Source organism: Providencia sp. PROV210 (assembly GCF_028479445.1).
GTDB lineage: Bacteria > Pseudomonadota > Gammaproteobacteria > Enterobacterales > Enterobacteriaceae > Providencia > Providencia rustigianii.
Genome location: NZ_JAMPNQ010000003.1, coordinates 519,043 through 561,873, shown reverse-complemented (window position 1 = coordinate 561,873; position 42,831 = coordinate 519,043). Strand labels below are relative to the sequence as shown.

Below are 42,831 nucleotides of genomic sequence, written 5' to 3'. Positions count from 1 at the left end.
TAAAGCTGCCGTTGCTGCCGCCATTGCGCGAGTCAAAGCGAAAAAAGCGCAACAATCAAATGAACAGTCAACTATAGAGTAAGTGATAAAAAGATGAAATTTAGACCGCTTGATAACAAAGCTCGCCGTTTAAAAATAGCCAGTGCCCCATTTACTCATGATAAACAAAGTACCAGTCAGGTAATGTTTTGGGTCTTACTTGCTGCAATTCCCGGAATTGCAGTTCAAACATACTTTTTCGGCGTGGGTACTCTGTACCAAATTGCATTAGCGATGGCGACTGCCGCATTAACAGAAGCGATATCTATCCGTTTGCGTAAGCAGCCTGTACTCCCAGTACTAAAAGATAATTCAGCCATTGTGACTGCATTACTTTTAGGGGTCAGTTTACCGCCGCTATCGCCTTGGTGGCTGATTGTCTTAGGGACTATTTTTGCGATTATTATTGCGAAACAGTGTTACGGCGGATTGGGACAAAATCCATTTAACCCCGCCATGGTGGGATATGTAGTTCTGCTTATTTCTTTCCCTGTCCAAATGACTAACTGGCTACCACCACAAGAATTACAACAATTACATATTTCTGGATTAGATAGCCTAGCCGTTATTTTTAGTGGACATACATCAACTGGCGTGACACTTGATCAGCTACGCACCGGTATTGATGGCATGAGCCAAGCCACTCCATTGGATAGTTTTAAAACTGGCTTACTCACTCACTCGATCTCTGAGGTATTGCAGCAACCTATTCTCCAAGGCTCCCTTGCAGGTATTGGTTGGCAATGGGTCAATATCGCCTATCTTCTGGGGGGATTAATTATGCTCAGCCGCCGAATTATCAGCTGGCATATCCCTGTAGCGTTTATCGGTACGTTGGCAGTACTCGCCATCGTCAGTTGGTTAATCGATGATGCCCGTTATTCACCACCATTGGTACAGTTGCTGTCAGGGGCGACGATGTTAGGGGCGTTCTTTATCGCGACGGATCCCGTCACCGCATCAACAACCCCAAAAGGTCGAATTATTTTTGGGGTACTTATCGGCTTCTTAGTCTGGGTTATCCGTGTCTACGGCGGTTACCCAGATGCGGTAGCATTTGCCGTCTTATTAGCAAATATCACCGTACCATTAATTGACCACTATACGCAGCCTCGTGCGTACGGACATAAATAAGGAGCCAGAATGTTAAATACAATGCGTCGTCATGGAGTGATTCTGGCACTGTTTGCCGCAGGGACAACAGCATTAAGTGCTGCTGTTTATACTCTGACTAAAGATACCATTGCGGAGCAAGCTGCATTAGTGCAGCAAAAACTACTCGATCAAGTCGTTCCTGAATCTTTATATGATAATGAGCTGTCCAAAGAGTGCTATCTAGTCACTAACGAAGCTATACTAGGAAATAAAAAACCTCGCCATCTTTATATTGCCCGTAAAAATGGTCAACCTGTGGCAGCTGCGCTAGAAAGTACGGCTCCAGATGGCTATTCTGGGGCAATCCACGTACTCGTTGGGGCAGATTTTAAAGGTACTGTACTGGGTGTGCGAGTAACTGAACATCATGAAACTCCAGGGCTCGGAGATAAAATTGAAACCCGAATTTCCGATTGGATCACGCATTTCACGGGTAAAAAAATTGAATCTGATAAAGACCCTCACTGGGCAGTGAAAAAAGATGGTGGTGATTTTGACCAATTTACTGGGGCAACTATCACACCAAGAGCGGTCGTTAATGCCACAAAACGTACTGCCGCATTTATTCAAACTGTGCCTGAAGAATTAGCCAATTATCCTATCTGTGGGGATGAATAATGAGTAGTGAAACGAAAGATTTATTTGCTCAAGGGTTATGGAAAAATAACTCTGCATTAGTCCAACTACTGGGTTTATGCCCTCTGCTAGCGGTCTCTTCTACCGCTACAAATGCCCTTGGTCTTGGGCTAGCAACCACATTAGTTCTGGTATGTACCAATGTGGCCGTTTCCGCATTTCGCCGTTGGGTTCCTTCAGAAATTCGTATTCCCATTTATGTGATGATTATTGCTTCTGTAGTCAGTGCAGTACAAATGTTAATCAATGCCTACGCATTTGGCTTATACGAGTCTCTGGGGATTTTTATTCCATTGATCGTGACTAACTGTATCGTGATTGGGCGAGCTGAAGCTTATGCCTCTCGTAACCCCGTTCCTTTATCGGCAATTGATGGATTAGCGATGGGATTAGGAGCAACCGCTGCCCTGTTTGTGCTCGGAGCAATACGGGAGATCTTGGGTAATGGAACCCTATTTGATGGCGCTGATTTATTGCTTGGTTCATGGGCAAAATCATTACGTATAGAGGTCTTACACCTTGACTCACCATTTTTACTCGCTATGCTCCCTCCGGGCGCTTTTATCGGTCTAGCATTAATGCTGGCAGGTAAATATCTTATCGATGAAAAAATGAAAAAGCGCGCCGCTCTAAAATTAGGTCAACAACCTGCACGTGAATATCAAAAAGAACAAGGTTGTGGCAGCCATCTTTCTTAAACCTGAAGCTTTGTGAGCAATGAATAAAACTAAACGTATTGAAATTCTCACTCGCCTGCGCGATGACAACCCAAAACCGACGACGGAGCTTGCATTTAACTCCCCTTTTGAGTTACTTATCTCTGTCCTGTTATCAGCTCAAGCCACCGATGTTAGCGTTAATAAAGCGACAGCTAAACTGTATCCTATCGCTGATACGCCAGAAAAAATGTTAGCTCTTGGCGTCGATGGCATCAAAGAGTACATCAAAACGATCGGGTTATTTAACACTAAAGCTGAAAACGTGTATAAGACCTGTAAGTTACTCATTGAAAAACATCACAGTCAGGTGCCTGAAAATCGTGAAGCCCTCGAAGCTTTACCCGGAGTAGGACGCAAAACAGCCAATGTTGTGCTCAATACAGCATTTGGCTGGCCAACCATTGCTGTCGACACCCATATTTTCCGCGTGTGTAACCGAACTAAGTTTGCGCCGGGAAAAGATGTGGTAGAAGTCGAGGAAAAACTACTCAAAGTAGTTCCCGCTGAATTTAAAGTCGATTGCCACCATTGGTTTATCTTACACGGTCGTTATACCTGCATTGCACGAAAACCGCGATGTGGATCCTGTATTATTGAAGATTTATGTGAATTTAAAGATAAAGTTTATCCAGAAGATTAACTCCCTTTGCTCTGAGATGCGAATTACCACACAGATATGATGTCATTCGCATTTTTTCCTTGCTCTAAGACTTTGTCTTACGCAACAATAGAGCCAAACTCAACCTCAAATAAACGGTAAGTATGTTTCAAGACAACCCATTATTAGCGCAACTGAAACAAACGTTGCACGCTCAAACACCTCGTGCTGAAGGTCTGGTTAAAAGTACTGAAAAAGGCTTTGGCTTTTTAGAAGTCGACGGACAAAAAAGCTATTTTATCCCGCCACCGCAAATGAAAAAAGTGATGCATGGTGACCGGATCTCTGCCACGATCCACACCGATAAAGATCGTGAATTTGCTGAACCAGAAGCGTTGATTGAGCCTTTTCTTAACCGTTTTGTCGGTAAAATTCAGAAAAAAGATAACGATAATCGACTGTTCGTCATTCCTGACCATCCGCTCTTAAAAGACGCAATATCTTGCCGTCCAGTCAATGGGATCACTCACGAATTTAAACAAGGTGACTGGGTTGTCGCAGAAATGCGTCGTCATCCATTAAAAGGCGATAAAGGCTTTTACGCTGATATCACTGAATTCATTACGTATGGTGATGACCACTATGCCCCATGGTGGGTAACGTTACGCCGTCACCAATTAGACCGTACTGAACCAGCAATGGTTGACAGCGAGCGCGATGATGAAGGTCTCGAGCGTACAGACTTAACCGACCTACACTTTGTGACTATCGATAGTGCTAGTACCGAAGATATGGATGATGCGCTGTATGTCGAGAAAACAGCAGAAGGTAATTTAAAGCTGTACATCGCTATCGCTGATCCAACCAGCTACATTAAAGAAGGTAGCGAGTTAGATAAGTTAGCATTAGCACGCTCATACACTAACTATTTGCCGGGCTTCAACATTCCTATGTTGCCTCGCCAACTTTCAGATGACCTGTGTTCCCTACGTCCTAATGAACGTCGCCCCGCTTTAGTCTGTATCACTCAAATCCTGCAAGATGGCTCTATTGATAGCAATATTGAGTTTTTCCTTGCTTGGGTCGAATCGAAAACTAAATTAGTCTACGATGAAGTCTCTGATTGGTTAGAAGAAACTGGCACATGGAAGCCAAAATCAGATGCCGATACTCAGCAAATTTTGCTATTAAAAGAGATGGCTGATAAGCGACTGAAATGGCGTAATGACAATGCATTAGTCTTTAAAGATAGACCAGATTATCGCTTTATCTTAGATGAGAATGGCTATGTCCTCGATATCGTTGCCGAGAGTCGCCGTACGGCTAACCGTATTGTTGAAGAAGCGATGATTACCGCTAACTTATGTGCAGCTAATGTACTGAAAAATAAATTAGGGTTTGGTGTATTTAACGTTCATATGGGCTTTGACCCTGTACAAATCGAGCAAGTAGTTCAAACGTTAAAAGATAATGGTATTGAAGTGAATGGCGATGAGTTACTCACTCTTGAAGGTTTCCGTCAGTTACGCCGTCAACTGGATTCTCAACCAACCCAGTTCTTAGATAGCCGTATTCGTCGCTTCCAAACTTTTGCAGAAGTGAAAGCCGATCCGGGTCCACACTTTGGTTTGGGCTTTGATGCCTATGCAACATGGACATCACCAATTCGTAAATATACTGATATCGTAAACCACCGTCTGCTGAAGTCGATTATTGCAGGAACGCCAGCCACTGAGAAACCGAGTGAAGAGTTATCGATTAAGTTGGCTGAACGTCGTCGTGCTAACCGTATGGCAGAAAGAGATGTAGGTGATTGGCTATATTCCCGTTATCTGAAACCTTTCGAGGGTACTGATACTAAATTCCCTGCGGAGATCATCGATATCACTCGCGGTGGAGTTCGTGTCAGACTCGTTAATAACGGCGCGGTCGCTTTTGTCCCTGCACCATTCTTGCACAGTGTACGTGATGAAATTCAATGTAGCCAAGAAACAGGTAGCGTATTAATTAAAGGTGAAAAAGCTTATCAGCTGAATGATATTATCGATGTCAACATTGCTGAAGTACGTATGGAAACACGAAATATTGTGGCTCGCCCAGCGGCTTAATTTCTAAGATTTCGTTATTATCTGACCACGGGATTTTATCTCGTGGTCTTTTTTTGTCCAAAACTCTACATAATTCAAACATTAGCATTTAATGTTAAATAACCCACACTTCTTGACATTTATTTCTGATTATTCTGATCAATTTACACCTTATTCGTGATATTTTAACTCTGCTATATTTTTATAGGTAGTTATCACTAGAAACAACCATGTTGGAGTCATTATCATGAAACGCATCCTCACTTTGGCCATTATTGCAACTGTCGCATTCAGCGTGAGTGCTTGTTCAAATATGTCAAAACGCGATAAAAATACAGCAATTGGAGCTGGAATCGGTGCTGTCGGAGGAGCTATATTAACAGATGGAAGCGCACTCGGCACTGTAGGTGGAGCGGCTATCGGTGGTATTATTGGAAATCAAGTGAAGAAATAAGTCCTTTAATATCCTGCAAAAGGGGAAACGTAATGTTTCCCCTTCTTTATTTCATTTCAGCCACCAGCTAATTTAACTTGGTAGCCTTTGGCTTCTAAAAGCTGTTTTAGCAAGTCGCGTTTATCACCTTGGATTTCAATATCACCCTCTTTGACGGCGCCACCACAACCACACTTTTTCTTTAACTCAGCGGCGAGTTTTGTTAGCTCCACATCATTGAGATCTAACCCCGTAACCACACAAACACCTTTGCCTTTACGACCCGATGTTTCGCGGCGAATACGCACAATACCATCGCCTTTAGGTCGAGTGACTTGTGGTTTTTCTTCCTCAATCCGCCCAATATCGGTGCTATAAACTAAACGGCTATTCGCGTCACTCATACTAATTCTCTGATTGACTGGTTAATTTGTTGCAAGGTTAGCGCAGGATCGTCACTGCGAGTAATTGGTCGCCCAATGACCATATAATCCACACCCGCTTCAATAGCCTGCTGTGGCGTCATGATACGACGCTGGTCACCGACTTCGCTTCCCACAGGGCGTATTCCTGGGGTCACTAATTTAAAATCGTGTCCACATAGCTCTTTCAATGCTTTCGCTTCGTGAGCAGAACACACCACACCATCTAAGCCACACTGCTTAGTGAGTAATGCTAAGTGTTCTGCATATTCCGCTGGCGTTAAGTTGATTCCGATACCTGCTAAATCAGAGGCATCCATACTGGTGAGAACGGTCACTGCTGTTAATAAAGGGGCATCTTTCCCATAAACTTCGAGCGCTTGACGAGCAGCTTCCATCATACGAGCGCCACCACTCGCATGAACATTCACCATCCAAACGCCCATCTCAGCAGCCGCAGAGACCGCACGAGCAACCGTATTAGGAATATCATGGAATTTCAGATCAAGAAAAACGTCAAAACCGCGATCATGGAGTGACTTAACAAATTGAGGACCATTAAAAGTGAACATTTCTTTACCCACCTTTAAGCGGCAATCGCGCGGGTCAATCTTATCGACAAACGCTAACGCCGCATTAGCATCTTCATAATCAAGAGCCACAATGATTGGCGAGTGAGTCGTAACGCGAGTGAGGTTCTCAGTTGAGGAAATCATTCTATAGCCTTTATTGAGTGTTAACGTAATTAAAAAAGTGACGTTGTCACTGGCCATCTAACCCGCGGATGGGCTTAATGGTGTCCCAAGAGCGGCAAGATGGACAGTGCCAATATAATGCACGGGATGTAAAACCACATTTGAGGCAGCGATAATCAGGTTTAGTTCTGATTTGCTCACCAACCATTTTACGTAATAAAATCAAGCTTTCTTTAGCTCGACCCTCTTCTGCTTCCGCTAAATGGTAATCCATCAGACGGTAAAATAAACGCATGGTTGGATGCCGTTGAATTTGATCATTAATATAACTGACAGCGGCTTCATGATTTTGTTTTTCAACAATAATATCGGCAAGATAAAGCTCAGCAATTGCCCCTGAATTACCTTCAACACATTGACGTAAATAAGCTTCCCAATCATCAGAATGCCCCGTGTGTTGATAACACTCGTATAATAGAGGTAGCGTTTCAGACACTAGTTCACGATCTTGAGAATAAACTTGCTTTAATGCGTTAATCGCTTTTTCATAATTAACTTGTTCAATAAAAATACGCCCTTTCATTATTGAAATTCGGGCACAATTTTTATCTACCTGCTCACCTTTATTTAATAAACTTAACGCACCGTCAATATCATCACTTGCAAGCTCTTGGGTTGCCAATTCACAATAAAAATGTGCAATTTGCTCGCGTAATTCTTCGGCGCCTAATTTCACTAATTTAGTGGCAGTCTCAATCGCCTTGCCCCAATCACTAGTCAGTTGATAGATAGTTAATAGGGATTGCAATGCACTCTGTTTAAAATCGACTTCATCCGTCAGCTGTTGGAACATATTTTCAGCGCGATCATACACACCCGCAGTCATATAATCACGACCCAATTGTTGAGTCGCTAACAGGCGCTGTTCAAAGGATAATGCGGCGCTTTCCACCAGCGATTGGTGAATACGAATGGCGCGTTCAACTTCGCCACGGGAACGGAATAGATTACCAAGGGTAAGATGCGCTTCAAACGCGGAACTATCTTCCGTTTTGAGCATTTCAAGGAATAAATCAACGGCTTTATCTTGTTGATTGGATAATAGAAAGTTAACGCCTGTCACGTAATCACGGGACAAGCGATTTGCATGCTGCTGCTTATCTTGTTGAGCACTTCTGCGCCCCATGTACCAGCCATATGCGGCGGCAACAGGTAACAGCAGAAAAAGCAACTCGAACATTGAGGACTATTCCTTGTTCTGAGGCGTCACTAATTCGGTTGAGTCAGAAATAGTTTTCTCTTCAGCACCTAATTGTGATTCTAAACGTCTAATTTTACGACGTGCATTTTTTAAGCTAACAATCGTGCGTAAATAAAATACAGCACAGACCAACCAGCCCAGCACAAAACCGACACCAAATAAGGTAGCAAGTAACGAGGATAAAGAAAAATCCCCTTTTGCAATCAGGTAGTTAAATGTAATAACCTGATCATTGCTTGAACCGAGCGTAATCGACACAATAAAAATAGCGACCGCCAGTAATAAAATCAGAAAGTATTTCACATTTGTTCCCGTTATCAGTTCTTCTCGTTCCAAAACATCTATCTGATAAGGTAGCATTTTCGGCGCTTCCAGACAAAGTAAATTATTAACAGCCCGTATCTTCCAGCACTAAAAATGCTCCTTTTTCATCAAGATAGTCCCAGTGACTGTTATTAGTGCCCCTTATGCTTGACGTCTTTCAAACCAATGTGATTTGAAGATGGCATATCCAATCAAAGCAAAACAACCGCTAATAAACGTTGATGTCAGGATATCAATTGGCCAATGCATACCGAGCAACATTCGGCTTAGCCCAATCCCTTCAGCCCAAAGACCTAAGAATATAGCTAATGTATATTGACGACGTTGCCAAAATAAACCGATCAACAATAAAGCCCAACCCGCAGCAAATAACATATGCCCAGATGGGAAAGAATATCCTGTTTCAGCTTGCCAATGTTTACGTTGCCATTTAGGGATCAGGTCATTTGATTTAACCGTATCCTTAACTATGTCTGCACGCGCACCGCGTTTAAGTTCATAAAATTTGGTTGCATCAATCCCATACGTTACCCCCATCCAGACCACATAAGGTCTTGGTTCTTGGAAGCTACTCTTTAGTAATGATTTAAGGCCTTGCTGGCCCAAAATACAAACCAAAATAATCACGATAAGTTTAACCCACTGCGCTTTAGACTGACGAAAGACAAACAAAGTCAGTAAGGTCAGCAGTATAAACGTGATAATGCTATAGGGCATTCCGGCAGTGTCCGTTAACCACAGTAACCCTTTCATTGTCGGTTGCTGCTCTGGTGTCCATTGCCAGCCTATGCCTATCATAATTATCGGCGGTAACATCAATAAAAATGTAAAAATAGCGATAAGATAAATTGTCTTTTTCATTTAATGTATTCCATAAAAATTCATTATTTCCTTATTAATAAAACTTGCATGAACAACCTATTTACTCTGTTATAGTAGTACAGCGTCGGCAGTGTGCAAAGAATGCCTGACTCTATATGCAAACGTCATATAGCATCGATATATTATAATAATTGTCTTATATCGATTTACGTTATTAATTAAGCAAGAGTTACTTTAACTAATGAAAGAAAATATGCAGCTAAAACGTGTTGCCGAAGCAAAATTACCGACACCTTTCGGTGAATTTTTAATGGTAGGTTTTGAAGAAATTGCAACAGGTCGAGACCATGTCGCATTAATTTTTGGCGATATTTCAGGGGCTGAGCCGGTACTTAGCCGTATTCACTCTGAATGCTTAACGGGAGATGCATTATTTAGTTTACGTTGTGACTGTGGCTTTCAGTTAGAAGCTGCGCTTAAGCAAATCAGTGAGATTGGTCGCGGTGTCTTATTATATCACCGTCAAGAAGGCAGAAATATTGGATTACTGAATAAAATCCGTGCTTATGCTTTACAAGACCAGGGCTTAGATACTGTTGAAGCCAATCTTAAACTAGGCTTTAAAGCGGATGAACGCGATTTCACCCTCTGCTCAGACATGTATAAATTGCTGGGGATTAATGAAGTCCGTTTACTGACTAATAACCCGAAAAAAATTGATATCATGCGTGAAGCGGGAATAAATGTGGTTGAACGAGTGCCATTAATTGTTGGTCGTAACCCAAGTAATGCACACTATTTAGATGTAAAAGCTGAAAAAATGGGTCATCTGCTATTTAAGCATCAATAACATTTTCTGCAACTTGGAAGAGTGTCTTGCACTCTTCCTTGATCATTCTGCCTTAGCCCCTATTTTCATCAAAACAATCGAATGTAATACATTTGCTAATTGCTATATTCACATTCTTTTTTTAGGGTTTATACTGTTCGCAACTTTTATATCAAAAAATTACATCGAAAAAATACCGCATATTAATCCTAATCTTGTATGCCTATTCTTCGTCTAACAAGGAGATATTGTGAATAACCTGCATTCTATCCAACGCATGAGAAGATTGCGTAAAAGTGAACAACTCCGCTCCCTATTCCAAGAAACCCATCTCTCTATTAACGACTTATGCTTGCCTATCTTCGTTGAAGAAGGCTTAGATGACTATGCACCAATCGCTAGCATGCCCGGGGTAGTCCGCATTCCAGAAAAGCGCCTTGCTTATGAAATTGAGCGCATTGCTAAAGCGGGAATTAAGTCAGTAATGACATTTGGGGTTTCACATCATCTCGATGAAACTGGCAGCGATGCATGGCAAGATAACGGTTTAGTCTCTCGTATGTCACGTATCTGTAAAGACACCGTGCCTGAAATGGTGGTGATGTCCGATACTTGTTTCTGTGAATATACCTCCCACGGTCATTGTGGCGTTATGCACGGCGATTTCGTTGATAACGATGCCACCATCCATAATCTTGGATTACAAGCTGTTGCTGCTGCTCGTGCCGGTGCTGACTTCATCGCACCTTCTGCCGCAATGGATGGACAAGTTGCCGCAATCCGTCGCACATTGGATGAAGCCGGATTTACGGATACTGCAATTATGTCCTACTCTACAAAATTTGCTTCCGCATTGTATGGTCCATTCCGTGACGCTGCCGGTTCATGCTTAAAAGGTGACAGAAAAACTTATCAAATGAATCCGATGAACCGTCGTGAAGCCTTACATGAGTCATTAATTGATGCTCAAGAAGGTGCCGATGCGTTAATGGTAAAACCTGCTGGGGCTTATTTAGATATTATTCGTGACCTACGCGAATGCACTCAATTACCTATTGGTGCATATCAAGTTAGCGGTGAATACGCCATGATCAAGTTTGCAGCTCAAGCCGGTGCTATTGATGAAACTCGCGTCACTTTAGAAAGCCTTGGTGCCATTAAACGTGCCGGTGCAGATTTGATTTTCACCTATTTTGCATTGCAATTGGCAGAAGATAAAATTCTGTAATCTTACGGAACATTAAAAAGCGGTCATAAAAAACGCCGATACTGGATATAAATACAGTATCGGCGTTTTTGTTCATTTTTGCTTACTTATAATACAAGGCGAGCGTTAATTAGCCGTACTTTGCTGCAATTTTAACTGCTCAGACAATCGCTGTGCATAAACTTGAGCAGTTTCAGGTGATAATAGCCCCGCGATTAATAAATCTTTCTTACCGTCAGGTAAATCGGCCACAACACCCCAGGTTTCCACATCCATACTGGCACAATCAAGATCTTGTTCAGTGATTGGCAAAATATCAAAAAAGTCTTTCAGTGGTGCAATCGCAATTGCGGTGTATTCTGCATTCATTCCCAATGGGAACTCTTTATCTGCATATAATCTTAAATCATGAACCTCAGCCTCTGGGGTTCTCATCACGACGGAATATAAATTGGGAATATGTTCTAAAATATCGCGTACTTCATCATTGGCACCAGCGCAATGAGAGGTACTTAATAAAATATCTGCTGCCCATAGTGCGCCCTTATAAAAATCAGTTTCATTGATATTTGCCATATTGATTTCCTTTACGCTATTTCGATAAATGCGGTAATTTCATTCCATCAAACTACAGAGCTTTTTCTGAATACTGACTAACACAATAGCTTAGAATTAGGCTGAAAAACTTGAGAAATAACAAAGTTTAAGAATTAACAGTAAAAAAATGCCCACAGTGATACGCCGCGGGCATTGGTTCAATAATTTAATGCAACATCTGGCGGATAACATAATGTAAAATCCCGCCATGGCGGTAATATTCCATCTCAGTCGCGGTATCAATACGGCAACGTGTCACTACCTCTTTTACATCTCCATTACCATAGGTAATTTTCACGTTAATATTCTGTCCCGGTGTTAATGATTGTAATCCTGTAACATCAATCAGCTCATCCCCTTTGAGTTTTAAGGTTTTGCGCGTCTCACCCCCCGAAAACTCAAGAGGAACAACCCCCATACCAATCAGGTTGGAACGATGAATTCGTTCATAAGATTCAGCAATCACCACACGCACGCCTAATAAGTTAGTCCCTTTTGCCGCCCAGTCACGGCTAGAGCCAGAACCGTACTCTTTTCCTGCGATGATAGCCAATGGACGATTTTGTTGCTGATACAACATCGCAGCATCAAAAATTGCCATTTGTTGACCCGTTGGAATATGCAAGGTATAGCCGCCTTCAACACCGGATAACATTTCATTACGAATACGAATATTCGCAAAGGTTCCTCGCATCATCACTTCGTGGTTACCACGACGAGACCCATAGGAGTTAAAATCTGTGACGGCAACACCATGCTCTTGAAGATAACGACCCGCAGGGCTATCTTTCTTGATATTACCCGCAGGTGAAATATGGTCAGTGGTCACTGAATCACCGAGGATCGCCAAAATGTTGGCACCATGAATATCTGCAACCGGTTTAGGTGTTGCTGGCATATTTTCAAAGAATGGAGGATGTCGAATATAGGTAGAATCTTTTTGCCAATGATAAGTTGACGAACTTTCAACACTCAGTGCTTGCCATGTTTCATCTCCATCAAATACCGCGCTGTACTCTTTGCGGAACATATCGGTTTTCACTTTTTCTACCGCTAAGGCAATTTCAGCACTGGATGGCCAAATATCTTTCAGATAAACCGGATTGCCCTGTTTATCGATGCCAAGAGGCTCCGTCTTCAGGTTGATATGCATATTTCCAGCTAAGGCATACGCCACAACTAGGGGCGGAGACGCGAGCCAGTTTGTTTTTACCAGAGGATGAATGCGCCCTTCAAAGTTACGATTACCAGAAAGTACCGCTCCGACGGTCAGGTCGGACTGTTTTATCGCGTCTTCAATCGGTGCTGGTAATGGACCGGAGTTACCAATACAGGTAGTACATCCATAACCCACAAGGTTAAAACCGAGTTGGTCGAGATAAGGAGATAGGCCCGCTAATGCAAGATAGTCTGTAACGACTTTAGAACCCGGAGCTAATGAGGTTTTTACCCACGGTTGGCGCATAAGTCCTTTTTCTACCGCTTTCTTCGCCAATAGTCCCGCAGCCATTAACACACTCGGGTTAGAAGTATTGGTACAAGAGGTAATCGCAGCTATTACCACCGCGCCATCAGTCAGTTCAAATTCTTGATCGTGATATTTTATCCGTGGATGAGCATGTTTATCTTTTTTGTTAAGTTCCAAATCCACTGCACCTTGAAACGCTTGAGGTACTTGGCTTAACTCTACTCTATCTTGCGGACGTTTTGGTCCAGCCAAGCTAGATTCTACCGTGCCCATATCCAATTCTAATGTACTGGTAAAAATGGGTTCATCCCCTTGATAGCGCCATAAACCCTGCTGCTTACTGTAGGACTCCACCAGCGCAATCTCATCTTGATGACGCCCTGTTAATGTCATATAGGCCAGTGTGATTTCATCCACGGGGAAAAATCCACATGTCGCACCATATTCTGGTGCCATATTGGCAATGGTTGCACGATCAGCTAATGGCAGATCGGCGAGTCCATCACCATAAAACTCAACAAATTTACCCACCACACCATGTTTACGGAGCATTTGGGTCACGGTCAACACTAAATCTGTCGCGGTTATGCCCTCAGCAAGTTTTCCCGTTAATTTGAAGCCAACGACATCTGGGATCAACATCGATACTGGCTGGCCTAACATTGCGGCTTCCGCTTCAATTCCGCCAACACCCCAACCGAGTACGCCTAACCCATTAATCATGGTGGTATGCGAATCTGTTCCCACTAAGGTATCCGGATAAGCCACTAGCTGGCCACCAACCTCTTCATACCATACGGCTTTGCCAAGATACTCAAGGTTAACCTGATGACAAATCCCCGTTCCCGGAGGAACAACTCTAAAGCGGTTAAAAGCTTTTTGCCCCCAGCGTAAAAAGAGATAACGTTCATGGTTACGCTGCATTTCAATTTCGACGTTATCGCTAAATGCCTGTTGATTGCCAAATTCATCGACCATCACTGAGTGGTCGATAACCAGATCAACAGGGGATAATGGGTTTACTTGGTTGACGTTTCCGCCGAGGGATTGAACTGCTTCACGCATTGCTGCGAGGTCAACAACCGCAGGAACACCCGTAAAATCTTGCATTAGGACCCGTGCAGGTCGATACGCAATTTCTCTATCTGCATGAGCATTTTTTTGCCAATCAATAATGGCTTGTAGGTCAGCTTCCACCACAGATTTACCATCAATATGGCGTAGTAGATTTTCAAGTAAGACTTTAAGGGATTTAGGTAAGCGCTCCCCGCTACCGAGTTTTTGCTCTGCGCGGGATAAGCTGAAGTAATTATACTGTTTGTCACCAACATGCAGCGTTGCTGCACTTTCTGTTTTTAAACTCAACGACATAACTCCTCCTTGGCGTTTTGGGCACCTTATTTTTTTACTAAGCACTATTAATCATAGTCTCCCTAGTAATTTCCTTTATAGATTTTGTGCCAATGTCGTTTTGTTACTTACAAAATAGGTAGCGGAATATCTTTGAAGAACTCTTCAATATCTTCATTATTTCGCAAGGCAATTGCCTTATCTACCACATCCCGTGTTAAATGTGGTGCGAATCGCCAGATAAAATCATACATATAACTGCGCAAGAAACTGGTTCGTTTAAAGCCAATTTTCGTGGTGCTATAGCTAAATTTATCTCGCATATCAATAACAACTAAATCTTTATCAACTTCAGGATCGACCGCCATGCTCGCAATGATCCCGATGCCCAAACCTAATTTAACGTAGGTTTTAATCACATCCGCATCCGTTGCTGTAAAAATAATTTTTGGCTCTAATCCCACTTTTTGGAAAGCCACATCTAACTCCGAGCGCCCGGTAAAACCGTGGGTATAGGTGACAATTTGATACTGAGCAATATCTTCAATTGTGACATTCTTTTTTTCTGTCAGTGGGTGCCCTTTAGGAACTATCACACAACGGTTCCAGTGGTAGCAAGGCAACATAATCAAGTCACTGTATAAATGTAGGGCTTCAGTCGCTATCGCAAAATCACTGTTTCCTTTGCAAACTTCTTCCGCTATTTGGGTTGGAGAACCCTGTTGCATGTGAAGGGAAACATGGGGATACCGCTCAATAAAACTTTTAATCACTGGCGGTAATGCGTAGCGTGCTTGTGTGTGAGTCGTAGCTATTTTAAGGCTACCTCTATCAGGAACAGTATGTTCCCCGGCAACTGAACGAATAGCTTCAATTTTTGAAAGTACTTCACGGGAAATACGAACAACCTCTTCACCCGCGGGCGTAACATGGGTTAAATGCTTTCCGCTACGCGCAAAAATTTGTATTCCAAGCTCATCTTCCAACATTCTGACTTGCTTACTGATCCCCGGTTGAGAGGTAAATAAGCCTTCCGCCGTCGAAGAGACATTCAGGTCATGATTGACCACTTCAACGATATAACGTAGTTGCTGTAATTTCATTATTGCTCCACCCCTTGCTTGAAACCGTTTTAGCTATAGCTAAAAAACATTACATATAACAAAAAGTAATATTGATTAATATATATATAACCAATATAACATTAAATTATGAGGAATAAACAGTATGATGACAATATTTCATCTAGCGAGTATAAAAAGGTAATAAGCAAGTAAGGTATTGCAAAGTCAGGTTATTTTTCCCTTTAACTATGCTTGAATGGTAAATATGCCGTTTTTTATTTCCCTTTAGACTAATATTTTAGTTATGAATTACCCTATTTCGATTAAATAAGAGGTTCTATCAATGCGTATGAAAGTCTTAGCCATGGTAATTGGCATGTCGACCATATCCTTTGCACCACACTTATTAGCCAAAGAGCTATCCTACGGCCAGCAAAAAATTGTGTTATCTGATGCAATTCAGCCAGGAAATGATTTTTACCAATATGTGAATAAAGATTGGATTAATAACGCCAAGATCCCAACAGGGATGCCACGCATTAACTCATTCGTAAATTTATATTTAAATACAGAAAAACAAACTCAAGCCATCATTGAAGAACTTCAAAAAATACCCGATAACCAACTCAACCATAACCAACGTAATATTCGTAATTTATACCTAAGCTATCTGGATGAAAAAAGTATCGAAAAGGCGGGTTTATCCCCAATTAAAGGGGATTTAAATGATATTGCTCAAGCCAAAAATCATGATGATATTAGTCAATTGATGACTCGCCCTGGTTACAGTTCATTGATTTCGTATTGGGTAGATTTGGACGCAAAAGCCCCTGATACCTATGTGCTCTATATTGGGCAAGGTGGGCTTGGTTTACCGAACCGCAATTATTATCTTGATGATACGCCACAGATGAAAGAGATCCGCAAAAACTATATTGCTTATATTGCGACGATATTAAAGCTGGCAGGAGAGAAAGATGTTAAGAAAAAGGCTCAACAAATTTTCGATTTAGAAAAATCAATTGCTGAAGTTCATTGGAGCCCTGAAGCGCGCCGGGATACTATCAAAAATTACCACCCAATGACGCTATCTGAGATGAAAAAATTCACCACGGGTTTTGAGTGGAATAATTTTATCCAACATTGGAAATTAAGTGACCAACAGTTAGCTAAAGTTGTTGTTGAAAATGATACGGCAGTCGAAAAAACTGCGCAAATTTTCGCAAAAACGCCTGTTTCTGTCTTAAAGGATTATCTTACATTCCAATATGTCAGTGACCATGCAGGCTATCTAAATCAAGCCCTTTCCGATGCCCGTTTTGATTTTTACTCGAAAAAACTTAATGGTATTGAGAAGCAGCGAACTCGCCAAGAACGTGCTATTCAAACAGTTAATTCTTTGCAAGGTGAGCCATTAGGTCAAATTTATGTTGAGAAATATTTCAATCCTCAGTCTAAAGAGAAAATTAACGATCTGGTGAGCTATGTTCGCGGTACCTTTAATTCCCGTTTGAAAGATAATGACTGGATGGATGAACAAACTCGCCAAGAAGCGTTGAAAAAATTGGAGCAATTTACGGTTAAAGTGGGTTACCCCGAAAAATGGAATGATTTTAGTAGCATTAATTTGAAGCCAAATGCTCTACTCGATAACTATAAGCAAGTTGAAGCTTGGTCCTATAACGATGCGATGAGTAAACTTGGTCAACCAGTCCGTCAGTGGGAATGGGGAATGACACCACAAACTGTCAATGCCTATTTCAATCCAGTCCAGAATGAAATTGTTTTCCCTGCAGCTATTTTACAAGCACCATTCTTTGACCCAAATGTCGACCCTGCCTATAACTATGGCGCAATTGGCGCAGTGATTGGTCATGAAATGGGACATGGTTTTGATGATCAAGGTAGCTTATATGATGGTACGGGCCAGTTACGTAACTGGTGGAGCGACAGTGCTAAAGCTCACTTTAAAGAAAAAACTGCAAAGTTGGTCGACCAATACAATGGATTTGCGGTTGATGGACAAAAAGTTAATGGTGAATTAACCCTTGGTGAGAATATCGGTGACTTGGGCGGGTTAAATATTGCCTTGAGCGCCTATAAGCAATTCGCTAAAGAAAATTATCCTAATGGTGAACCACCCATTATTGATGGTACAACAGGATTACAGCGTTTCTTCATTTCATGGGCAAGAACTTGGCAAGAGTTGTCTAATAAAGAGTCTGAGCGCAATAAAATCCTAACCGATCCACACAGTCCAAACCAATTCCGTGCTAATGGAGTTGTGCGTAATATCGATGATTGGTACACCACTTTCGGCGTTGATAAGGATAATGCTCTTTACCTCGCCCCAGAAAAACGTATTAAGATTTGGTAGTTTAAAATTGCAAATATATAAAACAAAGGCGCTGATTTCAGCGCCTTTTTACAACGTATTGAATAACCATTTATTCTAAATAATTCGCGTTAGAACAAGGCGGCAAGCATGCTAATCCCTAGAAGCATACATAAGTATGTGACTAGGGTTAGCGAGTGTAGCCAACGCAGCTACAGTGCGAATTATGACGAAGGAATAATGCCGCAAGCCATCCTTGCTCCACCACCGCCAAGAGCCTCTGGATGATCCGAATAATTATCCCCACCCGCATGCACCATCAATGCACGATTTTGGATATCTTTCAGGGATTTTAATTTTGGCGCTAACACACTGTAAGTCGCATTACCTTTGCTATCAACGACTAAACCCGGTAAATCACCAAGGTGTCCAGTTTTATCATAAGGCCCTTTGTGTATACCTGTTTTGGCTGGATCTAAATGTCCTCCTGCTTTAAGTGCAGGAACAGTTTTACCGTCTTTTTCACCCGGTTCACAACTTGGATTTTCGTGAACATGAAAGCCATGCACTCCACCTGCTTGCAAGCCAAATAATTTAGGTGTGAAAAGCAAACCATACTCGGTTTCAGAAATGACGACTTCACCAATGGCTTTACCGTCACCTTTAGCCGTCGCTTCTTTCAGCGCTACCGTAGTTTGTGCCGCATACGCCGCACTAGTCGTAAATAATGCAGCTAATAAACATAACTTGAACTTCATACCGCCTCCAGTCATTTACTGTGATTATTACCCTTAACCTAAACGTTAGCATAATAAATAAATGGCAATGGGCGATTACTGCTTTTGTTATGTGATAACTGTCGGATTATGCATAAAAAAAGAGCCCTGAGGGCTCTTCTATAATGATTCTAGCTTTGAGTTTCGTGTTTTGAACTTCGTAACAAAATTCCCAAAATTTATTCTAAATAGTTCGCACTAGAACAAGGCGGCTAGCGCGGATATCACGTGAAATATGACGAATATATTTATTCAAAATAATTTGTACTGTAGCAAGGCGGCAATCGAGCTAATCCCTAGGAGCATACACAAGTATGTGACTAGGGTTAGCGAATGTAGCCAATGCCGCTACAGTGCAAAGTATGAAGAATAAAAACTATTCTTTGGCTTTCCATCCACCATCAACATAAAACGCACTCCAACCTGTCGCCTTACCGTCTTTCTCTGAAGAAACATACTGTTGTTTCGTCTTACGACTAAAGCGAACCACTGTTGGATTACCTTCCGGATCTTGCGCTGGCGCATCGGCCAAATACGCTAATTTCTCAGGTAAGCGATCTTTAAAACGTTGCAGCTCAGCAACTAATGGTGCACGAGTTTCCCGTGATTTAGGGAACGTATTCGCGGCAAGGAAAACGCCAGCTGCACCATCGCGCAGTACGAAATATGCATCCGATTTTTCGCAAGGTAGCTCTGGTAGCGGTACTGGGTCTTCTTTCGGCGGCGCAATCTCACCACTTCTTAAGATCTTACGTGTATTTTTACACTCGTCATTGGTACAACCCATGTATTTACCAAAACGCCCCATTTTCAGGTGCATTTCAGAACCACATTTGTCGCACTCAATCACCGGACCATCGTAACCTTTGATGCGGAACTCGCCCTCTTCGATTTCATAACCTTCACATGCTGGGTTGTTACCACAAACATGGAGTTTACGTCCATTATCGATGAGATAGCTGTCCATCGCTGTACCACATTTTGGACAACGGCGTTTCGCTCTTAATGCATTGGTTTCGGCATCATCACCCTCGAGAATATTCAGAACTTCATCTTCTGGGATCAGATTAATCGTTTTCTTGCAGCGCTCTTTTGGTGGCAATGCATAACCAGAACAGCCTAAAAACACCCCTGTAGATGCAGTACGAATTCCCATATGACGCTCACAATCAGGACAAATAATTGATGTGATAACCATTGGGTTAGTACGCATTCCGCCTTCTTCAGGATCTTTTTCTGCAACATCTAGCTGCTTGCTAAAGTCAGAGAAAAACTCATCTAAGACCGTTTTCCACTCAGCTTCATGATTCGCTACGTGGTCCAGCTGGTTTTCCATTCGTGCAGTAAAGTCGTAGTTCATCAGGTCGCTGAAGTTTTCTTCTAAACGATCCGTGACAATCTCACCCATTTTTTCTGCATAGAAACGACGGTTTTCAACTTTAACGTAACCACGATCTTGGATAGTTGAGATAATCGCCGCATAAGTCGATGGACGACCAATTCCACGTTTTTCTAATTCTTTAACTAATGAAGCTTCACTAAAACGTGCTGGTGGTTTAGTAAAGTGCTGGCTTGGTAATAATTCCAGCAGAGATAGTTCAGAACCAACCTGAATAGGCGGTAAGGTTTTATCTTCATCATTTTTACGTAGTGCTGGCATGACTCTCGTCCAACCATCAAAACGTAATGTGCGTCCTTTAGCTTTTAGTTCAAAATCCCCAGCTTTTACTGTTAGCGTCGTCGAATCATATTTTGCCGGTGTCATTTGACAAGCAACAAATTGATTCCAAATCAGCTGATACAGGCGCTTAGCATCATTTTCCATATCTTTCAGTGAGTCAGGTAAAACATCGACACTGGATGGACGAATCGCTTCGTGCGCTTCTTGAGAGTTATCTTTGCTGGTATAAACGTTGGCATCTTTTGGCAAATATTGCTCACCAAAATTGTCAGAAATATACCCACGAACCATGTTTACTGCATCTTGGCTCAAGTTAGTTGAGTCAGTACGCATATAGGTGATATAACCCGCTTCATAGAGACGCTGAGCCATCATCATGGTTTTCTTCACACCAAAGCTTAAGCGCGTACTCGCAGCCTGCTGAAGTGTGGACGTAATAAATGGTGCGCTTGGCTTACTTGAAGTCGGCTTGTCTTCACGGTCAATAACCTGAAAACGCGCTTTTTCTAGCAATTTAACTGCTGATTCAGTTTGTACTTTATTAACTGGCTTGAATGCTTTACCTGACTGAGAAGTCACTTCCATTCGCAGGTTTATTGCCGCGTTATCCGCTAAATCAGCATGAAGTTCCCAATACTCTTCAGGAACAAAAGCTTTAATTTCGCGCTCACGTTCAACAATTAATCTCACCGCAACGGATTGAACACGCCCAGCAGAAAGACCTCGAGCCACTTTTTTCCATAATAATGGAGAGACCATATAACCGACGACACGGTCCATAAAGCGACGAGCTTGTTGCGCATTAACTCTGTCGATGTTTAATTCGCCAGGGCTGTCAAATGCCTGAGTAATTGCGTTTTTGGTAATTTCGTTAAAGACTACGCGACTAAAGCGCGAGTCATCACCGCCGATAACTTCACGTAAATGCCATGCAATCGCTTCCCCTTCGCGGTCAAGATCCGTCGCGAGGTAGATGTGGTCTGCATTTTCAGCTAAAGATTGTAATTCAGAAACGACTTTTTCCTTACCCGGTAGAATTTGATAATTCGCTTTCCACCCATGATAAGGATCGATCCCCATGCGTTTTACTAACGCTTCTTGAGGATCTTTTTTGACTTTCTTTGTTTTATCTTTTGCTTTATCGGTAGATGAGTCTGTACTCTTTTGTGAGCCGGATTGTGAACCAGAGCCGCTTTTCGGCAGATCACGAATGTGACCAACGCTGCTTTTCACAACGTAGCCACTGCCAAGATACTTATTGATCGTTTTGGCTTTTGCCGGGGACTCCACTATAACAAGAGCTTTACCCATATTTACCTTTACCTAATATCAACAATGGCGCATTTTCTATCCATATGCGCAAAATGAGAATCTCTTTTTTATATTGCGATATAATCACAATATATCAATATTTTTTCGTACAATAATTTGTGTTTGAACAAATTTTGTAGGTCAGCCACATTATTCTAAAAAGCATACAAACTGCTCTAGTTGACTGATTTTAACCATATAATGGTGTTTAGCCACATTGAAAACCACACACTCTACCTGATAAAATGCTAGAAGCAACCAATTATTTTTTCAAGAGAGCGATAATATGAGCAATGAAATTCAATACATTTCAAAACAGGAACTGCTTGAAAAAGCCAACGATATCATTAAAAACCACGATGATTACATTCATGGGATGTTTGTTGATAACGTTGAACAGCATAGCGATGTTTTAGTTTTTAAAGGCGAGTTTTTCCTCGATGAAAATGGGATCCCCTCCTTTAAAAGCGCAGCCGCTTTTAACATGTACAAACATCTAACCCATCTATTCTCGGAAAAATATCGACTCAATGACCCAGAGTAATGACCAAAAAATACCGGCTATATTATGAGCCGGTATTTTTAATGTTAGTCCAAAATAAAATATTGGTAACAATTATCTGATGATGACAAATGTATTCTGATAATTACAATAGTGGCTTTTGCCCTCTTTGCCACCAGCGTAATAAAAGCTTATCTGCGCTTTCTGCCGCGCTGCTAGTAAAACGCTCAACCATCTTTTTACTTAAGACATAGCGAACACTAATAATCTCTTTAGTTTCGATAGCATTAATAATCAGATCATCACTGACACCAATTTCATCCACTAAGCCTTTTTCTAAGGCTTGAGTTCCATACCAGTATTCCCCTGTTGCTACCGCAGCAATATCAAGAGACGGACGATTTTGATGGACGAAATCTTTAAATAGTTCGTGGGTTGAATTTAAATCTTCAACAAATTTCTTACGCCCTTGTTCTGTATTTTCACCTAACATGGTTAATGTACGTTTATATTCACCCGCAGTGTGCAATTCAACATCAACATCATGTTTTTTTAGTAAACGATGAATATTCGGAACTTGAGCAACAACGCCAATTGAGCCAATAATAGAAAATGGTGCAGCGACAATTTTATTGGCAATACACGCCATCATATAACCGCCACTTGCAGCAACCTTGTCCACTGCAATAGTAAGAGAAATATTTTTCTCTTTAAGGCGCATTAATTGTGATGCCGCCAAACCATAACCATGCACTAAACCACCAGGGCTTTCTAATCGAAGTAAAACTTCATCTTGCTGATCTGCAACTGCCAGAATTGCACTGATTTCTTCACGTAAAGAGCTAACTTCACGGGCATCCATGCTTCCTTTAAAGTCTAAGACATATAAACAAGGCTTTTTAACGGATGATTGCCCGACTTTAGCCCCTGCTTTTTCATTTTTCGATTTTGCCTTTTGCTGTTTTTTAAATGCCTTAGCCCAAGCTTTTTGCTCTGAGTCATTCATTTTGGTCTGTTGCATTTGACGCTGACGCTCACGATAGCCTTCGCCCAAATCAGTGATTTTTAAGGCACCTTTACTCCCTTGGCGTCTCATGCCCACACCAAAAACAAACACCGCTAGCACGACAATCGCAACCACGATAGTGACTACTTTTGCTAAAAACAGTCCGTACAAAGAGAAATACTCCACAAGTTGATCCTTCTAATATTTAACGCTAACTAAAAAATAATCGCATGATTAGTCACAAACAACCAGTAAAAAAAACAATGACGAGCGACCACCGAAGTTAAATAAATGTGTTAAATTGGGCTATCTATGTAATCCCAGCGATGATAACTATCACCGCGAATAAATACGATAGGAAAAAATATGCTTCATTATCAGCCTAGACAAGATCTTTTAAATGGTAAAACTATCTTAATTACCGGCGCGACTGATGGTATAGGTCAAGAAGCGGCATTAACTTATGCACGCTTTGGCGCCTCAGTAATCTTATTGGGCAGAAACCCACAAAAATTAGATGCTGTGAAAAAACATATTTTTGATTTAACAGGAAAAACGGCTGAAACTCACCTGATTGACTTACTTAATGCGACCAGCGAAGATTGTCAAACTATCGCCAGCAATATCGCAAAACAACATTCTCATCTTGATGGTGTATTACACAGTGCTGGAGCACTTGGTGTCATTGCACCAATAACAGAACAACCTCCCCACATTTGGCATGATGTCATGCAGATCAACGTCAATGCAGGCTTTATGTTAACGCAAGCATTGCTTCCTTTATTACTCAAAGCACCACAGGCTTCATTAATTTTCACCAGTTCGAGTGTAGGAAAACAAGGGCGAGCTAATTGGGGCGTTTATGCCGTATCTAAATTTGCCACAGAAGGTTTAATGCAAGTATTAGCGGATGAGTATAAAGATTCAACCTTACGTGTTAATTGCATTAATCCAGGACGGACCCGTACAGCAATGCGCGCTGGCGCTGCCCCTAATGAAGATCCAACAACATTAAAAACGCCAGCCGATATTATGCCAACCTACCTTTATTTAATGGGTGATGATAGTTTAGGTCAAACAGGCACAAGCGTAGATGCACAACCTAGCCTGAAGCCAATTAAAGCGGAGTAAACAATGAGCCAAGACCGACATGGCGAACGTCAACAGCGTTTGAAGCAAAAAGTTGACGAACGTATTGAAGCAGCGCAACTGGAACGCGGCATTGTCATTGTCTATACGGGAAATGGTAAAGGTAAAACAACGGCAGCATTTGGTACGGTATGTCGTGCAATCGGTCATGGAAAAAAAGCCGCCGTTGTCCAATTCATTAAAGGGAATTGGGATAACGGTGAGCGCAATATTCTTGAACCTTTAGGCGTGCCATTTCATGTAATGGCGACAGGGTTTACATGGGAAACTCAAAATAAGCAAACAGATACACAAGCCTGTTTAGAAACATGGCACAATGCATCACTGCTGCTGCAAGACCCACAATATGACTTAGTGGTCCTCGATGAACTCACGTATATGGTGAGTTATCATTATCTTCCTATTTCTGACGTTATTAATGCATTAACGCTTCGACCAGAAAATCAGTCAGTGATTATTACAGGCCGAGCTTGCCATCGGGAATTGCTAGATTTTGCAGATACAGTGACAGAAATGCGCCCAGTAAAACACGCTTTTGATGCAGGAATTAAAGCTCAAAAAGGTATTGATTGGTAACTTATCCTCAGTTCAGGCATATAACACAATAATCGCTATCATTATTGTTGAATTAATGTGCCTGCACTAAAAATTGCACGTGTTTGTACCATAAAATCCTCATATTTTTGTTTTTCTTCAACACAGACACCGTCACTTCCCCACTTATCATAAATCTCTACCATTTTTAAGACTATCGTATGATATTGATTATAAAAATCCTGCTTTTGGCTTGGGTTTGTAGACTCACGATACACCTTAACAATTTCCATCATATTATCCGCATAATGCTGAATATTCTCATCTCGAAAATCTGGACGATTTAACGGATATTCGAATGATAATGTAACGGATTCATCTCGTGAAAAAACACCTTTTCTCGCTAGCATCTGGGATATAAATATCTCACCTTCTGTAAGATTTTTTATTAATTCTTCTCGAGAGAAACATTTTGTTTTAACTTTACTCACAGTAGTTGATGAATCTAAATTTTCCGGAATTTTTGTCCCTATGGGATAATCACAATTAAAAACATTATTATCGATAACATAGCTATTGCTGCTATGTAATCTGCCTTTTAATAAATAATCCCCAACCACTAATTCTTGAACTGTTAAATGATAGATAGATGAAATTCCATTATTTCCATAAATAAAATTATAAGTGTAATAAAAATTTCTTTGAGGATTTAATATTCCCCCTTTATTTCCAGGGTAAACCATAAAATGAATAACTTTACCTCCGTTTATGGCCATTGAATGTAATCCCGGCTTTAGCATCACACTGCCTACTGTATATTTAGGAATAACCGCGGGTTTATCATCAAGTAAGAAACTATAATTATCAGAGGATTCATTAGCGTAAAAAAATCGCCCATTTTCAGATACTGAGGGTTGGTGTACATCGCAACTGGTTGTACCAAGACTGAATAATGCCAGCCATTTTGCTGATTTTAAACATTGCATGAAGTCTTAGAACCTTTTGATAATTGAGCTTTGTTAAAAATATATTAAATACGTAGTTTTAACAAAATAAAAATGCAACTTTGTGACAAAACCCGATTAAAATTAACAATCCCCTATTTAATTCAAACGCTAATAACTACAATGTATAATTCCGCAGCATTAGATATATAAAAAAGTCATTCAATTTATTTCATTGAAACAGATAATTAGTATTAGTAATTTATTTTCTTTTATTGTTTTTAAATAAAACAAATGAATACATAAGCCAAATAAGATCATTATTCAACCTAATCAGGTTAAATTAAGGCATAAAAAAAGCTATGGTAATCACCATAGCCTTCATAATATTTCAAAAACGATTTAATTAAGCTCGAGTACGTTTTTTGGCCGTAGGTCGAGAAGCTTGTCGTTTTGATGCTGGACGCGATGCGACTTGAGTATGTCTTTTTACTGCACGGCGAATCTGATTAGCTTTGAGTCGACGTTGATCTCGCTCAACGGCAACTTTACTTTCAGTTTCAACAGACAAACCAACTAACTCTCTTAAATAGTTAGTTTGCTCTAATCCTAACTCTGTCCAACCACCCCGCGGCAAGCCTTTTGGTAGGTCAATATCACCATAGCGAACACGAATTAATCGGCTAACTTGCACACCAACCGCTTCCCATAGGCGACGAACTTCACGGTTACGTCCCTCAGTTAATGTCACGTTATACCATTGGTTCATTCCCTCACCACCACGGAATGAAACCGTTTTAAATGAGGCTGGACCATCTTCTAACTGGACGCCCATGGTTAACTGGCGAATTTTTGCATCCGTGATTTCACCGAATACGCGTACTGCATATTCACGCTCAACTTCACGGCTTGGATGCATTAAACGGTTAGCTAATTCACCATCCGTCGTGAATAACAGTAATCCACTTGTATTCACATCCAAACGACCCACAGCAATCCAACGTGCTCCAGTTAATTTTGGTAAACGCGTAAATACCGTTGGACGACCTTCAGGGTCATGGCGTGTACACAATTCCCCTTCAGGTTTGTAATATGCCATTACACGACAAATGTCTTTTTCTGGCTCTCTGATAGTTAATAGGCGACCATCAAGACGAATTTTAGTTGATGTTGTAACTTCAACTCGGTCACCTAATGTGGCCATTTTACCATCGACACTAATGCGGCCTTCTTTCAGGAAGCCCTCAATTTCTCGGCGGGAACCATGCCCAGAGCGGGCAAGAATTTTTTGTAATTTTTCAGTTTGTTGCGGTTTAGAACTCATAAGATCCTCAGTTGTCGCCTTCACAGGCGTCAAATAACTTCTCGCTCAATCAGCAAAAAGTGATGAATTTGAAAACCTGCGCATTATACACAGGTTTATCTTAATCCCCTATTACTAATCTTCGGCTTAACTGGGCTTATTCAAACGGGGTTGGGTCCCCAGTTCCGACACGGACAACAACTGGAACATCATCAGTAAAATCAATGACTGTTGTTGGTTTTTGCCCGATATAACCACCGTGGATCACTAAATCCACTTGTTTATCGAGTAAGTCACGAATTTCTTCAGGATCAGATTGCGTAAAATCATCCCCCGGCAAAATTAAGCTCGTCGACATTAATGGTTCACCAACCGCTTCTAATAAATCACGGGCAATTGGGTTGGATGGTACGCGTAAACCAATGGTTTTTTTCTTTTCGTTCATCAAACGGCGAGGGACTTCTTTTGTGCCTTTCAGGATAAACGTATAGTTACCCGGCGTATTATTTTTAATCAATCTAAATACCGTGTTGTCAACATGGGCATAGTTTGATATTTCCGAGAGGTCACGGCACATTAATGTAAAGTTATGGTTCGCATCCAATTGACGGATACGGCAAATGCGTTGAAGGGCATCTTTGTCTTCTAAACGACAACCAATGGCGTAACCTGAATCTGTTGGATAAACGACAACTCCACCTTTATTCAAGATATCAACACTTTGGCTGATCAACCTCGCCTGTGGATTGTCCGGATGGATATAAAAAAACTGGCTCATAGTGACCTCTGATCTTTAATATCGACAGCATCATCCGGTAAATGACCTAAAAATGGCACTATCTACTTGCTAAATAATACAACCACAGCACATTCAATTTGCCATCATGGCAGTGGTTAAACGAAACAATTTTTATGTGAACTATTTTACACCCAATCTATGTTCCATCAATAAATTAGGCGATATTCAGATGATTATGCGGTTTTTATCTGATCCCAAAGTGTCCAAACGGCTTGTTCATCATCGGGTAACCATAAATTACGCCCAATCTCAATCCAAGAACAAGGTCGATGGAAATCTGAACCAACAGATGTTTTTAACTCCGCAGACAAGGCTAACTCACCTAAAAACCGTTTTTCATTCGCTGGCTGTTGGCAATGAGATATCTCCATGGCATCCCCGCCACACTCTTTAAAATGTGCAATTAACCGTTTAAGCCACTTATTAGACAGCTGATATTTTGATGGATGTGCGAGCACAGCGACTCCACCCGCAGCATGAATAGCGTCTATAGAGTCTTGAATGCTGCACCACTGCGCAGGTACATATCCGGTTTTTCCTTTGGAAAGGTAGCGTTTAAATACATTATTAATGGTTTTTTCTTTGCCAATTTTAACAATATATTGTGCAAAATGGGCGCGCGTTACCTGCCCTCCACCAGAAAGTGCTTGGGCATTTTCCCATGCATCTTCAATACCTGCTTTTTGTAATCGACGCCCCATTTCAACTCCACGCTCTAATCGGCGTTGAGATTGAGCATTTAGTAAAGACGCCATCGCCGTATGCGAAGGTGAAAAATTTAAACCTACAATATGAATTTCAATATTTTCCCACAATGTGGAAAGCTCTACACCATTGACCAACGTCAACGGGCGTTGAGTTTCTGCGACATAATTTCTTGCCTCAATTAAGCCGTCGCAAGTATCGTGGTCAGTAATGGATAAAATGTTAACTCCCATTTGTATCGCACGCTCGACCAGCTCAGCGGGGGTTAGATCTCCATCTGAAGCGTTCGTATGGCTATGTAAGTCATAGCGAGTCAGTATTGACGTCGACTCTTGCGACATAATTTTATCGTCTCCATTTTCGAATTAACGAAAATTTAAAATAAATACAAATAGCGGTTGACACAATCATCGCGATCCAGTTTACTAGTACGCAAGATTAGTTAAGATTAAAATCAATTTAGTTATCCAGTGAGGCATTCTATGAGCGTATTAAATTTATCAAATCGTTGGTGGCGCGACTTCCCAAATTGGGCGGAAGCCGCACACGCATAGATTATTAATGCCTCAGTGCCTAACCCGTCCTCAACTGACGGGTTTTTTTATGTCTAAAATTAGCTTAAGGCAAGAAAATGAATAAACAAAACACAACATTAGCACATTTTAATCATCTGGATAGCCCAATAAACTATCAACCGGATCCAACGTTGCTATTTAATCACTTATGCCAGAATAAGCCTGCCTCTATGTTATTAGAATCAGCAGAAGTGACAAATAAAGCGAATCTTCAAAGCTTGCTGATTGTTGATAGCGCCCTACGTATCCGTGCGTTTGGTCAACGCGTAGAAATTGAAGCATTGACTGAAAATGGCCAAGCATTGCTGCCATTAATCCAAGATCAATTAGCTGATCACATGGCAAGCGCTGAAATCTGTGCTGACCACTTGACGGTCTCATTTTCCTCACCAGATAATCAACTTGATGAAGATAATCGTCTGAAAAGCGCATCATGCCTTGATGTCTTACGGGCATTACCTGCTTTAGCGCAAGCTTATTTGACCAAACCTGAAATGCTATTTATGGGCGGTTTATTTGCTTATGACCTGGTTGCTAACTTTGAAGCATTGCCGGAGGTTAAAGCGACAAATCAATGTCCAGATTTTTGTTTTTTTGTCGCCGAACACTATTTAGTGATCGACCATCAGAACCAAGCCGCCCGCCTAAAAACTCTAATGTTCACCCATGACCCGGCAACTATCGAAAACATCCACCAGCGTCACAGCCAGATTATTGCTTTGTGCCGCCCTTTTTTACCCGCTTTACCATTAGGTGAAAAATCAACTTTTTCTGTCACCACCAATAAAGAAGATGATGAGTACCGCACTGTAGTGAATACACTCAAAGAAGCCATTTATCGCGGTGATATTTTCCAAGTTGTACCATCACGTAAATTCAGTATGCCTTGTGCAGAGCCCCTAATCGCTTACCAAAAACTCAAGGCGCAAAACCCTAGCCCATATATGTTTTATATGCAAGACAACGATTTCACTCTGTTCGGCGCCTCTCCTGAAAGCGCACTAAAATATAACACCCAAACGCGTCTTGTTGAAATTTACCCTATTGCGGGTACTCGTCCTCGCGGTCGTAATGCTCTGGGCGAAATTGATTTAGATTTAGATAGCCGTATCGAGTTGGCAATGCGCACCGATGAAAAAGAGTTGGCTGAACACATTATGTTGGTGGACTTAGCCCGTAATGATTTAGCTCGAATTTGTGAAGCTGGTAGCCGCTATGTCGACAATTTGACCAAAGTTGATCGCTACTCTTTTGTCATGCATTTAGTTTCCCATGTTGTTGGCACATTACGTCACGATTTAGATGTTTTTCATGCTTATCAAGCCTGTATGAATATGGGCACACTCACTGGTGCACCAAAGGTAAAAGCGATGCAATTAATTGCACTGTGTGAGCAAGAGCGTCGTGGCTCCTACGGCGGTGCAGTGGGCTACTTTAATGGTAAAGGTGATTTTGATACCTGCATCGTGATCCGCTCAGCTTATGTCGAAAATGGTGTGGCGACTGTACAAGCAGGCGGTGGTGTCGTGCTGGATTCTTCCCCACAAGCAGAAGCGGATGAAACCCGAAATAAAGCACGTGCGGTGATCAGAGCTATTGCCCAAGCCCATCAAGTTGAGGAGTTATTCTAATGGCAAATATCTTACTGCTCGATAACGTTGACTCCTTTACTTATAACCTTGTAGATCAATTACGTGCTAGCGGTCATCAAGTGGTTATTTACCGTAACACCGTTTGTGCTGAGCATATTTTAACGGTACTGAAGACATTGGAAAATCCCATTCTTGTGCTATCGCCAGGTCCGGGAAAACCAAGTGAAGCAGGCTGTATGCCGGAAGTCTTACATAAAGTAAAAGGCACTATCCCAGTTATTGGGATTTGCTTAGGGCATCAAGCGATAGTGGAAGCTTATGGCGGATTGGTCTCTCCCGCAGGAGAAATCTTACATGGCAAAGCTTCTATGGCAACTCATGATGAACAAGCTATGTTTGCAGGATTAGAAAATCCAATTTCAGTGGCACGTTATCACTCCTTAGTCGGAAGTCAGATCCCAGAGGCATTAACCATCTGTGCACAATCCAATGGCATGGTTATGGCAGTACGTAATGATGAACAGCGAGTGTGCGGGTTCCAATTTCATCCGGAATCTATCTTAACCACACAAGGAAAGCAGTTGTTAGAAAATACGGTGGCGTGGGCTCTTTCTACCCCCAAGAAAACAACATCACATTCGCACTAATGGGACAGAGAGAGCCAATCATGCAAAATATTTATGACAAATTATTTAAAGCTCAAGCATTAACACAGCAAGAGAGCCAGTATTTATTTAACGCCATTATTCAGGGTGAACTGACTGAGGCCCAATTGGCCGCCGTATTAATCAGCATGAAAATGCGTGGTGAACAACCACAAGAAATTGCAGGTGCTGCATTAGCCTGCTTAGAAAATGCGCAGCCGTTTCCTCGTCCTGATTACCTATTCAGCGATATCGTTGGTACCGGTGGCGATGGTGCAAACAGCATCAACATCTCAACAGCGAGCGCATTTGTTGCCGCAGAGTGTGGAATTAAAGTAGCAAAACACGGTAATCGCAGCGTCTCCAGCCGCTCAGGTTCATCGGATCTATTAGCTGCATTTGGGATCGCGTTAGATTTAAGTGCACAGAGTGCTCGCGATGCACTGGATGAATTAGGTATTTGTTTCTTATTCGCACCGCAATACCACAGTGGTTTTCGTCATGCCGCGCCGGTACGAACTCAATTAAAAACGCGAACGCTATTTAATGTTCTGGGTCCATTGATTAACCCTGCTCGACCACCTTTATCATTGGTCGGTGTTTACCAAGATTCTCTTGTAGAACCTGTAGCAAAAACAATGCAAATGCTTGGGTTTACACGTGCAGCTGTGGTACACAGTGGAGGGATGGATGAAGTTTCATTACATGCACCCACCCACGTTGCTGAGCTAAAAAATGGTGAGGTACACCAATATATCCTCACCGCTGAGGATTTTGGGTTAGCACCGTATCAATTGAAAGATTTAGAAGGCGGTACGCCGGACGAAAACCGCATCTTACTCACTCAATTATTACAAGGTCACGGTCAAGCCGCTCATGAAGCTGCCGTTGCTGCCAATGTTGCTATGTTATTGCGCATTAATGGTTATGAAGATTTAAAAGAAAACAGCGAACACGCACTTAATATTATTCGTAGTGGAAAGGCATTTAGCCGTGTGACAGCACTAGCTGCAAGGGAGCATTAAGATGAAAGGCACTGTATTACAAAAGATTGTTGACGATAAAATGGTGTATTTGGTGGAACGCAAAGCGCGCCAACCATTAAGCAGTTTTCAGTCCCAAATACAACCGAGTCAACGCAGTTTTTACACTGCGTTACAGGCCAAACGTCCTGTTTTTATTCTGGAGTGTAAAAAAGCCTCTCCATCAAAAGGTTTAATTCGAGAAAATTTTGATCCCGCTGAAATTGCCAGTATTTATGCTCCCTATGCATCTGCTATTTCAGTATTAACCGATGAAAAATATTTCCAAGGAAATATGGAGTATCTGACGATTGTCAGTAACACCGTGGCTCAACCCGTACTGTGCAAAGATTTTATTGTTGACCCTTATCAAATTTATCTTGCTCGCTATTACCAAGCGGATGCGATTTTACTGATGCTCTCAGTATTAAGCGATGAACAATACATTTTACTGGCGGACGTTGCTCATCAACTCAATATGGGCGTATTAACCGAAGTGAGTAATGAGGATGAGTTGCAACGCGCGATTACGCTGAAATCCAAAGTGGTAGGAATTAATAATCGCGACTTACGAGACCTGTCTATTGATCTCAATCGTACTCGTCAATTAGCACCGCAGCTGTCCGCTGAAACTATTGTTATCAGTGAATCTGGAATTCATCAGCACCAGCATATTCAAGCTCTCAAGGATGTCGCCAATGGTTTTCTGATTGGCAGCGCACTCATGGAGCAAGCAGACTTGCAGCAAGCATTACGTAATTTACTGGTGGGCGAGCATAAAGTGTGTGGTTTAACCCGAGAGCAAGACGCTAAATCAGCTTTCGATGCTGGAGCGATGTTTGGCGGGCTTATTTTTGCAGAACAGTCACCACGAAAAGTGACGCTGTCACAAGCGAAGCAGATTATTCATTCTGCACCACTTCACTATGTCGGCGTTTTTCGTAATCAATCCGTCGATTTTGTCGCGCACATTGCACAACAACTCGCTCTGCACGCAGTACAACTCCATGGCAATGAAGATAATCCCTATATTGAGCAATTACGTCAGCTGTTACCTACGCACTGCCAAATCTGGAAAGCTGTGAATATGTCCCAAGCTCAACTGGCGGAGTACGACACCCCATTGATTGATATTTTACTGCTGGATAACGGTGCTGGTGGAACAGGAGAGACATTTGATTGGTCATCAATCCCTAAACATAGCCAACATAAATTAATGATTGCAGGCGGGCTAACACCTGAAAACTGCCAGCATGCTGCACAGCTGGTCTGCAACGGATTAGATTTTAATTCCGGTGTTGAAGTCGAACCTGGCATTAAATCTGAGCAAAAAATTAATCAAGTTTTTACTTCGCTAAAAAGCGCTCGTTCGGTAAGTTAATAGTCAACCAACGAACAATGAATAACGTATAAAATGGATAACAGACAATGAGCAAATTAGACCCCTATTTCGGTGAGTTTGGTGGACAATACGTCCCAGAGATTTTAATCCCAGCACTCAACCAACTTGAAGATGCCTTTATTGAAGCGCAAAGTGACCCAGACTTTTTAACTGAATTTCATGACTTACTGAAAAACTATGCGGGTCGTCCAACCGCATTAACGTTGTGCCGTAATCTCACCGCCGGTACAAAAACTAAACTGTACCTAAAACGCGAGGATTTACTCCATGGCGGTGCTCATAAAACTAATCAGGTTTTAGGGCAAGCTTTATTGGCAAAACGCATGGGTAAAAGTGAAATTATTGCCGAAACAGGTGCAGGCCAACACGGTGTAGCAACAGCTCTAGCTTGTGCTTTATTGAATATGAAATGCCGTATCTATATGGGAGCAAAAGATGTTGAGCGTCAGTCTCCTAATGTGTTTCGCATGAAACTCATGGGGGCTGAAGTGATCCCTGTTCATAGCGGCTCAGCCACATTAAAAGATGCCTGTAATGAAGCATTAAGAGACTGGTCTGGTAGCTATGATAAAGCCCACTATTTACTGGGTACCGCCGCGGGCCCCCATCCTTATCCAACCATTGTACGCGAATTTCAGCGGATGATTGGTGATGAAGCTAAGCAACAAATCTTAGACAGAGAGGGTCGCTTACCTGATGCCGTGATCGCCTGTATTGGCGGCGGATCTAATGCTATCGGTTTATTTGCATCTTTTATACCTGAAGAGAATGTCGGTCTGATTGGTGTTGAGCCCGCAGGATTAGGTATCGAGTCCGGACAACATGGAGCGCCTCTAAAACATGGACGAGTCGGGATCTATTTCGGAATGAAATCACCCATGATGCAAACGTCTGAAGGACAAATTGAGGAATCTTACTCTATTTCTGCTGGGCTAGATTTTCCCTCAGTTGGCCCACAGCATGCACATTTAAACAGTATTGGGCGCGCTGAATACGTTTCAATTACTGATGATGAAGCCCTAAATGCATTTAAGCTACTTTCCCGTAAAGAAGGTATTATTCCCGCATTAGAGTCTTCCCATGCCCTCGCTTACGCATTAAAAATGGCAGAGCAAGAACCAAATAAAGAACAATTGTTGATCGTCAACCTATCCGGACGTGGCGATAAAGACATTTTTACTGTGCATGATATTTTGGCTAGCAAAGGGGAAATCTAATGGAACGTTATACTCAACTTTTTCAACGCCTAGAGAATAAAAACCAAGGCGCATTCGTCCCTTTTGTGACGTTGGGTGATCCCGATGCTGAGCAATCATTAAAGATTGTGGATGCCTTAATTGCAGGTGGTGCTGATGCTCTTGAAATTGGTATCCCTTTTTCTGATCCTTTAGCGGATGGTCCTACCATTCAAAATGCAAACCTAAGAGCTTTTAAAAGCGAAATTACGCCGACTCTCTGTTTTGAACTGTTAAAGCGAATTCGCGCTAAGCATCCAGAGATGCCAATCGGCTTATTAGTGTATGCAAATTTAGTGTTTTCTAATGGTATCGATAATTTTTATCAACGTTGCCAACAAGCTGGTGTTGATTCGGTTTTAGTTGCCGATGTTCCAATGCGCGAATCTAAGCCATTTCGTGAGTCCGCAGCCTCCCATGGTATTGCTCCAATCTTTATCTGCCCACCAAATGGAGATGAAGAATTACTGCAAGACATCGGCAAGTACAGTCAGGGGTATACATATTTACTTTCACGCGCTGGAGTGACAGGCACAGAGCAACGAGCACAAATGCCATTAACTCATTTAGTGAATAAGCTCACACAATATGGTGCAGCCCCTGCTCTACAAGGTTTTGGTATTTCAGAACCCGCACAAGTTGCAGAAGCTATTCGTAATGGTGCTGCGGGTGCAATTTCCGGTTCTGCTGTGGTTAAAATTATTGAAAATAATCTAAACCAACCCAATGTGATGCTCGATAAATTAACGGAGTTTGTTTCTAAAATGAAAGCGGCCACAGCGAAATAATTTCCTAACTTTATTTTAATTTAGCCATCATCTATTTGATGGCTTTTTATTTTTATTTTTTCTTTAGTTCAATATATTAAATGTGTCAAAAATTGACATCACAAAACTAATAAATAGAGAACTTTCCAAATTAAATAATTTTAATTTAGTTATATTTCCTTAGGGCGAACGCCAAACTTGTTTATGACTTGTTAATTATTATTTGTCATTTTTAACATTCAGAATTTATAATATCGTTTAAAAATTATTTATCTGTAAAAACAAAAAAATCCGAGAATATATTTATTCCCGGATTTCTTACTGCTTTCTAATCCATTAGTTCAAGCGTTAACTTGCTTATATCCTTTAAATATTAGAAGCGGTAACCCACACCAAGCATAAAGACAAATGGGTCTAAACGAGTATCAACTTTATATTGCTCGCCACCCGCTTTAAATTTAACATCCGTTTCAATATTCATCCACCATACAGAGGCGTTTAACATCCAGTTTTCATCAAGCATATAGTCCATACCTGCTTGAGCTGCAAAGCCCCAAGAGCTTGATAAATCTAAGTCTGAAAGACCAGCTGCTTTACCTGTATTATTGAATTTTTCATCAAAGAAGAAGGTATAGTTAATACCAGCACCTAAATAAGGACGCAATTTATCTTCTTTGCTACCGAAATAATACTGTGCCATTAAGGTTGGTGGTAAATGCTTAACACTTGCAATATTACCTGTTGGACCTGTACCGACTTTGTGTTCAAACGGAGTTGCCGCTAATAATTCCACACCAATATTATCGGTAATCATATAACCGAAAGTTAAACCTAATTGGGTATTATTATTTGCATCGAAATGACCTAAATTGCCAAGGCCATTAATTTTAACATCGTCGCCGCCAGCATTTGGTCTTACTGTTGCGGTACCCGCACGAAATAAAAAGTCGCCAGCTTCATGAGCAAAAGAAGCAGCTGGAGCTAAAGTTGCAGCCGCTAATACAAGCGCAGTGAGTTTTTTCATTGTCAATCCCATTCCTATGTTTATTATTTTAGCAAAAATATAGCCTATTATTAGAATCCATATTCAAATCAAGATCACATCTTTTGCTAATTTATATACAGTGCGATAAATCTGAGTTTATTATTCCATTACTGATTTTTTCTATTTTGATTTGAATCAATTTTTAATAAGTAACTATTAAAATAAAAAATGATTCTATATTTGAGGTTAATTAATATCGATTTTAAATATATATTTAAAATACATCTTTAAAGCGTGTATCTTATTCATAAAATTACGCCGATTAGTTATTCAATGCACGCATGCCTATTAACTCCCAGACTTTTCTTATCTTTCTCTACCTCTAAGCCAGATACTCAGTTACAATCACCCTCAAATTTTTATTCCGTCTGTAGATAGGAGCAGTTACATGTCCATTTCGGCCAATTCACTCTTCAGCGATAGTGTCAATTTTTTCAAAAACCAGCTGAATGGCCTATTCACCATCGTGCTATTAGCCACTGTCGTTAGCGTTATTGTTTACGCGGTACTGATCCCCAATGAACGAATGATTGGTGTCCTAGTTGAAGCCCAAAGTCAGCTCCTTGAAGCTGGCAATGCAGGGTTGCAGAACTGGGTTCTGAACTTACCAGAGGAAGAGAAAAACAGTATTCTACGTGTGTCTTTTGGTTTGATTTTATCCGTGACACTGGGTAGTTTAGTCCTGATATGTGGCGTGCTCGCTTATATTGCTGGTTTATCCCGTGGTGAGGCAATGACGGGAACTCAAGCGCTGGTCTCCTCGCTAAGTAAAGCTCCATCGATGTTCCTGCTCTTAGTCGTCTGTTCCCTCCTAATTCAATTAGGCATCACCCTCATGGTCTTACCCGGAGTTATATTGGCAATTGGCTTTTCTCTCGCCCCTGCCATTCTAATGACCGAAAAAATAAATCCATTTGGCGCGATGGGGAAAAGTTGGAAGCTAGCTTATGCAAATTGGCGAGTGGCTGTACCGATGATTTTAATCTGGATGGCAACACAAATGTTAGTGAGCGTGATCTTAAGTAATTTGCAGATTAACCATATCGTCTTAAATGGAATTTCATTTTTGGCTAACAATATGGTGGCGGCTTTTGCATTAATTTACTTTTTCCGTTTATATATGCTAACCAGCAAACAATAAAAACTAAGTTTTTATTTATCTCTTAAGGGCGTATAAGTACGCCCTTTTGTTTGCCTTTAATCTAATAATCTGTGCTCCTCATTCTGACGATCATCAACACTTTTTTGCTGTATATGCTGTTTACTTTGAATTAAACGGATTGCAAAGTAGATATCAGGCACTACTAGTAGATCATCATCTGAACGATTAATTTTATTCTGCTCTAGCCAGCGATTAAGTGATGTACGTCGCCCTGCAAGAACTAATGTGACGCCTTTAGATTTTAACGATGTGACCAGATCATTTAACGCCGAAAAAACGCTGACATCATTGTGCGTAAAACTCACCGCAGCATCGATTATTACCCATGCAGGACGTTTATGTTGACTATCAATATGCTTATTCAGTCTTTCTTTAAAATAGTTAACATTGAAATAGGTTAATGGGGAATTAAACCGATAAATCAGCACATCATCGACAGGCTGGATTTCATTATCTGGATTCATAGAATGTAGCATTCCCTGCTCATCGACACCCAATAACTGATCTGTAGGCCTAAAAATAATGCGAATAAATTGCAATAACCCTAATAACACCGCAAAGCCTACACCACTGATCAACCCGACAAGTAACACCGCACAAAGCGTAAATACGCACAGGAAAAACGCTTGTCTGTTACGCTTACGCATCGCATAAATACTGCGAAAGCTAATTAATGAAAATGTGGAGATAATCAGCACCATGCCTAATGCTGGCATAGGAATATAACCGAGCAGATCCACAGAAAATAATAAAACGACTAAAATACTTAATGCCGCCACCACGGAAACCATTTGGGTTTTTCCGCCCATCATATCATTTACTGCAGTGCGGCTACTCGCAGCACTCACGGCAAATCCTTGAGAGAGTGCCGATGCAATATTCGCAATCCCTAATGCCCTTAATTCTTGATCTGCATCCACAGCATAGCCATTCTTACTCGCAAAACTTCGAGCCGTCATCATGAAGCTCACAAAACTGATAACCGCTAAGTTTAAGGATGGTGTGACCAAGTCACGAAGCAATCCTGGTGCAAAATCAGGCGTACCAATAAAAGGCAAACCATCGCCTAAATTACCTACTGTATGGATGCCATATTGTTCAAGATTAAAAAGCATGCTCGCCCCTGTTGCTAATACCATTGCAATCAGTAACGAAGGCCACTTGCTACGCACCCGCTTGATAAAAATGGTCACCACTAAAGTGAGTGCTGCAACAATAAATGTAGGAATATGGGTTTCTGATAATGAGAGTGGGAAAGCAACAAGTCGCTCAATAAATCCTGAAGGCAAAGAATTAATACCAAAAATTTTACCTAATTGGCTGACGACAATGGTTAATGCCACGCCATTAAGTAAGCCTTGTAAAATTGGTCCAGATAAAAAATCTGCAAACATACCGAAACGGAATCTAGCGGCAATTAAACACCAGATTCCCGTCATTAAACTCATCACAATAATCAGCTGCCAGCGGATATTTTCATCGCCCATCGCCAAAGGCGCTACGGCAGCTGCGATCACTGCACAGGTTGCTGCATCAGGACCAATAATCAGTTGTTTTGATGTACCGAATAAGGCGTACATCAGCATGGGTAAAACGCACGCATACAACCCAACAATAGCATTGATCCCCATCAGTTCGGCATAGGCTATAGCAACGGGTAATGCCACTGCTGCAACGGATAGCCCCGCTTTAATATCCGGCCCCAAATCCGCCAATTGATAATTAAATAGCGTCTGCAAACCTGGCATCCAACTATATAACCTAGCCTTTATCATGGATGAAAAATCTCTAAAAATTAGCAAGTTAATTTATTATATAGACTATTTATATCCGAACTAATAAAGTTTATCTAGGAGTAAGTCAAATAAAGGTAAAATAGTGAAAATTCGATAGATTATCGCCATCAATTATGGATAAATAACCGCAAACTTTTAACAATCTCCACAAAATACGTTAAACTATTCCACTATGTTTAAGTTGAATATATTTACGTCAAGGATCTGAATCCACTGTTATGAAACAACTTATTGATTTTATTCCTTTAGTTATCTTTTTTATTGTTTACAAAAGATATGATATTTTTTATGCCAGTGGTGCCTTAATGGTCACGACGCCTCTTGCTTTACTGGCGACTTACCTTATTTATAAGAAAGTCGAAAAAGTGGCTAAAATTACCTGTGTCATAGTCATGGCATTTGCAGCATTAACGCTTATTTTCCATAGCGATGCATTTATTAAATGGAAAGTGACCATTATTTATGGTCTGTTCGCGTTAGCATTATTAATTAGCCAGTGGTTCACTAAAAAGCCGATTATTCAAAGGATGCTGGGCAGTAATCAAGAAATTAAGCTAGACGATAGTTACTGGTTAAAATTGAATACTGCGTGGGCGATATTTTTTATCGCATGTTCAGGGATTAATATTTATGTCGCATTTTGGATGGCTCAAGATGTCTGGGTAAACTTTAAAGTCTTCGGACTAACCGCAGCAACTTTAATTTTTACTATTCTCAGTGTGGTGTATATTTTCAAACATATGATTAAAGAACCCCATACGGAGAAGCCTGAAGAGTAATAAACTCTTTTGGATTATCAACCATATAAATAAGCTGCGCATTGTCGCAGCTTTTTTTTTACCTATCGTTGTGATTTGTTACAAATCATCGTGACTGAATGTATCCTTGTAGTTTACTATGCTAACGATTGTCTGCTATAAACAGCAATGAATCATAGTCATTATTTAATTTTAACAAAGAGTTGGATATGCAATTACCTAACGGTGAACTAGTTTTACGTACTTTAGCTATGCCTTCAGATACGAATGCGAATGGCGATATTTTTGGTGGTTGGCTAATGTCTCAAATGGACATTGGTGGTGCTATTTTAGCAAAAGAGATTGCTTTAGGTCGCGTAGTTACAGTAGCAGTCAATGGTATTAAATTTCAAAAGCCTGTTGCTGTGGGTGATGTGGTTTGCTGCTATGCTCGCTGTTTAAAAACAGGTAAAAGCTCAATCACCATCAATATTGAAGTATGGGTAAAGAAGGTAGCAACTCATCCAGTAGGTCAACGTTATCAAGCGACAGATGCAGTGTTTACCTATGTTGCGGTAAACGATGATAATACCCCTCGTCCATTACCTGAAGGTAAGCAGCATTTTGAATTAGAAAGTTCAGAGTCATAATTTCTTAGTGACATCGAAATGTTTTCTATAAAAATGGCGCTAACCTAAGCGCCATTTTTATTAATTTTTTATAGTAAATTATACTTGCTTCACCGAACCATCAATATTGAAATGGATTTCTGTCACATACCCTTTAGCAGGGAGTTTTTCATAACGCCAGCGATTCATAGCGCGTTTAACATCCCGCTCAAAAAGCCCTTTCGGGGATGTTTCAACAAATTCAACATTCTGCACTCGGCCATCTTCATCGATATCATAACGTACTTTGACATAACCATTTTTACCTAAGCGACGAGCACGGTCTGGATATTCAGGTAATTGTTTATTCAGCGCTTTTGGCCCACGACTACCTTGAGTCTGACTTGCCACTGGTGACGTATTTTTAGCTGTAGTATCTCCAACCTTATTAGTTAACTCTTTATTTGTTGGCTCTTGATTCGATGAGGAAGAATTATTCATCGCCAATTTTTTCTCAACAGGCTTTTGCTCTTCTTTAATTTTTTTCTGTTCTTTTTTAGGTTCTTTCTTCGGTTCCGGTTTTTTCTTTACTTCCGGCTTTTTCTGAGGGAGAGCAATCACGGGTTCTACAACAGGTTCAATGACCGGTTCGGGTTCTGGCTCAACAACTGGTTCCGGTTCTGAGGATGTTTCCACTGGAGTTTCTGCCGCAGGCTCAGCAAACGAGAGCATCGCTATCGAGATAGGTTCCTCGGGTTGAGGAAATTTAGGTTGATTAAAAATCCATGCCATCGCTAAGCCGGCATGAATTGATAATGAGATACCAATGATGACAACGAGTCTGATCCCACGCATATGTAATTTTTACCCTACAGCTGTTTACTTATCGAATATGACTGATAGTTTAAATGCAAATAGCAATCATATTCAATAAGGTTTAGCGATCAAAGTGAAAAATGTGAGTAAAAACGTGAATATCCTTACTCAATCCACTGGCTGAACAGCAAAGAATGACGACGTCGATAGATATCGAGTTTACGGATCGTATAAATGTGCATATTACGGCGAGAGTGACTTTCTAACCAACGGCGACGTCTGCGAACAACTTGTCTTAGCATTCTCCAACGACCCACTTCTTGCCTGCTGCGTCTCATTTCTTTAATCCTTATCCTATGAATAATCGTGATGGCGAAATATTATATTCCTTTACTCAAGAGAACCAAGCAGAACTTTTAATACTAATACACCTTTGCAAGATCAAAAATCTCATTGTTATTACGCTGAGCAATTATCATTAATTGCGTTTTTATTTATTTATCAGAGTTTTTATTCAGTGTTTTTGCTAAATTCTGGTATGTTTAGTCTTAGTCTATATTTAATAAGACATATTTTCGTTTTATGACACTTTTTTCTCTCTGTCCGTGAGGCTTGTTATCAATTATGGCAACCGTCTACACCTTAATGAGTTGGCTCCTGTTTTTCCTATATTGGTTGA

Annotated in this window: 39 protein-coding genes, 1 pseudogene and 1 other annotated feature (1 of these 41 only partly in view); of the genes and pseudogenes, 21 read left to right on the top strand and 19 right to left on the bottom strand. The window is 41.1% G+C overall.

All coding sequences use genetic code 11. The features are described 5' to 3' along the window. Window positions 1–93 precede the first annotated feature (93 nt). From rsxD to osmB, 6 genes are all read left to right on the top strand, one after another. Entirely contained in the window at window positions 94–1,173 is a 1,080-nt protein-coding gene (gene rsxD, locus PR761_RS03100; RefSeq protein WP_006812939.1) for an electron transport complex subunit RsxD, read from the top strand. A gap of 9 nt (window positions 1,174–1,182) precedes the next feature. Continuing rightward, the gene (gene rsxG, locus PR761_RS03095) at window positions 1,183–1,812 is read left to right on the top strand and encodes an electron transport complex subunit RsxG (protein ID WP_006812938.1); all 630 of its coding nucleotides are present in this window, start codon (window positions 1,183–1,185) and stop codon (window positions 1,810–1,812) included. After that, window positions 1,812–2,528 (top strand): electron transport complex subunit E, encoded by a 717-nt coding sequence (locus PR761_RS03090; RefSeq protein ID WP_006812937.1) that lies wholly within the window; start codon window positions 1,812–1,814, stop codon window positions 2,526–2,528. The genes rsxG and PR761_RS03090 overlap by 1 nt, the downstream gene beginning before the upstream one ends. A gap of 19 nt (window positions 2,529–2,547) precedes the next feature. After that, complete coding sequence (gene nth, locus PR761_RS03085; RefSeq protein WP_006812936.1) at window positions 2,548–3,189, top strand: endonuclease III; 642 nt, start codon at window positions 2,548–2,550, stop codon at window positions 3,187–3,189. A 122-nt stretch (window positions 3,190–3,311) separates the two neighbouring features. Further along, window positions 3,312–5,255, top strand: a complete 1,944-nt coding sequence (locus PR761_RS03080) for an exoribonuclease II (protein WP_006812935.1) — start codon at window positions 3,312–3,314, stop codon at window positions 5,253–5,255. A 226-nt stretch (window positions 5,256–5,481) separates the two neighbouring features. Continuing rightward, window positions 5,482–5,688, top strand: a complete 207-nt coding sequence (gene osmB, locus PR761_RS03075; protein WP_006812934.1) for an osmotically-inducible lipoprotein OsmB — start codon at window positions 5,482–5,484, stop codon at window positions 5,686–5,688. A 56-nt stretch (window positions 5,689–5,744) separates the two neighbouring features. Here osmB and yciH read toward each other — a convergent pair whose 3' ends face one another. The 5 genes from yciH to PR761_RS03050 all read right to left on the bottom strand — a co-directional run bounded on the left by yciH (window position 5,745) and on the right by PR761_RS03050 (window position 9,230). After that, complete coding sequence (gene yciH, locus PR761_RS03070) at window positions 5,745–6,071, bottom strand: stress response translation initiation inhibitor YciH (RefSeq protein WP_115164336.1); 327 nt, start codon at window positions 6,069–6,071, stop codon at window positions 5,745–5,747. Further along, the gene (pyrF, locus tag PR761_RS03065; RefSeq protein ID WP_039854375.1) at window positions 6,068–6,805 is read right to left on the bottom strand and encodes an orotidine-5'-phosphate decarboxylase; all 738 of its coding nucleotides are present in this window, start codon (window positions 6,803–6,805) and stop codon (window positions 6,068–6,070) included. The genes yciH and pyrF overlap by 4 nt, the downstream gene beginning before the upstream one ends. A gap of 46 nt (window positions 6,806–6,851) precedes the next feature. Beyond that, window positions 6,852–8,024, bottom strand: a complete 1,173-nt coding sequence (lapB, locus tag PR761_RS03060) for a lipopolysaccharide assembly protein LapB (protein ID WP_154611130.1) — start codon at window positions 8,022–8,024, stop codon at window positions 6,852–6,854. Window positions 8,025–8,030: 6 nt separating this feature from the next. Further along, entirely contained in the window at window positions 8,031–8,348 is a 318-nt protein-coding gene (locus PR761_RS03055; protein ID WP_039854374.1) for a LapA family protein, read from the bottom strand. Window positions 8,349–8,510: 162 nt separating this feature from the next. Further along, complete coding sequence (locus tag PR761_RS03050) at window positions 8,511–9,230, bottom strand: phosphatase PAP2 family protein (protein WP_154611131.1); 720 nt, start codon at window positions 9,228–9,230, stop codon at window positions 8,511–8,513. 214 nt (window positions 9,231–9,444) lie between these two features. Here PR761_RS03050 and ribA point away from each other — a divergent pair, with 214 nt between their 5' ends. Both ribA and hemB read left to right on the top strand, forming a co-directional pair. Continuing rightward, window positions 9,445–10,041, top strand: coding sequence for a GTP cyclohydrolase II (gene ribA / locus PR761_RS03045; RefSeq protein ID WP_039854372.1), 597 nt, complete (start codon window positions 9,445–9,447; stop codon window positions 10,039–10,041). A gap of 229 nt (window positions 10,042–10,270) precedes the next feature. Continuing rightward, the gene (hemB, locus tag PR761_RS03040; RefSeq protein ID WP_272519330.1) at window positions 10,271–11,248 is read left to right on the top strand and encodes a porphobilinogen synthase; all 978 of its coding nucleotides are present in this window, start codon (window positions 10,271–10,273) and stop codon (window positions 11,246–11,248) included. A 105-nt stretch (window positions 11,249–11,353) separates the two neighbouring features. Here the strand turns inward: hemB and PR761_RS03035 are convergent, their stop codons facing one another. From PR761_RS03035 to cysB, 3 genes are all read right to left on the bottom strand, one after another. Continuing rightward, window positions 11,354–11,803, bottom strand: coding sequence for a hypothetical protein (locus tag PR761_RS03035; protein ID WP_006812926.1), 450 nt, complete (start codon window positions 11,801–11,803; stop codon window positions 11,354–11,356). A gap of 187 nt (window positions 11,804–11,990) precedes the next feature. After that, the gene (gene acnA, locus PR761_RS03030; protein WP_154611132.1) at window positions 11,991–14,663 is read right to left on the bottom strand and encodes an aconitate hydratase AcnA; all 2,673 of its coding nucleotides are present in this window, start codon (window positions 14,661–14,663) and stop codon (window positions 11,991–11,993) included. A gap of 107 nt (window positions 14,664–14,770) precedes the next feature. Next, window positions 14,771–15,745, bottom strand: coding sequence for an HTH-type transcriptional regulator CysB (gene cysB, locus PR761_RS03025; protein ID WP_006812924.1), 975 nt, complete (start codon window positions 15,743–15,745; stop codon window positions 14,771–14,773). Window positions 15,746–16,049: 304 nt separating this feature from the next. On the opposite strand from cysB, the gene PR761_RS03020 reads away from it, so the two are divergent. Then, the gene (locus PR761_RS03020; protein ID WP_112836827.1) at window positions 16,050–18,083 is read left to right on the top strand and encodes a M13 family metallopeptidase; all 2,034 of its coding nucleotides are present in this window, start codon (window positions 16,050–16,052) and stop codon (window positions 18,081–18,083) included. Between the two features lie 182 nt (window positions 18,084–18,265). Here PR761_RS03020 and sodC read toward each other — a convergent pair whose 3' ends face one another. Both sodC and topA read right to left on the bottom strand, forming a co-directional pair. Next, window positions 18,266–18,799, bottom strand: coding sequence for a superoxide dismutase family protein (sodC, locus tag PR761_RS03015; protein ID WP_154611133.1), 534 nt, complete (start codon window positions 18,797–18,799; stop codon window positions 18,266–18,268). Between the two features lie 394 nt (window positions 18,800–19,193). Continuing rightward, on the bottom strand, window positions 19,194–21,809 hold the full coding sequence (gene topA, locus PR761_RS03010; protein ID WP_006812921.1) for a type I DNA topoisomerase: 2,616 nt from the start codon (window positions 21,807–21,809) through the stop codon (window positions 19,194–19,196). Window positions 21,810–22,095: 286 nt separating this feature from the next. Between topA and PR761_RS03005 the strand changes: the two genes are divergently transcribed. Beyond that, entirely contained in the window at window positions 22,096–22,353 is a 258-nt protein-coding gene (locus PR761_RS03005; RefSeq protein WP_006812920.1) for a DUF2498 family protein, read from the top strand. A gap of 103 nt (window positions 22,354–22,456) precedes the next feature. Here the strand turns inward: PR761_RS03005 and sohB are convergent, their stop codons facing one another. After that, window positions 22,457–23,503, bottom strand: a complete 1,047-nt coding sequence (gene sohB, locus PR761_RS03000; protein ID WP_006812919.1) for a protease SohB — start codon at window positions 23,501–23,503, stop codon at window positions 22,457–22,459. 180 nt (window positions 23,504–23,683) lie between these two features. On the opposite strand from sohB, the gene PR761_RS02995 reads away from it, so the two are divergent. Further along, window positions 23,684–24,448, top strand: a complete 765-nt coding sequence (locus PR761_RS02995) for a YciK family oxidoreductase (protein WP_112836831.1) — start codon at window positions 23,684–23,686, stop codon at window positions 24,446–24,448. Window positions 24,449–24,451: 3 nt separating this feature from the next. Next, the gene (gene cobO / locus PR761_RS02990) at window positions 24,452–25,042 is read left to right on the top strand and encodes a cob(I)yrinic acid a,c-diamide adenosyltransferase (protein ID WP_112836833.1); all 591 of its coding nucleotides are present in this window, start codon (window positions 24,452–24,454) and stop codon (window positions 25,040–25,042) included. A 41-nt stretch (window positions 25,043–25,083) separates the two neighbouring features. Here the strand turns inward: cobO and PR761_RS02985 are convergent, their stop codons facing one another. From PR761_RS02985 to rnm, 4 genes are all read right to left on the bottom strand, one after another. Further along, window positions 25,084–25,986 carry a hypothetical protein gene (locus PR761_RS02985; protein ID WP_006812916.1) on the bottom strand — a complete coding sequence of 301 codons (903 nt, stop codon included), beginning with the start codon at window positions 25,984–25,986 and terminating at the stop codon, window positions 25,084–25,086. 364 nt (window positions 25,987–26,350) lie between these two features. Continuing rightward, window positions 26,351–27,268, bottom strand: coding sequence for a 23S rRNA pseudouridine(2605) synthase RluB (gene rluB / locus PR761_RS02980; protein ID WP_039854032.1), 918 nt, complete (start codon window positions 27,266–27,268; stop codon window positions 26,351–26,353). A 136-nt stretch (window positions 27,269–27,404) separates the two neighbouring features. Then, window positions 27,405–28,025 (bottom strand): L-threonylcarbamoyladenylate synthase, encoded by a 621-nt coding sequence (locus PR761_RS02975; protein WP_006812914.1) that lies wholly within the window; start codon window positions 28,023–28,025, stop codon window positions 27,405–27,407. A gap of 194 nt (window positions 28,026–28,219) precedes the next feature. Continuing rightward, window positions 28,220–29,092: an RNase RNM gene (gene rnm / locus PR761_RS02970; protein ID WP_112836835.1), complete on the bottom strand. Its 873-nt coding sequence runs from the start codon at window positions 29,090–29,092 to the stop codon at window positions 28,220–28,222. Window positions 29,093–29,254: 162 nt separating this feature from the next. Beyond that, window positions 29,255–29,356 (top strand) — a sequence feature (Trp leader region). Window positions 29,357–29,382: 26 nt separating this feature from the next. On the opposite strand from rnm, the gene PR761_RS02965 reads away from it, so the two are divergent. The 5 genes and pseudogenes from PR761_RS02965 to trpA all read left to right on the top strand — a co-directional run bounded on the left by PR761_RS02965 (window position 29,383) and on the right by trpA (window position 36,009). Continuing rightward, window positions 29,383–30,957, top strand: coding sequence for an anthranilate synthase component 1 (locus PR761_RS02965; protein ID WP_006812912.1), 1,575 nt, complete (start codon window positions 29,383–29,385; stop codon window positions 30,955–30,957). Further along, window positions 30,957–32,587: pseudogene (gene trpD, locus PR761_RS02960) on the top strand (bifunctional anthranilate synthase glutamate amidotransferase component TrpG/anthranilate phosphoribosyltransferase TrpD). Before PR761_RS02965 ends, trpD begins: the two are co-directional and overlap by 1 nt. A 1-nt stretch (window position 32,588) precedes the next feature. Further along, on the top strand, window positions 32,589–33,965 hold the full coding sequence (gene trpCF / locus PR761_RS02955; protein WP_154611134.1) for a bifunctional indole-3-glycerol-phosphate synthase TrpC/phosphoribosylanthranilate isomerase TrpF: 1,377 nt from the start codon (window positions 32,589–32,591) through the stop codon (window positions 33,963–33,965). A 47-nt stretch (window positions 33,966–34,012) separates the two neighbouring features. Then, entirely contained in the window at window positions 34,013–35,203 is a 1,191-nt protein-coding gene (trpB, locus tag PR761_RS02950) for a tryptophan synthase subunit beta (protein ID WP_006812908.1), read from the top strand. Further along, complete coding sequence (gene trpA, locus PR761_RS02945; RefSeq protein ID WP_006812907.1) at window positions 35,203–36,009, top strand: tryptophan synthase subunit alpha; 807 nt, start codon at window positions 35,203–35,205, stop codon at window positions 36,007–36,009. The genes trpB and trpA overlap by 1 nt, the downstream gene beginning before the upstream one ends. Before the next feature lie 352 nt (window positions 36,010–36,361). On the opposite strand, the gene ompW is transcribed toward trpA, so the two are convergent. Next, window positions 36,362–37,012: an outer membrane protein OmpW gene (ompW, locus tag PR761_RS02940; RefSeq protein ID WP_039854030.1), complete on the bottom strand. Its 651-nt coding sequence runs from the start codon at window positions 37,010–37,012 to the stop codon at window positions 36,362–36,364. A gap of 409 nt (window positions 37,013–37,421) precedes the next feature. Between ompW and PR761_RS02935 the strand changes: the two genes are divergently transcribed. Beyond that, window positions 37,422–38,174, top strand: a complete 753-nt coding sequence (locus PR761_RS02935) for a YciC family protein (protein WP_006812905.1) — start codon at window positions 37,422–37,424, stop codon at window positions 38,172–38,174. 56 nt (window positions 38,175–38,230) lie between these two features. On the opposite strand, the gene PR761_RS02930 is transcribed toward PR761_RS02935, so the two are convergent. After that, the gene (locus PR761_RS02930) at window positions 38,231–39,970 is read right to left on the bottom strand and encodes a SulP family inorganic anion transporter (RefSeq protein WP_006812904.1); all 1,740 of its coding nucleotides are present in this window, start codon (window positions 39,968–39,970) and stop codon (window positions 38,231–38,233) included. 239 nt (window positions 39,971–40,209) lie between these two features. Between PR761_RS02930 and PR761_RS02925 the strand changes: the two genes are divergently transcribed. Together PR761_RS02925 and yciA are read left to right on the top strand one after the other, a co-directional pair. Beyond that, window positions 40,210–40,770 carry a septation protein A gene (locus tag PR761_RS02925; RefSeq protein WP_006812903.1) on the top strand — a complete coding sequence of 187 codons (561 nt, stop codon included), beginning with the start codon at window positions 40,210–40,212 and terminating at the stop codon, window positions 40,768–40,770. A gap of 188 nt (window positions 40,771–40,958) precedes the next feature. Then, entirely contained in the window at window positions 40,959–41,378 is a 420-nt protein-coding gene (gene yciA / locus PR761_RS02920) for an acyl-CoA thioester hydrolase YciA (protein ID WP_006812902.1), read from the top strand. A gap of 78 nt (window positions 41,379–41,456) precedes the next feature. Here the strand turns inward: yciA and PR761_RS02915 are convergent, their stop codons facing one another. Continuing rightward, window positions 41,457–42,191, bottom strand: a complete 735-nt coding sequence (locus PR761_RS02915; protein ID WP_006812901.1) for a TonB family protein — start codon at window positions 42,189–42,191, stop codon at window positions 41,457–41,459. Window positions 42,192–42,316: 125 nt separating this feature from the next. Continuing rightward, the gene (locus PR761_RS02910) at window positions 42,317–42,490 is read right to left on the bottom strand and encodes a YciY family protein (RefSeq protein ID WP_126436873.1); all 174 of its coding nucleotides are present in this window, start codon (window positions 42,488–42,490) and stop codon (window positions 42,317–42,319) included. A gap of 286 nt (window positions 42,491–42,776) precedes the next feature. Here PR761_RS02910 and cls point away from each other — a divergent pair, with 286 nt between their 5' ends. Next, a protein-coding gene (gene cls, locus PR761_RS02905; protein ID WP_006812899.1) for a cardiolipin synthase crosses the window boundary here: on the top strand, window positions 42,777–42,831 show its 5' portion. The gene runs 1,406 nt beyond the window's last position; 55 of the gene's 1,461 nt are visible here — the first part of the coding sequence; it begins with the start codon at window positions 42,777–42,779; its stop codon lies beyond the right edge, outside the window.

Coding starts and splice junctions, on each gene's coding strand:
- PR761_RS02975 (WP_006812914.1), bottom strand. CDS start 28,025: ATGAGCCAGTTTTTTTATATCCATCCGGACAATCCACAGGCGAGGTTG.
- trpA (WP_006812907.1), top strand. CDS start 35,203: ATGGAACGTTATACTCAACTTTTTCAACGCCTAGAGAATAAAAACCAA.
- sodC (WP_154611133.1), bottom strand. CDS start 18,799: ATGAAGTTCAAGTTATGTTTATTAGCTGCATTATTTACGACTAGTGCG.
- PR761_RS02925 (WP_006812903.1), top strand. CDS start 40,210: ATGAAACAACTTATTGATTTTATTCCTTTAGTTATCTTTTTTATTGTT.
- PR761_RS03050 (WP_154611131.1), bottom strand. CDS start 9,230: ATGAAAAAGACAATTTATCTTATCGCTATTTTTACATTTTTATTGATG.
- rluB (WP_039854032.1), bottom strand. CDS start 27,268: ATGAGTTCTAAACCGCAACAAACTGAAAAATTACAAAAAATTCTTGCC.
- PR761_RS02930 (WP_006812904.1), bottom strand. CDS start 39,970: ATGATAAAGGCTAGGTTATATAGTTGGATGCCAGGTTTGCAGACGCTA.
- nth (WP_006812936.1), top strand. CDS start 2,548: ATGAATAAAACTAAACGTATTGAAATTCTCACTCGCCTGCGCGATGAC.
- ribA (WP_039854372.1), top strand. CDS start 9,445: ATGCAGCTAAAACGTGTTGCCGAAGCAAAATTACCGACACCTTTCGGT.
- rsxD (WP_006812939.1), top strand. CDS start 94: ATGAAATTTAGACCGCTTGATAACAAAGCTCGCCGTTTAAAAATAGCC.
- rnm (WP_112836835.1), bottom strand. CDS start 29,092: ATGTCGCAAGAGTCGACGTCAATACTGACTCGCTATGACTTACATAGC.
- PR761_RS03020 (WP_112836827.1), top strand. CDS start 16,050: ATGCGTATGAAAGTCTTAGCCATGGTAATTGGCATGTCGACCATATCC.
- trpCF (WP_154611134.1), top strand. CDS start 32,589: ATGAAAGGCACTGTATTACAAAAGATTGTTGACGATAAAATGGTGTAT.
- cysB (WP_006812924.1), bottom strand. CDS start 15,745: ATGAAATTACAGCAACTACGTTATATCGTTGAAGTGGTCAATCATGAC.
- PR761_RS03035 (WP_006812926.1), bottom strand. CDS start 11,803: ATGGCAAATATCAATGAAACTGATTTTTATAAGGGCGCACTATGGGCA.
- PR761_RS03080 (WP_006812935.1), top strand. CDS start 3,312: ATGTTTCAAGACAACCCATTATTAGCGCAACTGAAACAAACGTTGCAC.
- rsxG (WP_006812938.1), top strand. CDS start 1,183: ATGTTAAATACAATGCGTCGTCATGGAGTGATTCTGGCACTGTTTGCC.
- trpB (WP_006812908.1), top strand. CDS start 34,013: ATGAGCAAATTAGACCCCTATTTCGGTGAGTTTGGTGGACAATACGTC.
- yciH (WP_115164336.1), bottom strand. CDS start 6,071: ATGAGTGACGCGAATAGCCGTTTAGTTTATAGCACCGATATTGGGCGG.
- lapB (WP_154611130.1), bottom strand. CDS start 8,024: ATGTTCGAGTTGCTTTTTCTGCTGTTACCTGTTGCCGCCGCATATGGC.
- PR761_RS02985 (WP_006812916.1), bottom strand. CDS start 25,986: ATGCAATGTTTAAAATCAGCAAAATGGCTGGCATTATTCAGTCTTGGT.
- topA (WP_006812921.1), bottom strand. CDS start 21,809: ATGGGTAAAGCTCTTGTTATAGTGGAGTCCCCGGCAAAAGCCAAAACG.
- PR761_RS02915 (WP_006812901.1), bottom strand. CDS start 42,191: ATGCGTGGGATCAGACTCGTTGTCATCATTGGTATCTCATTATCAATT.
- acnA (WP_154611132.1), bottom strand. CDS start 14,663: ATGTCGTTGAGTTTAAAAACAGAAAGTGCAGCAACGCTGCATGTTGGT.
- PR761_RS02935 (WP_006812905.1), top strand. CDS start 37,422: ATGTCCATTTCGGCCAATTCACTCTTCAGCGATAGTGTCAATTTTTTC.
- cobO (WP_112836833.1), top strand. CDS start 24,452: ATGAGCCAAGACCGACATGGCGAACGTCAACAGCGTTTGAAGCAAAAA.
- PR761_RS03005 (WP_006812920.1), top strand. CDS start 22,096: ATGAGCAATGAAATTCAATACATTTCAAAACAGGAACTGCTTGAAAAA.
- PR761_RS02995 (WP_112836831.1), top strand. CDS start 23,684: ATGCTTCATTATCAGCCTAGACAAGATCTTTTAAATGGTAAAACTATC.
- PR761_RS02965 (WP_006812912.1), top strand. CDS start 29,383: ATGAATAAACAAAACACAACATTAGCACATTTTAATCATCTGGATAGC.
- PR761_RS03090 (WP_006812937.1), top strand. CDS start 1,812: ATGAGTAGTGAAACGAAAGATTTATTTGCTCAAGGGTTATGGAAAAAT.
- yciA (WP_006812902.1), top strand. CDS start 40,959: ATGCAATTACCTAACGGTGAACTAGTTTTACGTACTTTAGCTATGCCT.
- pyrF (WP_039854375.1), bottom strand. CDS start 6,805: ATGATTTCCTCAACTGAGAACCTCACTCGCGTTACGACTCACTCGCCA.
- ompW (WP_039854030.1), bottom strand. CDS start 37,012: ATGAAAAAACTCACTGCGCTTGTATTAGCGGCTGCAACTTTAGCTCCA.
- PR761_RS02910 (WP_126436873.1), bottom strand. CDS start 42,490: ATGAGACGCAGCAGGCAAGAAGTGGGTCGTTGGAGAATGCTAAGACAA.
- osmB (WP_006812934.1), top strand. CDS start 5,482: ATGAAACGCATCCTCACTTTGGCCATTATTGCAACTGTCGCATTCAGC.